This is a genomic window from Paenibacillus wuxiensis, from assembly GCF_040195695.1.
GTDB lineage: Bacteria > Bacillota > Bacilli > Paenibacillales > Paenibacillaceae > Paenibacillus_B > Paenibacillus_B suaedae.
Map to the genome: position 1 here is coordinate 382,799 of NZ_JBEFZI010000003.1, position 57,671 is coordinate 440,469.

The 57,671-nt window shown below is 48.2% G+C and carries 48 protein-coding genes and 1 pseudogene; 18 read left to right on the forward strand and 31 right to left on the reverse strand.

Annotated features, from left to right (window positions below; all coding sequences use genetic code 11):
• The first annotated feature begins 75 nt into the window (after positions 1 to 75).
• From ABN764_RS07990 to pepT, 3 genes are all read left to right on the forward strand, one after another.
• Complete coding sequence (locus ABN764_RS07990) at positions 76 to 1,182, forward strand: C45 family autoproteolytic acyltransferase/hydrolase (RefSeq protein ID WP_446671506.1); 1,107 nt, start codon at positions 76 to 78, stop codon at positions 1,180 to 1,182.
• 14 nt (positions 1,183 to 1,196) lie between these two features.
• On the forward strand, positions 1,197 to 2,081 hold the full coding sequence (locus tag ABN764_RS07995) for a GyrI-like domain-containing protein (protein ID WP_446671507.1): 885 nt from the start codon (positions 1,197 to 1,199) through the stop codon (positions 2,079 to 2,081).
• A 143-nt stretch (positions 2,082 to 2,224) separates the two neighbouring features.
• The gene (gene pepT / locus ABN764_RS08000) at positions 2,225 to 3,463 is read left to right on the forward strand and encodes a peptidase T (protein ID WP_446671508.1); all 1,239 of its coding nucleotides are present in this window, start codon (positions 2,225 to 2,227) and stop codon (positions 3,461 to 3,463) included.
• A gap of 193 nt (positions 3,464 to 3,656) precedes the next feature.
• On the opposite strand, the gene ABN764_RS08005 is transcribed toward pepT, so the two are convergent.
• The gene (locus ABN764_RS08005) at positions 3,657 to 5,609 is read right to left on the reverse strand and encodes a GTP-binding protein (protein WP_446671509.1); all 1,953 of its coding nucleotides are present in this window, start codon (positions 5,607 to 5,609) and stop codon (positions 3,657 to 3,659) included.
• 127 nt (positions 5,610 to 5,736) lie between these two features.
• On the opposite strand from ABN764_RS08005, the gene ABN764_RS08010 reads away from it, so the two are divergent.
• Positions 5,737 to 6,498: a tyrosine-protein phosphatase gene (locus ABN764_RS08010; protein ID WP_446671510.1), complete on the forward strand. Its 762-nt coding sequence runs from the start codon at positions 5,737 to 5,739 to the stop codon at positions 6,496 to 6,498.
• Positions 6,499 to 6,592: 94 nt separating this feature from the next.
• Here the strand turns inward: ABN764_RS08010 and ABN764_RS08015 are convergent, their stop codons facing one another.
• The 6 genes from ABN764_RS08015 to ABN764_RS08040 all read right to left on the reverse strand — a co-directional run bounded on the left by ABN764_RS08015 (position 6,593) and on the right by ABN764_RS08040 (position 11,924).
• On the reverse strand, positions 6,593 to 7,048 hold the full coding sequence (locus tag ABN764_RS08015) for a MerR family transcriptional regulator (RefSeq protein WP_446671511.1): 456 nt from the start codon (positions 7,046 to 7,048) through the stop codon (positions 6,593 to 6,595).
• Positions 7,049 to 8,062, reverse strand: coding sequence for a medium chain dehydrogenase/reductase family protein (locus ABN764_RS08020; RefSeq protein WP_446671512.1), 1,014 nt, complete (start codon positions 8,060 to 8,062; stop codon positions 7,049 to 7,051).
• Positions 8,063 to 8,142: 80 nt separating this feature from the next.
• On the reverse strand, positions 8,143 to 9,624 hold the full coding sequence (locus tag ABN764_RS08025) for a WG repeat-containing protein (RefSeq protein ID WP_446671513.1): 1,482 nt from the start codon (positions 9,622 to 9,624) through the stop codon (positions 8,143 to 8,145).
• 124 nt (positions 9,625 to 9,748) lie between these two features.
• Positions 9,749 to 10,456 (reverse strand): DNA alkylation repair protein, encoded by a 708-nt coding sequence (locus ABN764_RS08030; protein ID WP_446671644.1) that lies wholly within the window; start codon positions 10,454 to 10,456, stop codon positions 9,749 to 9,751.
• A gap of 2 nt (positions 10,457 to 10,458) precedes the next feature.
• Entirely contained in the window at positions 10,459 to 11,388 is a 930-nt protein-coding gene (locus tag ABN764_RS08035) for an RNA polymerase sigma-70 factor (RefSeq protein ID WP_446671514.1), read from the reverse strand.
• Positions 11,389 to 11,477: 89 nt separating this feature from the next.
• Positions 11,478 to 11,924, reverse strand: a complete 447-nt coding sequence (locus ABN764_RS08040) for a carboxymuconolactone decarboxylase family protein (RefSeq protein ID WP_446671515.1) — start codon at positions 11,922 to 11,924, stop codon at positions 11,478 to 11,480.
• A gap of 277 nt (positions 11,925 to 12,201) precedes the next feature.
• Between ABN764_RS08040 and yedE the strand changes: the two genes are divergently transcribed.
• Together yedE and yedF are read left to right on the forward strand one after the other, a co-directional pair.
• A complete protein-coding gene (gene yedE / locus ABN764_RS08045) occupies positions 12,202 to 13,401 on the forward strand; it encodes a selenium metabolism membrane protein YedE/FdhT (protein WP_174809079.1) in 1,200 nt (399 codons plus the stop codon).
• Positions 13,401 to 13,628 carry a sulfurtransferase-like selenium metabolism protein YedF gene (gene yedF, locus ABN764_RS08050; protein ID WP_021257372.1) on the forward strand — a complete coding sequence of 76 codons (228 nt, stop codon included), beginning with the start codon at positions 13,401 to 13,403 and terminating at the stop codon, positions 13,626 to 13,628. Before yedE ends, yedF begins: the two co-directional genes overlap by 1 nt.
• Before the next feature lie 182 nt (positions 13,629 to 13,810).
• Here the strand turns inward: yedF and ABN764_RS08055 are convergent, their stop codons facing one another.
• Both ABN764_RS08055 and ABN764_RS08060 read right to left on the reverse strand, forming a co-directional pair.
• On the reverse strand, positions 13,811 to 14,419 hold the full coding sequence (locus ABN764_RS08055) for a DUF4304 domain-containing protein (protein ID WP_446671516.1): 609 nt from the start codon (positions 14,417 to 14,419) through the stop codon (positions 13,811 to 13,813).
• Between the two features lie 67 nt (positions 14,420 to 14,486).
• The gene (locus tag ABN764_RS08060; protein ID WP_446671517.1) at positions 14,487 to 16,271 is read right to left on the reverse strand and encodes a response regulator; all 1,785 of its coding nucleotides are present in this window, start codon (positions 16,269 to 16,271) and stop codon (positions 14,487 to 14,489) included.
• 202 nt (positions 16,272 to 16,473) lie between these two features.
• Between ABN764_RS08060 and ABN764_RS08065 the strand changes: the two genes are divergently transcribed.
• The 3 genes from ABN764_RS08065 to ABN764_RS08075 all read left to right on the forward strand — a co-directional run bounded on the left by ABN764_RS08065 (position 16,474) and on the right by ABN764_RS08075 (position 19,133).
• Positions 16,474 to 17,385 (forward strand): ABC transporter ATP-binding protein, encoded by a 912-nt coding sequence (locus ABN764_RS08065; protein ID WP_446671518.1) that lies wholly within the window; start codon positions 16,474 to 16,476, stop codon positions 17,383 to 17,385.
• Entirely contained in the window at positions 17,382 to 18,317 is a 936-nt protein-coding gene (locus ABN764_RS08070) for an ABC transporter permease (RefSeq protein WP_446671519.1), read from the forward strand. The genes ABN764_RS08065 and ABN764_RS08070 overlap by 4 nt, the downstream gene beginning before the upstream one ends.
• Before the next feature lie 108 nt (positions 18,318 to 18,425).
• On the forward strand, positions 18,426 to 19,133 hold the full coding sequence (locus tag ABN764_RS08075) for a DUF4097 family beta strand repeat-containing protein (RefSeq protein ID WP_446671520.1): 708 nt from the start codon (positions 18,426 to 18,428) through the stop codon (positions 19,131 to 19,133).
• Positions 19,134 to 19,245: 112 nt separating this feature from the next.
• Here the strand turns inward: ABN764_RS08075 and ABN764_RS08080 are convergent, their stop codons facing one another.
• The 4 genes from ABN764_RS08080 to ABN764_RS08095 form a co-directional block, all read right to left on the reverse strand.
• Positions 19,246 to 20,625 carry a sugar porter family MFS transporter gene (locus ABN764_RS08080; protein ID WP_446671521.1) on the reverse strand — a complete coding sequence of 460 codons (1,380 nt, stop codon included), beginning with the start codon at positions 20,623 to 20,625 and terminating at the stop codon, positions 19,246 to 19,248.
• 211 nt (positions 20,626 to 20,836) lie between these two features.
• Positions 20,837 to 22,207: a response regulator transcription factor gene (locus tag ABN764_RS08085; RefSeq protein WP_315746525.1), complete on the reverse strand. Its 1,371-nt coding sequence runs from the start codon at positions 22,205 to 22,207 to the stop codon at positions 20,837 to 20,839.
• 45 nt (positions 22,208 to 22,252) lie between these two features.
• A complete protein-coding gene (locus tag ABN764_RS08090; RefSeq protein ID WP_446671522.1) occupies positions 22,253 to 23,704 on the reverse strand; it encodes a sensor histidine kinase in 1,452 nt (483 codons plus the stop codon).
• 20 nt (positions 23,705 to 23,724) lie between these two features.
• Entirely contained in the window at positions 23,725 to 24,690 is a 966-nt protein-coding gene (locus ABN764_RS08095; RefSeq protein ID WP_446671523.1) for a substrate-binding domain-containing protein, read from the reverse strand.
• 287 nt (positions 24,691 to 24,977) lie between these two features.
• Between ABN764_RS08095 and ABN764_RS08100 the strand changes: the two genes are divergently transcribed.
• From ABN764_RS08100 to ABN764_RS08110, 3 genes are read left to right on the forward strand one after another with little or no spacing between them, the layout of a single operon-like run.
• Positions 24,978 to 26,381 (forward strand): efflux RND transporter periplasmic adaptor subunit, encoded by a 1,404-nt coding sequence (locus ABN764_RS08100; protein ID WP_446671524.1) that lies wholly within the window; start codon positions 24,978 to 24,980, stop codon positions 26,379 to 26,381.
• Positions 26,378 to 27,163, forward strand: coding sequence for an ABC transporter ATP-binding protein (locus ABN764_RS08105; protein WP_275936812.1), 786 nt, complete (start codon positions 26,378 to 26,380; stop codon positions 27,161 to 27,163). The genes ABN764_RS08100 and ABN764_RS08105 overlap by 4 nt, the downstream gene beginning before the upstream one ends.
• On the forward strand, positions 27,105 to 28,289 hold the full coding sequence (locus ABN764_RS08110) for an ABC transporter permease (protein WP_174809084.1): 1,185 nt from the start codon (positions 27,105 to 27,107) through the stop codon (positions 28,287 to 28,289). The genes ABN764_RS08105 and ABN764_RS08110 overlap by 59 nt, the downstream gene beginning before the upstream one ends.
• 136 nt (positions 28,290 to 28,425) lie before the next feature.
• Here the strand turns inward: ABN764_RS08110 and ABN764_RS08115 are convergent, their stop codons facing one another.
• Both ABN764_RS08115 and ABN764_RS08120 read right to left on the reverse strand, forming a co-directional pair.
• Positions 28,426 to 29,064, reverse strand: a complete 639-nt coding sequence (locus ABN764_RS08115; RefSeq protein WP_446671525.1) for a class I SAM-dependent methyltransferase — start codon at positions 29,062 to 29,064, stop codon at positions 28,426 to 28,428.
• Positions 29,065 to 29,130: 66 nt separating this feature from the next.
• On the reverse strand, positions 29,131 to 29,853 hold the full coding sequence (locus tag ABN764_RS08120) for a GGDEF domain-containing protein (protein ID WP_446671526.1): 723 nt from the start codon (positions 29,851 to 29,853) through the stop codon (positions 29,131 to 29,133).
• Positions 29,854 to 30,034: 181 nt separating this feature from the next.
• Between ABN764_RS08120 and ABN764_RS08125 the strand changes: the two genes are divergently transcribed.
• Positions 30,035 to 31,054 (forward strand): phosphotransferase, encoded by a 1,020-nt coding sequence (locus ABN764_RS08125; RefSeq protein ID WP_446671527.1) that lies wholly within the window; start codon positions 30,035 to 30,037, stop codon positions 31,052 to 31,054.
• 75 nt (positions 31,055 to 31,129) lie between these two features.
• Here ABN764_RS08125 and ABN764_RS08130 read toward each other — a convergent pair whose 3' ends face one another.
• From ABN764_RS08130 to ABN764_RS08150, 5 genes are all read right to left on the reverse strand, one after another.
• Positions 31,130 to 31,984 (reverse strand): diguanylate cyclase domain-containing protein, encoded by an 855-nt coding sequence (locus tag ABN764_RS08130; protein WP_072729211.1) that lies wholly within the window; start codon positions 31,982 to 31,984, stop codon positions 31,130 to 31,132.
• Complete coding sequence (locus ABN764_RS08135) at positions 31,965 to 34,073, reverse strand: cellulose biosynthesis cyclic di-GMP-binding regulatory protein BcsB (RefSeq protein WP_446671528.1); 2,109 nt, start codon at positions 34,071 to 34,073, stop codon at positions 31,965 to 31,967. Before ABN764_RS08135 ends, ABN764_RS08130 begins: the two co-directional genes overlap by 20 nt.
• Before the next feature lie 109 nt (positions 34,074 to 34,182).
• The gene (locus tag ABN764_RS08140; RefSeq protein ID WP_021257390.1) at positions 34,183 to 35,433 is read right to left on the reverse strand and encodes a glycosyltransferase family 2 protein; all 1,251 of its coding nucleotides are present in this window, start codon (positions 35,431 to 35,433) and stop codon (positions 34,183 to 34,185) included.
• A gap of 10 nt (positions 35,434 to 35,443) precedes the next feature.
• On the reverse strand, positions 35,444 to 36,985 hold the full coding sequence (locus ABN764_RS08145) for a hypothetical protein (protein WP_446671529.1): 1,542 nt from the start codon (positions 36,983 to 36,985) through the stop codon (positions 35,444 to 35,446).
• A gap of 1 nt (position 36,986) precedes the next feature.
• Positions 36,987 to 38,531 (reverse strand): YfdI family membrane protein, encoded by a 1,545-nt coding sequence (locus tag ABN764_RS08150; RefSeq protein WP_072729214.1) that lies wholly within the window; start codon positions 38,529 to 38,531, stop codon positions 36,987 to 36,989.
• A 486-nt stretch (positions 38,532 to 39,017) separates the two neighbouring features.
• Here ABN764_RS08150 and ABN764_RS08155 point away from each other — a divergent pair.
• Positions 39,018 to 41,924: pseudogene (locus tag ABN764_RS08155) on the forward strand (DEAD/DEAH box helicase); the annotation flags it as partial.
• Between the two features lie 157 nt (positions 41,925 to 42,081).
• Here the strand turns inward: ABN764_RS08155 and ABN764_RS08160 are convergent.
• The 6 genes from ABN764_RS08160 to rlmN all read right to left on the reverse strand — a co-directional run bounded on the left by ABN764_RS08160 (position 42,082) and on the right by rlmN (position 47,938).
• Entirely contained in the window at positions 42,082 to 42,822 is a 741-nt protein-coding gene (locus ABN764_RS08160; protein WP_446671645.1) for a MerR family transcriptional regulator, read from the reverse strand.
• Positions 42,823 to 43,161: 339 nt separating this feature from the next.
• Entirely contained in the window at positions 43,162 to 43,386 is a 225-nt protein-coding gene (locus ABN764_RS08165; protein WP_021257395.1) for a sulfurtransferase TusA family protein, read from the reverse strand.
• Positions 43,387 to 43,398: 12 nt separating this feature from the next.
• The gene (locus ABN764_RS08170) at positions 43,399 to 44,466 is read right to left on the reverse strand and encodes a YeeE/YedE thiosulfate transporter family protein (RefSeq protein ID WP_446671646.1); all 1,068 of its coding nucleotides are present in this window, start codon (positions 44,464 to 44,466) and stop codon (positions 43,399 to 43,401) included.
• Between the two features lie 176 nt (positions 44,467 to 44,642).
• Positions 44,643 to 45,398, reverse strand: a complete 756-nt coding sequence (locus ABN764_RS08175) for a class I SAM-dependent methyltransferase (protein WP_446671531.1) — start codon at positions 45,396 to 45,398, stop codon at positions 44,643 to 44,645.
• A 218-nt stretch (positions 45,399 to 45,616) separates the two neighbouring features.
• Positions 45,617 to 46,291: a TerC family protein gene (locus ABN764_RS08180; RefSeq protein WP_446671532.1), complete on the reverse strand. Its 675-nt coding sequence runs from the start codon at positions 46,289 to 46,291 to the stop codon at positions 45,617 to 45,619.
• Positions 46,292 to 46,840: 549 nt separating this feature from the next.
• Positions 46,841 to 47,938, reverse strand: coding sequence for a dual-specificity RNA methyltransferase RlmN (rlmN, locus tag ABN764_RS08185; protein WP_446671533.1), 1,098 nt, complete (start codon positions 47,936 to 47,938; stop codon positions 46,841 to 46,843).
• 733 nt (positions 47,939 to 48,671) lie between these two features.
• Between rlmN and ABN764_RS08190 the strand changes: the two genes are divergently transcribed.
• Positions 48,672 to 48,932: a GyrI-like domain-containing protein gene (locus tag ABN764_RS08190; protein WP_446671534.1), complete on the forward strand. Its 261-nt coding sequence runs from the start codon at positions 48,672 to 48,674 to the stop codon at positions 48,930 to 48,932.
• Between the two features lie 233 nt (positions 48,933 to 49,165).
• On the opposite strand, the gene ABN764_RS08195 is transcribed toward ABN764_RS08190, so the two are convergent.
• The 4 genes from ABN764_RS08195 to pyrH all read right to left on the reverse strand — a co-directional run bounded on the left by ABN764_RS08195 (position 49,166) and on the right by pyrH (position 54,103).
• Positions 49,166 to 50,206, reverse strand: a complete 1,041-nt coding sequence (locus ABN764_RS08195; RefSeq protein WP_446671535.1) for a hypothetical protein — start codon at positions 50,204 to 50,206, stop codon at positions 49,166 to 49,168.
• A 29-nt stretch (positions 50,207 to 50,235) separates the two neighbouring features.
• Positions 50,236 to 52,632, reverse strand: a complete 2,397-nt coding sequence (locus tag ABN764_RS08200) for a DUF4179 domain-containing protein (RefSeq protein WP_446671536.1) — start codon at positions 52,630 to 52,632, stop codon at positions 50,236 to 50,238.
• Entirely contained in the window at positions 52,629 to 53,156 is a 528-nt protein-coding gene (locus ABN764_RS08205; RefSeq protein ID WP_446671537.1) for a sigma-70 family RNA polymerase sigma factor, read from the reverse strand. The genes ABN764_RS08200 and ABN764_RS08205 overlap by 4 nt, the downstream gene beginning before the upstream one ends.
• Positions 53,157 to 53,365: 209 nt before the next feature.
• Positions 53,366 to 54,103: a UMP kinase gene (pyrH, locus tag ABN764_RS08210; RefSeq protein WP_138188613.1), complete on the reverse strand. Its 738-nt coding sequence runs from the start codon at positions 54,101 to 54,103 to the stop codon at positions 53,366 to 53,368.
• Between the two features lie 352 nt (positions 54,104 to 54,455).
• On the opposite strand from pyrH, the gene ABN764_RS08215 reads away from it, so the two are divergent.
• Positions 54,456 to 55,016 (forward strand): PadR family transcriptional regulator, encoded by a 561-nt coding sequence (locus tag ABN764_RS08215; protein WP_446671538.1) that lies wholly within the window; start codon positions 54,456 to 54,458, stop codon positions 55,014 to 55,016.
• A 91-nt stretch (positions 55,017 to 55,107) separates the two neighbouring features.
• The gene (locus ABN764_RS08220) at positions 55,108 to 56,376 is read left to right on the forward strand and encodes an acyl-CoA thioesterase/bile acid-CoA:amino acid N-acyltransferase family protein (RefSeq protein WP_446671539.1); all 1,269 of its coding nucleotides are present in this window, start codon (positions 55,108 to 55,110) and stop codon (positions 56,374 to 56,376) included.
• 127 nt (positions 56,377 to 56,503) lie between these two features.
• Here ABN764_RS08220 and ABN764_RS08225 read toward each other — a convergent pair whose 3' ends face one another.
• On the reverse strand, positions 56,504 to 56,923 hold the full coding sequence (locus ABN764_RS08225) for a winged helix-turn-helix transcriptional regulator (protein WP_446671540.1): 420 nt from the start codon (positions 56,921 to 56,923) through the stop codon (positions 56,504 to 56,506).
• Positions 56,924 to 57,145: 222 nt separating this feature from the next.
• Between ABN764_RS08225 and ABN764_RS08230 the strand changes: the two genes are divergently transcribed.
• The gene (locus ABN764_RS08230; protein WP_446671541.1) at positions 57,146 to 57,664 is read left to right on the forward strand and encodes a DJ-1/PfpI family protein; all 519 of its coding nucleotides are present in this window, start codon (positions 57,146 to 57,148) and stop codon (positions 57,662 to 57,664) included.
• Positions 57,665 to 57,671 lie beyond the last annotated feature (7 nt).

The window sequence follows — 57,671 nt, forward strand, 5'->3', positions numbered from 1 at the left end:
AAATATCATAACGTAGGAAGCTTATCCCGCTACACTAGAACAAGAGCTAACAATGTCATGAAGGGGGATTTATGTATGCAGCAAATCCAAGGCTATTTTTCTTATATCGAGGGAACGCGTTTTGAGGCGGGGTACCAGCAAGGAGAGTTTGCGAAGAGGCATCCTCACTTTCTGCAAGGCATATTATTGAACGAGCCGTTACCTGAGGATCAATGGAAAGAAGCAGCCGCACTGCTTGAACAATATTGTCCAGGAATAACGGAGGAGATTGACGGATTCTGTGCGGCATTAGAAGTGCCGCCGTCGTTGATTTCTTATTATGCCAGCTCTGCGCTTCATTCAGGATGCAGCCATTGTGCTATCCTTCCAGCTAAAACCGAGAATGGGCACACGTACATGCTCCGCAATTACGATCTCTCCCCCAATGTGGATGATATGAGGCTATGCTCTACATCCATTGAGAAGGCGTATAGGCATACTGGCTTTTCCGTATTTCTGTTCGGCAGAACAGAAGGCATGAATGAGCATGGACTATGCGTCACCTTCTCTGCTTGCGGCATGCCTGTCGGCAATGCACCCGGTATGAGACCTCCTAGAGCTAGCGGCTTGCAATTCTGGGCAGTCGTGCGAGCTTTACTAGAACAGTGCCGCAACGTCAGCGAAGCCCTGCATCTCGTGAAGGAGATGCCGATTGCATCCAACATGAATCTCATCATCTGCGACCCGCATGGCCATGCAGCATTGGTCGAAACCTTCGACGGACACAAAGCAATTCGCGAGGTAGGCGATACAAACCAAACTCCTTATATCGCAGCCACGAACCATCCGCTGTTCGCGGATATTGAGCAATTGGAGCCCGGCAAATTGAATCATTCGGTTGTCCGCCAGCACATCTTGCAGCAGTTCCTGGAGCGGCCTGATTCTGTAAAGATGGAGGATCTGCAATCATTAGTTTCAACTGAATACCCGCAAGGCTTGGCTGTTCATAATTACAACCAGTGGTTCGGCACATTGCGTTCCATGCTGTTCGACTTGGATGATCGAACGATCAATATATGCTTTGGTTCTCCAATTGATAATCCATGGTATACTGTGCCCGTAGGCGGGAAAATGCCAGTAGATCATGTGCAGATATCGATACATCATCATGATTATGCACCTGATTTTTGGCAAATGAAATAAGTGGTGATCCGGTTATGCAAACCTATAAGGAACAGATTGAACAAGCGATTCGATTCATCGAATCGCATCTGACAGAGCGGCTGGATGCAGAGCGTGTAGCCACCTCTGTCCATTTGTCATACTATCATTTTCATCGTATTTTTGCTGCAATGACAGGGGAGAAACTCGGTGACTACATTCGCAAGCGTAGACTAACCGAAGCTGCTGTAGTCTTACTGTCGAGTGAGCGATCCATATTGGACATTGCCTTAGAGTTTCAATTTGAGTCCCAAGAGGCCTTCTCCCGCTCATTCAAGCAGGTCTTCGGCATAACGCCAGGCAGTTTCCGTAAGCGCAGCAGACGTCCCATCTTCCTCGAGAAGGATACACTGCTGGGCGATCGCCTGCAGCATCGGCTTGACTCCATTAGCCTTGTCCCAAGCATCACAGAAATCGTGAATGATATTCATGTCGTAGGAGTTAGTGGGGCTGTCTCTCCCGATCACAATACGATACCGGAACTGTGGAAGGAACTACTTCAACGTCGTCATGAAATTCGCGCTCTGACGTCGGAACTCACAAGCTACGGAATATGTCCACCCCAACAAGATGTCAGGTTCCGAGACATCACGGAGCATTCGACTTTTGGGCATATGGCTGGATTCGCCGTGGAGCGTATTGCTGACATTCCGCACGGCATGCGGTCGTACACCATATCTGCCGGTACCTATGCTGTCTTCAAGCATCAGGGTACTACCCAGCAGCTCCGGAGCACCTACGATTACATCTGGGGAACATGGCTGAACAACACACCGCTTCGCCTCGATGATCGGGCAGACTTCGAGGTATATGGACGTGACTTCTATGGACCACACCATCCACAGTCGACAATATGGATTCACATCCCCATTCAAAAATAGGGAGGGTTCATGAGAAGTTGGAATGGCACCCCCTCCCTTCTTAAACATGTTCCAAGGGGACGCTGCCACAAATAGGGTAAAGTCCTGCTATTCGTGGTAAGATGAAAGGAGATTGATACGCTACTATTCAGAGGTGAAATGTCGTGAAACAAGAACTAATTGAACGCTTTACATCCTATGTTAAAGTGAATACCCAATCCAATGACGACAGCGAAACTTGCCCTTCCACACCTGGACAGCTCGACTTGGCTCGCCTGCTCGTGGATGAGCTGAAGACACTCGGCATGGAAGAAGTGACAATGGACGAGAACGGCTACGTCATGGCTACGCTTCCTGCCAATACAGACAAGGACATTCCTACAATCGGCTTCCTCTCCCATGTGGACACGGCTACCGAACTATCGGGCGAAGGCGTAAATCCTCAACTGGTTGAGAACTACGACGGCAAGGACATCGTGCTGAATGAAGCACAAGGCGTTGTTCTCTCGCCAAAGGACTTCCCTGAACTACATAATTACATCGGGCATACGCTCGTTACAACAGATGGCACAACACTGCTCGGCGCAGACGATAAAGCTGGCATTACTGAAATTATGACAGCGATGGCGTACTTGATTCGCAATCCAGAAATCAAGCACGGGAAGGTTCGCGTTGCCTTCACTCCAGACGAGGAAATCGGCAGAGGCCCTCATCGCTTCGATGTAGAAGCCTTCAATGCTCGTTATGCGTACACGGTAGACGGAGGCCCGCTTGGCGAGTTGGAATATGAGAGCTTCAATGCTGCTCAAGCTACCTTGACCTTCAAGGGCAAGAACGTCCACCCGGGTACGGCCAAGAACAAAATGGTCAATGCAGCGAAAATCGCAATGGAATTCAATAGCCGCTTGCCTGTAGAGGAAGCTCCTGAATCGACAGAAGGCTATGAAGGCTTCTACCATCTGTCCTCCATTAGCGGCGATGTAGAGATGACGAAAATGCGCTACATTATTCGTGATTTCGATCGAGACAACTTTAACGCTCGCAAGCAGAACATGGAGAACATCGTGAAGAGCTTGCAGGAGAAGTATGGAGCTGAACGCGTCAGCATTGAGCTGAAGGATCAGTATTACAATATGCGTGAAAAAATCGAACCTGTGAAGCACATAGTCGACATTGCCTACAAAGCGATGAAGAACGTTGGCGTAGAGCCTGATATCAAGCCGATTCGCGGTGGTACAGACGGTTCACAATTGTCTTATATGGGACTGCCTACACCGAACATTTTCACAGGCGGAGAGAACTATCATGGCCGCTATGAATATGTGTCCGTCGATAATATGCAGAAGGCTACAGAGGTCATTGTTGAAATTGTGAAGCTGTTTGAACAGCAAGGCGCTGAATAATTGCTTCACGCGTTCTGTCTAAAATAGAGGAACGGAAGAAGGCTGTCCAAGTTGGGAGATTCCCCATTCTGTTGGACAGCCTTTCTTTATGGTAGTACGGAAATAAACGCTTAGACTGGCGATCGTATGGGGACGATCCTCCTTGTGCACGTAGGTCTGATGCACAAAAATTCTAGCTCCGTTATTAGCTATGTTATTCACTATGCATATGGGAATCTGCCTCATCCCATGGAACTCGATACGCCTGTCCCTTGGCACAGAAGATGGAAGAGGATGTATAGGCCGGATCTGCGTCCTTGTCGTAGCTCTTGCGTGTAATCACCTCATCCGCATTATGACACTCATCGTATCCGCCGAATAGAAGCTGAAGCATCCCTTTGCCCTGTGTATAGGCGGCAAGCTCCGTGCTGTAGTTCATGAAAGTGGAGACCGGAACCTTCCCTGTGATGACCGCCTTATTGCCGATAAATGCAGGGGGTTCAAGTGCACCATGCGCCTTCTGCACATCCACCATTACCTTGCCCATATCATCCGTATCCACCGTTATTTTGAAGTCATAATACGGTTCCAACAGTACGTTATCCGCCTGCTCCAACCCTTGACGCAGCGCACGGAAAGAAGCCTCTCGGAAATCCCCGCCACTCGTATGGCGGTTATGTGCTCGTCCTGTCAGCAGTGTAATCCGCACGTCCGTTAGCGGCGATCCCGTCAGCAGCCCATGGTGATCCCGTTCCAGCAAATGCTGCATAATTAAATTCTGATAATTGACGCCAAGCTCATCGGGATGACACTCGTTGAACACCTGAATGCCGCTGTCTCGTTCTCCAGGCTCCATACGCAAGCGTGCCTCTGCATAGTGCCCAAGCGGTTCAAAGTGTCCGCATCCATTCACGGTAGAGCGTATCGTTTCTTTATAGAGAATTTCAGGATCCGCAAATGATACCGTAATGCCGAATCGTTCCTTCACGATCCGCGCTAACACTTCCAGTTGAATAGCACCCATGACGTGAATGTGAATCTCCTGAACATGCTCATCCCACTGCACACGAAGAGCAGGATCTTCCGCATCCAACTGGTGGAAGCAAGCCAGCACCTCCTTCACGTGCAACTCGGCTGGGAAGATAACCTTAGACTTGAGTGTAGGTACAATATGATAGATAGCAGTGTCCTTATAGGCGCCGACACCCACTCCTGCAGAAGCAGCCGTAAGCCCCGTAACCGCACATAGCTGTCCTGCTTCTACTCGCTCGACATTCTGCGCCTTCTGCCCATTATAGATACGAATCGATGTAATCTTCTCAAGGATGGTATCCGCTTCTGTTCCATATCGGATTTCATCCCGAACAGACAACGTCCCGCTCGTGACCTTCATATGGGTCGTACGAGTTCCCTGATCATCATAGCGGACTTTATACACAAGTCCCGCCATTTCCCCCGTCGTGCAATATTCAGTCTGTACGAATTGATGGATAAGCTCCAAAGCCTGCTGCACGCCTACATCCTGAAGCGCCGAACCGCATACGCAAGGGAACCATCTGCGCTCGGCAAGCATATGCCGCATCTCCCTCAGCCATACTTCTTGCTCATAGCCCTCCTCCATATAGAGCTCGAACAACTGATCATTCCGTTCCGCCATGAAGGCAATGATCTCTTCACTCAGACCCTGATCCGGATCAAAAGACGTCATGTCGATGATATCTGCGGTCAAATTCTCGCGGATATCTGCGATGACCTGATCTGCATTCGCGCCCACTCGATCTATTTTGTTCAAGAAGAAGACTGTTGGCACTCCCCGCTCCTGCAGCAGCTTCCATACCGTTTCGGTGTGCCCTTGAATACCTTCCACACTGCTTACAATGATGACACCCACATCCATGACTTGTATCGCCCGCTCCATTTCCGCGGAAAAATCGACGTGGCCGGGTGTATCGATAAGTGTGTAGGTGTTGCCTTTGTATGTCATCACGGCTTGATCCGCAAATATCGTGATGCCGCGTTCCTTCTCAATCTCATGGCTATCCAGAAATGCATCCTTGTTATCTACTCGTCCCCGCTGCTGTATGCTTCGCGTATGATACAGCACCTGCTCGGCAAAGGTCGTTTTCCCTGCGTCCACATGGGCGAACAGGCCCAATGTAATATTCATAAAGACACCTCATTGCTGCTATAAATGTCTGTCGGCTTCGTTTGTATTGCCCATTTCTGCTTTTGTTTCTTTCCTGTTGTCTATGATAGCATAGACTTACCTACTTCATGAGAGGCGGATAGAAACAATGAGCGAAGACAACAATCAATTCGAGCCGAAGCAAAACCAAACTGAACGAGTCATCAGCTTGGAAGGCGCCTGCAACGTACGTGACCTTGGGGGGTATCAGACCAAAGAAGGACGTGAAATCCAATGGGGACGCTTCTATCGCGGCGATGGCCAGCACAAGCTGACCGAGCGCGACCAAAAGCTATTGCTAGAACGCGGAATTCATACGGTTATCGACTTGCGCCACGCGCAAGAAGTGAGCATTGCCAAGGATGCATTCGCTGATTCCGACAATGTTGCCTATCATAATGTCGATCTCCTGAATCCAGCGACAACGAACCAACCTCAAGTTAACAGTCTAGGCGATCTGTATGTCAGTATGCTGGACAATAGCCAAGGTGCATTCCTACGAATATTCGCAATTCTTGCTAATCCTTCTGAGGAAGCCGTTCTCTTCCACTGTACAGCTGGGAAAGATCGAACAGGTATGGTTGCTGCCCTGCTGCTGGATCTGGCAGGTGTACCGCATACAACCATTATTGAAGATTATGCGATGACAGCTGAATGTCTCCTCCCTATTATGGACGAGCTGCGCGCCGGCCGACCGGAAGGAATGCCCGCAGACTTATATGAACGGCTCCTAGGATGCGATCCTAGCAACATGGAGATGATGCTTCAACATCTGCATGCAGCATATGGAGGATCAGAGCGTTATTTAGCGGCGATTGGATTGTCAGAGGAGAAAGTACAAGCATTGAGACAAAAACTGCTGGAGTCGTAATCAAGAAATTCACGAAGTTTACGTTATTCAGAGAGTTTAGACAGTTATCCATAAAATATGAGCGAATAAAAGGAAAAGGACTAGCCACGTAAGGTTAGTCCTTTCGATTGTTCGTGCTCTTCTGCTGTTCATGCAGCAGTTCATCATACATTCTTCTTTTTTCTTCAGCAGTTTTCCTGACAGACTCCAGCTGTACAATCTGCACGTTAAGTCGCGTAAGATGACGATCAAGCATGTCCATTCGTTTGTGCAGTGTATCTTCTATATCATGCGGCAGACGCTCACCAGACAATAGACATCCATCCTCCGTAAACGCTGCAATGTCCTCCAGCTTCATGCCCGTTTGCTTCAGTCCATAGATGAATTGAATGAATCTCAAATCCTGATCGCTATACTGCCTCACACCTTCCGGCTTCCCACCCTGACGCTGAGGACTAGGAAGGAGGCCAATCTGTTCATAGTATCGAAGTGTATAGGCAGATACCCCGGTTATTCGTGCTGCTTCCCCAATGGAGTACATCCCTTTATCAGCTCCTTCCCATTGACTCAATTACGCAATTTCCACAAGAATGATTTTCCCGACAGAATGAGCTCCTGCCAACAGTTCCTGCGCGCGAGCTGCCTCTCGCAGCGGAATCCGATGAGAGATAAGCGGATGGATCTCACCCGCTTCCAGCAGGGACATGACGGCCTGCACATCTTCACGGAACCAATCCAATCGTTCCTTCTTTAGCGTAGTAATACTATACATGTGCACAGGGTTCCCACTCTCCGTTGTTCCGCGGGCAGCCGCCCCCATCCAATCCTTCACCCAGTTGTTATTATGTCCCTGTTCAAGTACAGATGTGTAGCCGTAACCGACAAAGCGCCCTTTCGAACTCAACGTCCGCATGGAACGCTCCCAATTGGAGCCCCCAATCGGATCGAACACGGCAGCCATTCCTTTAGGAGCGATGCTAGCAAGTACCTCAACGAAGTCATCTGCATGATAATCTATCGGAATCGCGCCATACCCTGCAACAACCTGATGCTTCGCTGCCGAGGCTGTTCCGTACATCTCCAGTTTCGCCAATCGCCCCAAGTCCTGCAACGCTGTCCCTACACCACCGCTCGCGCCATGGATAAGGATTCGTTCCCCCTCCGATACATTCGCGATGCGGTGCAGCATCTGATATGCCGTCACATAATTCAGCATACAAGCTGCCGCCTCTGAAGCATCTACTGCCGCAGGGATCAGAACAACATCCTCCATTTGGGCATACACATGCGATGCATATCCACCTGTTCCGTTAAAAAATACAGCAACGCGATCCCCTACTGCATAGTCGTTCACGCCAGCTCCAACTGCATCAACGATCCCAACCGCATCATATCCAGGAACAAAAGGTACCTCAGGCGACATCGGATACAGACCTTCCCTGCGCATAATATCTGCAAGCGCAACGCCAGCACTCTGTACCTTCACGCGAACTTCGCCTGCTTCGGGTGTACGCAGCGGTTCTTGCATAGCCTGCAGTACTTCCGGCCCTCCATATTCAGTTACAGTCATCTTGATATTCCACACAAGCCATCTCTCCTTCAGCTGCTTCTTCCTTGATGGCTGTATTGTAGTCCTTCGAGTTCACTCGAAGTCAACACTCAAGCTTATTTCGCGTCATCCCTCCAAATCACTTCTCCCGTCTTGTTAATACATGCATGGATCGAATGGTTGGGATCAGGTGATTGTAACTCCACTTGGGCGATCCCGCCTTCAAAGGTGGAGGCATACTTAAATTGAGGTTCAATAATCGTCTTCCCGTTCACATCCATATAGCCATACAAGCCTTTGCGCTGAAAGCGAATAAGCCCCTCAGAAAGATCGGAGAGATTGCTGGCATTAGGAAACAGCAGCTTTTTCCCCTTCTTGTCGATTAAGCCTGTTGTTTTGGACTTCCGATCATAGTACTGTGCGAATCTATTTTGAAAAGGGTAGAGATCTGCATCTTGCATCGTAAGCATCCATTTTCCCGTTCTGTCTATATAGCCATTCTTCTTGCCGCTTTCAGCAACCGCCATCGCCATTCCATTAGAAAAATATCCGGCATAATCGAACATAGGTGGTATCACGAACTTGCCAGTCGTATCAATAAATCCAGTTCTCTGCTCGATCTTTCCATTGGATCGAGTAAAAACAGTGACGGCTGCCAATCCCTCATGGAATGGATCGGTACTAACGCTATTCGGTATTGGTGCAATCACCGTCTTGCCATTATGATCGATGTAAAATGTTTTTCCGTTCAGTACGACTTTGGCCAACCCTTCGGAAAAGCTATAACCGTGATCATACTTGGCAGGAATGACAACTTTCCCTGTACGGTTCAAGTAGCCGTACTTCACTTGATACCCATTGCCGATCTTTTGTAATTCTTTGAATGCTGCTAGTCCTTCGGAAAAAGAATCAAGTCGATAATACGGCGCTCGAATAGCCAGCTTGCCACTGCGATCCATGTATCCAACATACTGATAACCATCCATGACCGGAGTAAGCTCATCATAACCAAAGTCCACATGGCCGCCGTATTCCGAGTTCAGCAAGACTTCTCCCTGATTATTCATAAACTGTATATTCTGCTTATTATTCAGCACATGCCAATACTGCTTCTGAATATGCGTAAGCGCATCTCCCTCAATAGGCCGAAGCTGAATGAAGGATGTTCCGGGTACAACGGAATAACCGATATCGGTCAAATAACCCGCCATTTCCATCGTAATGAACAGATTGCCGTTAATGAAAACTGCTGGTTTCTCCATCTGCTTGTCTGCTGCATCATTTACACGGACAGTCGTGCTGCCCGCTGTGAATAACACTTTCCCGACTATTCCGCCTTGGGCTACTACTTTATCCTTTGACGCAAGACTCACCTGGTAGCCAAATCGGTCAGCAATCGGACGAAGCGGCACCATAATGACTCCACCCTGCTCGATTGGCCCTTCGGGTAAAAATACGTGCTCTCCCTTGTCATAAATCTCCCAATTTGCCGCCTGAGCTGCATGTACCCCTAGTCCTATCGCTGCTCCCATAACGATGAACGCGATTGCAATGGTTCCCACTATCTTAGCGAACCTAAATTTAGCAAATAAATTCATGCTTCCCCTCCTTACTCATTCGGATCATTGGACGTATGTAAAAAGGTAAATGTTTCTATTTGCGATAAATATATTTGAAGCCAATCACAAAAAAAACACAGGAATTCGTCTCCTGTGCTTCACCTTAACATATACATGTCTTTCGCTTAGCGCCGAGCTTGCCTGCGGCTTCTACTTTACGGATATAGGCCGCTGCTTCCGGTACTTTGCAAGCTGTCTCGCCCATATTGACCTGCACCTTGCCAATGGTCTCTGCCACTCGTATTGCCTCATCATGCAGAGCTAGTACATACGAACCCACTACAATGACAAATTGGTTCATAACGTACCTCACCCGATTGCGTTCCTGATGAACCGTCGATTCGACGAGCGTGAGCATTTTCCTCAACTCTTCGATATCCAGCTTCTCGTCCGAAGTAATCGAGATATAGTGCAGATAGGTGCTCCAGCCGCATGTCGCAATCGGCTCTTCCTTGGATGCCATCCACTCACGGGCTAATTCGAGAGCATACGGACTTTCCGCAGCCACGCCAGCTACCGTACATTCTACAATCATATGCCATGAAGCCTTCTGTGCCCATAATTGCAGAAGTTCCTTGGTCATTACAGATGGATCGACCGTCAGCCCTGCCAAATACATCGCATCGCTATTCCCTGTATCGAACAGCGCACGCGCAAGCTGCTGATCCTTCTTAACCTCCTTGACCAGCTTCTTCAGATCGCCGATCTTTACACCGAACAGCGGCTCCTGCGCCCCATGTCGGAGGAACGTTTTCTTCGTTTTCTCTGTGCCCATCGCTTCCAGCTTAGCCATGACTTCGTCCAGTGTCACCATCATTCCTCCTGCTCCTTCTGCAACGATATATGATCCAACTTATCCGGGTTAAATATAACATAAACGTTGCTTATGCGATCTTGCTCAGCCGTTAACTCACAGCAGCATACCGCCTTCACAACCCCTTGCTCCCGATACACCATATTCATGCTCGTATTTACCATAGTGAAGGATAAATCCCAACTTCGCAGCGCCACGAACGCTTTAGGAGAAGTGAGCAATCTCAGTACTCGGCTTCTGCCTATAATAGGCCGCATGGCAGCATGGACTCTGCCTCCTCCATCGGTAGTCAGTCGTACGTCCTCTGACAGCAAGGACAACAATGCCTCCATATCATATTGCTGAAAGGCAGTAACGAACTTGGAGATAAGCGTCCGCCTAGCATCCGTATCTTGGCTGGCAGAAGGGGAATATTCTCGCGCATGCTCCTTGGCGCGGCTCAATATTTTACGACAGTTGGAAGCCGACTTACCAACAGTATCGGCGATTTCGTCATACTCATATTCAAATACTTCCCTCAGCAGAAATACGGCTCTCTCCATCGGGGTCATCCGTTCAAGCATGACCATATACGCATAGGACAACGAATCTACACGCTCCGCTACTTGATCAGGCTGCTCTCCTTGTTCAACGATAGGCTCTGGAAGCCACTCGCCGAAATACGTTTCCCTCGTTCTATGGGAAGATTGCAGCACATTCAGACATCGGTTCGTCATCCACTTGGCGATATACGCCTTGATATGCCTGACATCGTCCAAGTTCCTGCCAACCATATCTGCAAACAGATCCTGCACGGCATCCTCCGCATCAGACACCGTGCCCAGCATCCGATATGCAATGGAAAACGCTAAAGTTCGATAGCTGCGATACAATTGTTCAACAGGATCAGCTTCCTGTGCATGAAGCGAATGGAGCTCTTTTACATCCATGTTCCCACTCCTTTGCCCCCCATTCTATCATTCCAAAGCTATTCTGATCCATCGAGTAAAGAAGAAAAAGAGGAGCGCAAGGCTCCTCCCTACTTATCGAAACATCCTGGATGCATTCCTGTCGAAATGGCAATGCGGTTCCAGCAGTTAATCGTCGCAATCGCAAGAATCAAATCTGCATATTCCTTCTCATTAAAATGCTCTCGTACCTTCTCATAAACCGACTGAGGCACACCCGCATCAGCTATTTCTGTCACATATTCCGTTAATTCCAGAACAGCCTTTTCTTTGTCAGTAAATACCGGTGCTTCCTTCCACACACTGAGCAGCATGATGCGGTTCGTATGATCACCCATCTTCATCAGATCAGCTGTGTGCATATCGATGCAGAAGGCGCAGCCATTGATTTGAGAAGCTCGTATCTTAATGAGTTCAAGAAGCACCGGATCAAGTGTACCACTGACGAATTTGTCCAGAACTTGCATGGCTTGATAAGCAGGGGCATTTGCCGTTCGATAGTTAAAGCGCAATTTCATTCCATTCACCTCATCTTAATTTTGGTTACATAAGCTAAGACAGATAAGGTGCTCATTTTGTGACACGTCATGATCATTTTTTTTCAATTTCCATATGAGGTAAAAAAGTATCATCCCGAATTCCCCCCGCTAGTAAGCAGTTTGTAGTAAAATGGAGAATGGTTTTATTTGCATCTCATCTCGTGATCGGATGTGAATTGCCGCACACAAACAAATCCATATAGTTAGATCGGGTTCTCACTTTTAACTATGAGGGATTGAAGGGGTAAGGGGAAAAATGAAAGATTCATTACGCAAGCTGTTCACCAACTACTGGAGCCCTTACGTTGCCATCGGCATCGCAGGCGTACTCAGCGCGCTGTACTTCGGCATTACCAACACGGTATGGGCCGTCACCGGCGAGTTTACGCGCTTTGGAGGACACATCCTCCAGTTATTCGGTGTCGATATCTCCGATTGGGCTTACTTCAAATTGATACAAATGAAGGGCTCGACATTCGAGCGCACGGACGGCTGGATCGTGTGGGGCATGTTCATTGGCGCACTCATCATGATTCTATTCAGCAACAACTTCAAAATTCGCATGCCGAAACAAAAGCGGCGTTTGGTACAGGGCCTGATTGGCGGCATTATCGCAGGTGCCGGCGCACGGCTCGCGCTTGGCTGCAACTTGGCTGCCTTCTTCACAGGCGTGCCGCAATTCTCGTTCCATGCTTGGATCTTCATGGTGGCAACAGCCATCGGTACCTATGCAGGGGTGAAAATTGTTAGCACCAAGTGGTGGAAAGGCAAGCCGATCCTGCAAAAAGGGAATGCCGCGCCTACTATTCAACAAACAAGAAAAGTTCAGCCTTATATCGGCGGGCTTGTTGCACTGGCTTATACAGGACTTATCGTGTACTTCTTCCTAGCAGGCAAGACGATGCTCGGCGTTGCCGCCATCTTCGGGGCTGCCTTCGGCATCTTGATTGAAAGAGGACAGATCTGCTTCACCTCCGCTTTCCGCGATCTGTGGATTAGCGGGCGCGCAACGATGACCAAGGCTATTATCGGCGGGATGGCAATCAGCTCTGTCCTAACGCTCATCGTTATTCTCGTGAACGGCGTCGATCCGATTACGAAAATGGCAGCACCAAGCACATTCGTCGGCGGCATCCTGTTCGGCATTGGCATCGTGCTTGCAGGCGGCTGCGAGACAGGGATGATGTACCGCCTCATGGAAGGACAAGTGATCTTCCTGCCTGTATTCATCGGCAACATTATTGGCGCTACTGCGCTTGCGTACGCTTGGGATCATCTTGGCGTATTCGACCTGCTCGTGAAGAGTGGAGCGAAGATCAATCTTATTTCTGTGATGGGCCCGGCTTGGGCGCTAATTGTCACACTAGTTTTGCTTGCAATCGGTTATGCTGTAGCTAGCTACTGGCAAAAAAATTACCGCTTCGGCGTCGGATTCAAAAAAGGAGATGCAAAATAATGACGATCGATTTCACATTGGATCTTAGAGGAGAACCTTGCCCATATCCCGTTATCTACACGTTAGAGACATTGCAGGACATGGAGAAAGGACAAGTGTTGCAAGTAATTGCTGACTGTCCAGCCGCCTTCAAGAACGTACCGGAAGAAGTGGTGAAGCACGGCTATACACTGGTGCAAGAGCCTGTGAAGAACGGACAAGAGCTTATTTTCCATATTCAAAAGTAATGCAGCAATAATAAGGAGCTGTCCTGCAAGTGGCTCGTCTACTCGCTGGGGCAGCTCCCTATAATTTTTTAACTCATTAGAGGACCCAACGGAACCTCAGGCTCTTAAACAAGCAACGGTTTCCGTAAAGCGGTGTCATCCCCCCATTAGGCAGCTTCGGCAGCGCGACAGAGTTCCTACTTTTATAGCTTTTCAAACTCCACTCCATATTTCCCGAAAATATCTTCATATTTCTTATCGAATATGATCCATCTATTTTCTGACCCATATTTTACTTGTAGTCCCCTCGAATAATGTTTAGCTGCTAAGATATCATTAGATTGCAATAATAAATGAAATATCTCTTCGCTCAAATGTAGCGATGACTTGGAAATATATTGATCAGCGATTGATCTAGCACTTGTCATTGTTTCAAAGAAATCTATGACCTCCCCTAAAAATTGCAGAAGTTCTTTCTTGAACTGACCCATATTCGTATCAAGGGTTATTGAAAATCTATCTGGAGCAGCTGTAGAGATCTCTTCTATTCTGGATCTGTAATGGCACTCGGATTCCTTTGGTGCTGTTTTTATCTCCTTGGACTGTAATTGCGCCAATTCAGTTGAGTAAATGCCACAATTGATATAGAACATGACATGGTGTAATGCACTTCCAGTGGATTTTTGAAAATTGAACATGTAGACGAGATCTTCTTTGGTTTTATAGAAATTCAAATTCTTCTTCGTAAAGCCGTGACTTGAAAGAAACGGTTTTACATCTTTTTTCATCATTTCATTAAAAAGCTCCTGCAAAATGAATCCCTCCTAAGAAATCGCTGTTTCCACCAGTTCAATTTTAACTTCAAGTTCTCACATATCGTTAAGTCAGACACTCAACCATTGCCTTCTCTACCGCTTCTTCACGGCCGCTTACTTGCAGCTTCAGATAAATGGATGAGATATAATTGCGTATCGTTCCTTCCGACAGATGCAGCCTCTGCGCAATTTCCTTGTTGCGCAGCCCTTCCGTCAAGCACCGAAGAACATCGATTTCCCGTTCGGTCAGCTCATATGGATTCAGTGCCTTACCCCCAGTCTGGTATTGGAACAATTGATGAGCCACATCCTGCGATATCATTGTTCCCCCGCCATATATGAGCCGAATCGTTGCGGCTAATTCCTTGGGGTGTATCGATTTCAACAGGTAGCCCTCCGCTCCAATACGCAGTGCCTCAGACGCTAGAGAGACATCCTCTATGGTCGTAATCATGATGATCCGAATGTCAGGCCACGTCTCCTTCAATGACTTTGTAGCCGTGATCCCATCCATTTCCGGCATGTTGATGTCCATTAATACAATGTCGGGACGATCCTTCTCGCATTGCTCGATCGCTTGCTTGCCGTCTCCAGCAACCGCTACTTCAAAATCCTGTTCTTCTCCTAACAACAATCTCAGACTCTCACGGATCAAAGGTTGATCGTCCGCCAATAAAATTTTGATTTTCTGTCCGCCTTCATGAGATGGATTCGGGAGCGTACACGTTACCATCGTGCCCGCATCCGCTTGCGAATGGATATAGAGCTTACCTTGCAATGGGGCCAGTCGCTCCTTCATGCCTGTCAGACCGAAACCATATTGGAGATGATCATCGCCCTTGCCGTTATCCTGCACCTGTAGCATCACCTGCGCCTGATCATATTGGAGCAGAACTTGAATCGTACTGGCCTGCCCATGCCGGCTGGCGTTGGTTAACGCCTCCTGTAGACAGCGATACAAGGCAAGCTTGGCCTGCTTCATCACAGGGTACGGCTCGCCCATCGTACGGAATATAACTCGAGCCCCAGTGTTCGTCTTGAATTCATCTATTATCTGAAGCAGCGATCGATCCAGAGGCAGCGCCTCCTCGATTGGATCCATCTGATGAACCTGACGGCGAATGTCGTCCAGACCCGATCGTGCCAGCTTGAGCATGCCCTGCAGCTTGGCCTCTCCCTCACTCGAGTGAATATGGGACTTCAATGTCTCCATCCCCAGAATCATGGAAGTGAAGGTATGACCGATCGTATCATGCAGTTCGCGAGCCATACGGTAACGTTCCTCCAATAGTGTCATTCTTTCAATTTGCGAGGAATACTGCTCCAAAATCGTATACTGCTCTTTGATCAGCGCAAGCTTCTGCTTGATGGCATTGATCGCTTGGGCTCCTTTTTGCAGCGCATAGCTTGCCACGTAGAAGATAAGCGCATCGAATAAGCTTTGCCATATGACAGGGTGTGACAACGACGCGTTGACGGAATTCCCTGCGCTCAACGCGAACAGCGTCGCTGCGACGGGCAGCGAGCACCAGTGGAACCGGCTCCGACTATAGAACGCGATCGTAAAGAGAGCCGGCGGGAATAGTCTTGTTAAGCCAAGATCGTAAGCAAGAAATAAAGATACTCCGCCAGCAAACAAGCACTCTGCGATCAAATATCGATAGTAGCGACCTTTTACCAATAAAAAGGGAACAAGATTGCACAGCAAAAGAGGAACAAACACCAGCCAAAAAGGAAAGGCAGGCTGATCCTGATACATCAATATGATAACGGCGACGACCCAGAGGCTGCGAATGGCGAGCATAGCCCAGTCCTGCCATGACCACCGATTTTTGATAAGAAAATTCATATGTACAACTCCGTTCAACCTTATTGAAATGAGTGACAAACTGCCTGAACAAGCTCGGCTTCCCTTGTCATACAAGGTTATTACCCCTTGTCACTCGGCTTTATGACAACCGTTCTGTTAGGGTGAGGTTGGCTGAGATGGATCCGCTAGATTACGGAAAATTATATCTCATTCCAATTGCTAATAAAAGGAGTGGTAGGCATTGTCGCTGCTGCAAATTCGTGATCTCACGAAAAAAATAGGAAACAAGACGATTGTCGATCAAGTGACGCTGAATATGGAAAAAGGAGAAATCTTAGGGCTTCTCGGTCCGAACGGCGCAGGGAAAACGACGACGATTCGAATGATCGTCGGCCTCATGTCCAAATCAGGAGGCCAAGTGCTGATTGACGGTACGGACGCTCATGCACACTTTGAACAAGCCATGAAGCATGTAGGCGTAATCGTGGAACATCCGGATTTGTACAACTATTTATCCGGCTATGACAATTTGGTTCACTTCTCCCGTATGACGCCCGGCGTGACAGAAGCAAGAATCCGCGAAGTCATTGCACTCGTCGGATTGGAGCACAGCATCAACGATAAAGTAGCCACCTACTCTTTGGGTATGCGGCAGCGCCTAGGTCTTGCTGTCGTGCTCGTCCACAAGCCTTCCCTACTTGTGCTCGATGAACCGACGAACGGACTCGATCCAGCTGGTATCCGCGAGCTAAGAGGCCATTTGAAGCATTTGGCGCAAAAAGAAGGCGTGGGCATTATGATCTCCAGCCACCTTATGTCCGAAATGGAGATGATGTGCGACCGCGTTGCGATCTTACAAAAAGGAAAGCTGGTCGGCATTCAAAAGATATCGGATATGGTAGATGACGAACGAACGCAGGTCAGATTTGAAATCGACCGACCGGATTTAGCGGTACAGATCCTGCAATCGATCATGTCCGGCGATGAAATCACGACCGATCAACGGCACATACAAGTTCGTATCGCCAAGACGCGTATCCCGGAGATTAGCCGCAAGCTCATGGCATCCGGAATTAATGTGTACGGCGTGCACACGGTCAAGAAGACGCTGGAAGACAAGTTCATGGAGATAACGGGAGGGGAAGAACATTGATTCCATTCATTCGCAATGAAAACATGAAGATTTATAAACGGAGACGTACGTGGGTAATGATTGCTATCGTTCTGCTGTACGTGCTCCTCCAAATTGTGAATTTAAAAACTTCTGGAAGTGCTGCTGCAAACGATAACTGGAGAGCGCAGCTCGAACAAGAGAACGTGCAATTCCGCAAGGAAGCTGCCAAGCCGAACGCGCTGAAAATTGAAATCAAGCAGGCCGAGCAACATATCGTGCTGAATCAATATTATTTGGAACATGACATTCCGCCTAGCCCTAATGCATGGAGCTTTGCAGTGAGCATGGTACGAAATATCATATTTGCGGCGTCGCTCATTTCCGTCATTATCGCCGGTGAGATCGTGGCTGTCGAATTTGTATCTGGTACGATCAGGCTGCTGCTGACCCGTTCGGCCAGCCGAACCAAGATTTATTTGTCCAAGTACATCGCCGCCATCCTGTTCGGACTACTCTTATCCGCAGCCGGCATACTCGTTTCCCTCCTCCTTGGAGGCTTTATATTCGGCTTCGATGGATTAGTGGACAGCTATTTCTATGTCAAAGATCAAACCGTAGGAGAAGTTCCGATGCTGCAGGCTTTATTGGCGCAATATGTGCTCAATATTCCCTTCTTGCTGATCGCAATTACGCTTGCTTTCATGATTTCTGCCGCTTTTCGAAGCACGACCTTCTCTGTCATGATTTCCCTGCTCGTATCGCTAACCGGATTTATTATCGCGATCGCGATGGACGGCTGGGCCTGGACGAAATACTTCATCTTCTCCCACACTGACCTTACGCCGTTCGTATATGGGAACCCTTCTGTAGATGGGGTGACGTTAGGCTTCTCCCTCGTGTTGATCGGGCTCCATCTCGCGATCATGCATTTAGTCTCGTACCCCTTGTTCGTTAAGCGCGATGTGGTCTGAAATGTGAATTTCGAGAATAACCACATCATCCGATGCGGGGTTAACTTCACTTCATGATGACAAATCAATATGTTTGGAACATTTCCTATACGGAAAAGGAGGGTAACTATGAACAAAATAAAGATAATACGAAGCATTGTGCTGCTAGCGTTATTGTTAGTAATTACAGCCTGCGGAGCGAAAGAAGAAACCTCGACAAAGAAACTGGAATTGCCAGCAAGCAGTCTGGCTAAGCTTATCATTGACCACCGAAATGGAGAAATCCAGATCTCCGGGAGCACCGATTCGGATAAGATCGAAGTCGTAGCTTTAGCTATAGCCAACGGAATCAGCATGGACAAATTGGAGCTTGCGCTGGAAGCGCGCAACGAGAATGCTTACTTGGATGCGAGATTCGGGGGCCAATTCCTTGCTATGGGATCGGGAGCAGTGAACTTAGACATCAAAGTACCGAAGCAGCTTCAACTAGACATTACGGCTCATCGGGACGGCAGTATCCACATCTCAGATGTATCGTCCAGCGCCAAGATTGACAATATCAACGGTGAGATTCAAGTATCAAACCTATCCGGCTCGCTTGAAATCGACAATCGGGACGGTGACATCACGGTTCGCAACATCGGTTCGGATATATCCATAAATAATATCAATGGGCATATTGCGGTCGATCAAATAGACGGCTCAGCGGATATACATGTCGGAGACGGCAGCCTAGATATTAACCGCGTGGGAAAAGATGCGTCGATTACACAGTCCGGAAACGGAGAAGTAAAAATTGGCGAGGTAAAAGGAAACGTAATCCGAAATAAGAAGTAGCAAAAGATAGACTAACGCGTCTCTTTTATACATGGACAAATAACAAATGAACCACTCCGTACCCGCTTCAGCGGATATAGAGTGGTTCTATAAGATGCAACAATCTCTACGATTAAGCCTTGGACTGCGTCCACATATTCTCGATCTCCTCCAGCGATTTCCCCTTTGTTTCGGGTACGACGCGCCAACTAAAGAGAACGGTGAACAACGCTAATATGCCGAATATCCAGAACGTAATAGCTGGCCCTGCGGAACTAAGCAGCGGCGGGAACGACTGGGACACGATATAGTCTGCTACCCACAGCATCATGGATGCAATCGCCGTAGCCTTGCCACGAATATGGTTCGGGAAGATTTCAGACATCACGACCCAAACTACTGGACCAAGCGATATCGCGAAGGCAGCAACGTACACCAGAATACAGATAAGCACCAGCATTCCAGAGGTATGACCTGTATGGAACGCAAACCCGATCACAAGCAAGCATACCGCCATCAGGGATGATCCGACGATCAATAATGCTTTACGGCCGACCTTATCGATCAACCACAATGCCAGTATCGTGAACACGAAGTTAATGAATCCGACCAGAATCGTCTGTATCAGTGCGCCATTCGTTCCAGCACCTGCTTGTTTGAAGATTTCCGGCGCGTAATACATAACCGCATTAATCCCTGTTACCTGCTGAAGTACTGCCAGTACGACACCTACGATGAGCGCCAAGCGAAGACCTGGCTTGAACAAGTCCGCAAGAGATCCCTTCTCCTGCTTGAACGACTCCTTAATGTCCAATACTTCCTTGCGTGCCATCTCGTCGCCGTGAATTTTGCACAGGATTGGCAGAGACTCTGCTGCCCGACCCTGTGTAATCAACCATCTTGGACTCTCTGGTACGAAGAACAGGAGAACCAAGAACAGGACGCCCGGAATAACTCCTACACCGAACATCCAGCGCCATGCATTCTCCACGCCCCAAGCGTGATCACCTGCGCCAGCGATGCCCAAGTTAACAAAATAGACGAGGAAAATACCTGTTACAACCGCTAGCTGATTCAAAGCAACGAGTCGGCCTCGATACTTCGCAGGCGCGATCTCCGCATTATAGAGCGGGCAGAGTGTAGATGTAATACCAATTCCGAGACCACCAACAATACGAGCACTGATATAACCCGAGAATGTTGCTGGAATTGCAGAACCTGCTGTACCAACAATGAACAGCAGTGCAGCTGCGATAAGCACCTTTTTTCGGCCGAACTTGTCAGCCAGTATGCCTGTGCTTGCCGCCCCGACGATACATCCTACAATTAAGCTGGATACTGCCCAGCCGACTTGAAATTCGGACAGGCCGAACTTCTCTTTCATGAAACCGATTGCACCAGAGACAACAGCAGTGTCAAATCCAAACAGCAAGCCTCCGAGTGCGGCTACAATCGATACGAGCGTAACATACTTCATATTTATTTGATTGTGTTCGCCTTGTTGCGTACTCATAATTTTATACCCCTTTGAGTAAAATCAATGAAGACTGGAGCTCCATTATAACATTCAGCTAGTCCGATCATGCTGATGAAACCCTTCACTTCTTTGCGGATCATCAGCATAATATCGTTCCCTGCTCGCACGGATTCCAAACATTGGCCACAAACTAGCACATTCTTGTCTTGGAGGACAAAAAAGTCCATGCCGACATATGGGCATGGACTTAGTTCTCCGTACTTCGATATTCGGTTGGCGTTACGCCCGTTACCTTCTTGAACACACGGCTGAAGTAGTTCGGATCTTTGTAGCCGACCATATAGCACACTTCCTTCAGGCTGAATTGCCCATCCAAGATGAGTGCCTTCGCTTTATCAATCCGCAGCCGCGTGACATAATCAATGAACGTTTCTCCTGTCTGCTGCTTGAATACTTTGCTGAAATAATGCGGATTCAAGTGGACATGGTCCGCTACTTCCTCTAGAGACAACTCTTCCTGATATCGCTCTACGATGTATGCAGCAGCACGATCGACCACATTCCATGTCTGCTGTTCACGTTCCTCACGGATGCGCTTAATTGCTTGCTCTACATACGCTCCCTCAGCAGATGTTCCTCGTTCAACCCGATCATCAGGCAGCCAAGAAGCATTACTTGCAGGCAGTTGCAGTTCCTCGAATCGGCATAGACTCCCCCACGAACTTGGATACGTCGAGGCAAACACTGCTTCATAATAGGAACGCCGTATTCCTTCAACGTGCCGCTGAAGCGTCCCAACTCCGACCGTAACTTCAAGACCGCATTGTCTGCGCAAAGCTGCGATAAGCTCTGATCCGATGCCCTGCACTTCCTCTTGCATAGAACCAGCCTCTGCCGTTCCCTTGCCCAAAATAAAAACAGCCATATGTTCATGCACAATCGGACTGACGATCCAGCTGTGTCTCTCCTTTACCTGCTCCTTCAATATACTCTTCGATACGTCGATCGCGAACTGCTTCTCGTCTTCGTATGATTGGCCCGCAGCAGACTTCATTCCATTCATCGCAACCACTAGCGCATACCCTCGATCGAGCGACAGCTCCAAAATATCAGCAAGCTGCAAGGCGTCTGCCTTATGAACTTGATCCGCCATTAAGGCAAGGGCAAGCTCCGTCTCAGCCATGGGAAGCAGTTGATAAAATTTATCCCGAATGGCAAGTTGCTCGTCACGCTTCCCGCACTCATCCCGAATCTCATCAACCAGACGCTGCAGCACAGCTACAATTTGATCCCGCTTTGCAGGCTTCACCAAGTATTCCTTCACTCCAAGAGATAGTGCCTGCTGCGCGTAGTCGAAATATTCATACGCAGTAACGAGCACCATTTTGACGAGTGGATGGCGTTCCTTAATCTCCTTCAGGGCATCCAATCCCTGTATGCCTGGCATTCGGACATCCATCATGACGATATGAGGGCGATGCTCGTCGGCCCTCTGAATTGCTGTACGGCCATTGTCTGCATGAATAACTTCGAAGGTATCCGGCATCATTTTCGTAATAATCCACTCCAAGCCCTCCCGCTCTAATGCCTCATCATCAGCGATTAGCAATCGATACATGTTCTCCCTCCTTTCTGATTCACATGTTAGTAAGGATACCTCCAATTATCGAGGAGTCATTATCCTGCCAATATCCTGTTGCCCCTTGTGTTCCTCCTTGTCCGGTATTCGAATCAAGACGGTTGTGCCCTCTCCGGGCTCGCTCTGAATATCCACCAGATCGGTTCTGCCATAGTACAGTTCTAATCGTCTAAATACATTGTACGTTCCAAGTCCTGTAGATTGTCCCCCTGATCGGGAATCTGCTGGTTCTGCATCCATGCGAAGCAGGGCGCTGCGCGTCTCTTCCGTCATGCCGCTGCCATTGTCTGCAATCGAGATTCGCACCTCGCTCGGTACACGTTCAATGGACAAGGTTACAACCGCTCCTGCTTCCATGCCTTCAATGCCATGAACAAATACATTTTCCAAAATCGGCTGCAGGGTAAGCACAGGAACGAGCACGTCCAAGGCTGCTTCATCAATATGGGTAACAAACTGGATTCGATCACGGAATCTAGCCTGCTGAATCGTGAAATACTCCTTCGCTTGCTCCACTTCATCTCGGAGCGGTACAGGCTGGTCCAGCTTGCGCAGATTATAGCGGAGCAAGTTAGACATCGACACAGTTAAATCGCTAGTTCGTTCCGCACCTTCTAACAAGGCAAGCTTGGCAAGCACATTAAGAGAGTTGAACAGAAAGTGCGGGTTCATTTGATTTTGCAGCGCCTTGAGCTCCAGCTCCTTCACGAGCCGATCCTTCTCCAAGTTCGCCTTATCCTTTTCAATCAACTGCAGAAGATCATCCTGCATGCGCCCGAACGCCTCAGACAGCATACGAATTTCACTGCTGCCCTCCACTTGTGGAGGCTTCGTCTGCAAGTTGCCGCGGGAAATTGCTCTCGCTGCATGAACCAGCTTCTTAATTGGCTCGGTAATGCCGAGCGATAGCCAATAGGCAAGCATGATACTTAGCAGCGTATTGATAATAAAAAGTCCGATTCCCCATAGATTCATCGCTTCTGTGTGCGTGAAGATCTGCCGGTAGAAGGGCTGATAATAACGAAGCTCCGCATCAATCAATTGATGCCCTTCTTCTCGGATGAACCCTGCCGTCGCTTCCAGTTCCTCATACAGCGGCACATAACGCAGAGAGCTCGTTTCCCCCCACGCCTCTAGCACGGCTGCTTCCTCTTCGATATACGTGTTCAGCAGATTGCGATAATTACGCACGTCCGCTCCGGCGGATGGAGCATTCTTTTTTTGCTCCGTCAATTGATCTCTCATCAACTTCAGACTATGCGCCTCACGAAGATACTCTTCGCGCGATCGATCGCTTTGATCTAACAAATAGATGTTCAAGGCACGCAGATTGCTGTCGGTTTGGGTTGCAATTTGCCTGTACATCAATACCCGCTCCAACATGACATTATAGCTCTGCTGTACGGTTCTTCCACTCTGGAAGACGAAAAAGGAGACGCCATTGCTCAAGACGAGCAGCGCCGGAATGAAAATCAATAGCTTTTTCCTTATATTCATCATTGTTCCAAAACCTTAGTACTTGTATATTGAGTTGCTGCGTACGGCTCGCCCGCAAATATTTGCTGCAGAATGGATACTGCTTCGGCGCCAATCTCCCTTGGCTGCTGCACGAGCGTTGCCACGATGTCTCCGTGAGCAATCGCACGCCTAGTTGCCTCTACATCATCGAAGCCAAATACGTTAATCTTCCCCTTATTCGCAGCTTGCAATCCCTCCACGATCCCCGCGGCATCCCACGCACTAAACCCGATAATCGTTCGTATATCCGGATGCTCGCTCAGCATAAGCTTCGTCTGCTTCGCTGCCTCGATGCGAGAAATATTCGATGAACGCACTTCTACGATCTCATAGCCTGAAGCTTTATCGATGATGGATCTGAATCCCTCCAGCCGCTTCCGTTGATTGTCAGCCAGTTCGCTGCCTAAGATGATGCCTATTTTCCCTTTGTATGCTGAGCCTTGAACGACCAATGCACCCATTTGTACACCAGCCGCTCGATTATCTGTTCCGACATAAGCGAACCGTCTGCTGTCCGGTGCATCCGAATCCACCGTTATAACCGGAATGCCTTGATCCATTGCTCTGCTTACGAGTTCATTGTACCGTGGCTCATTGATCCCCTGTGTAAAAATGGCATCCGGCTTGGAGGCAATGGCCTTGGCCAGCAGCCTCATCTGCTCCGACGGGTTAATGCGTATGGGTCCGGTATATTCGATTTCCATATCCCGCTGTGCAGCCGCTTCCTTCGCCCCCTGCTCCACCGTGCGCCAGAAGGGATTATCCAGCTCTTGTGCAATAAGCACTACATGCTTAAGCGATTGCTGCTGCCCTGCGTCTGTACCCGTCTCCAGCTGCCCAACTAGACGTTCGATTGCAAGTGTGGAAGACAAGAATCGAACAATCACATAACCGAATATAGCTGCAAGGACGATCAGGCCTATGATCCACTTTCGTTTTGCCATGATGCCTCCTCGATGTCTGCATTGAAATATAGGCTCTATTATACTGATCTCACTGTGAAAATGAAAATGAGGCTCATCACTACATTCCCCCCTGCTTTATTGGCAGCTTCTAGCCGCTCCACTTCCTCCGCAATGTAGTCTGTTATTTCACTTTCAGCGTTTTTTCAGCTAATGCTCAGTTTGTACTCAGTGTGCTTTAATGGATCATTCATCTATAGTAAGTACCCTAAGTTCAGCGGGCACAACGATTGAATGCCCAACAGAACCGGTAAAGGTGGATAGAGACGATGAAGAAATGGGTGTATGTGGCAGGGATTCTGCTTGTAGCAGGTGCAGCCACCGCTGTGTATTTGACCCAGCGGCCGGCAGAACAGCCTTCAGCTGCTAATTTGCCAACAAGAACCGTACAAGCAAGTAAGGGAAACATGGAAACAAAGGTATCCGGATCTGGAGCCGTTAGCGTGTCGGAGGTGAACAACGTCAAGGCTGGCTATAAAGGTACGATCAACAAAATCAACTTCAAAGTAGGTGATCAAGTAAAAAAAGGCCAGACGCTTGTTGTATTCAAGAAGATAGACAACTCAGAGAGAATCAAGCAAACGGAGTTGTCGCTTAAAAAGCAGCAATTGCAAATGCAGCAGCTTCAGAAGCAGTACAAGGAGGCACCTGAGGAGAACCGGGAGTCCATTCAGGTGAACATGGAATCCCTCGACTTAGAAATCGAGCAAAATGAATCTACACTCGCCAGCCTACAGGCCGAAGAAGCAGAGAATCACGATGTAGTTGCTCCAGCTGCAGGGACAATTAAGGAGAGCCAGATTGAAACAGGCAATGATGTGAATGAAAATACCGTAGTTGCGGTCATCGCCGACTATACCAAACTTGAATTTATCATGACAGCTGACGAGCTTGATATTTCATCGATTCAATCCGGACAGTCAGCGCAAGTTACACTCAATGCCTTCCCCAACCAACAATTTACTGGAAAAATCACTTCAATTGGAAAAGAGGGCAACAGCAACAATGGTGTCGCTACCTATGAGGTCGGCATCAGCCTAACCAAGCCAGATGGCGTCCTCGCCGGCATGTCCGGTCAAGCGGAAATCGTTACCCAGTCTAAGAAGGATGTCGTGCTCGTTCCCGTCGAGGCTGTTATCACGATGGGCAATAAGCATTATGTACGTGTTCCAGGCGAAGCTGGAAGCACCTCTTCTGCAGCAAACGATGGCAAGGGACCAATCAGCGGACAAGGCAATGCCGATGACGCGAATAAGCAGAATAGAAAGGCGGACAACCCGCAAAATGCAGGCAATGGAAATGCTGCTGGTGGTTGGTCTAGAGCCAACCGCAGCGATTCAGGCACTCCATCTGGTGAACTTACAAACCGAAACGGGGAAACGGGCCAAGGGAATACAAGAAACAATGGACGTATCGATATGGGACAAGCAATGGGCGGCACACTTAAGGAAGTCGTCGTTGGAATTAGCAACGACACTTATGCCGAGATTACATCTGGGCTCCAAGCTGGTGATGCAGTCTTAATCGCCACCCCACAAGGCAAGGTAGGCAGCGGTAGCAGTACCACCGAGCAAAGACAGCGCCAGAATGGAATGGGCTTTGGCGGAGGTGGGTTCCCTGGGGGAGCGAGCTTCCAGGGCGGCTCGATGGGAAGCAGAGGCGGTCGCCAATGAAGCAGCTTGCCAATACTGCCAATGTCATGGCAAACATGTCTAATAATCAAAGCATCATCTCCATTTGTAACGTTAAGAAGTCATATCGAATGGGATCGGAAGAGGTCAATATTCTCCAAGGCGTCAATCTCGATATTCAGTATGGCGATTTTGTAGCCATTATTGGCCCTTCTGGATCAGGGAAGTCGACGTTGATGAACGTCATTGGCTGTCTGGATACGCCAAGTGAAGGAAGTTATACGCTGGATGGAGTAGAAGTAAGCCGCCTGAGCGACAACAAGCTTGCAGACATTCGCAATCACAAAATCGGATTTATCTTTCAAAGCTTTCACCTGCTTCCTAAGCTGACCGCCATTGAAAATGTTGAGCTGCCTCTCATCTACCGTGGATTAAGCAATAAAGAGAGACGGGAAGCAGCACTGCAGGCATTGCAGCAGGTGGGCTTGGAGGATAGGATTGGGCATCGGCCAAGCGAGCTATCCGGCGGGCAGCAGCAGCGGGTAGCCATAGCTCGCGCATTGGCCGCACACCCTCCCATCCTGCTTGCAGATGAACCGACTGGAGCGTTGGATACGAAGACGGGGCATGAAGTGCTCGAACTCATCGAGAAGCTGAATCAAGAAGGACATACGATCATACTCATCACTCATGACATGGAGGTTGCTGCTCGTGCGAAGAGGGTTGTCTTCATGAATGACGGCAGCCTGACCGAAGAAAGGGGGAATGGGCGTGAAGCTGTCGCAAGGATTCAAAATGTCATGGCACAGTATCCGTTCCAATAAGCTGCGCACCTTCCTATCTATGCTGGGGATATTAATTGGTGTAGCTACCGTTATTTCCTTAATGGCCATGGGCCAAGGCTCTTCCAATGCAGTCGAGCAATCCCTGCAAAGCCTGGGAACGAATCAGTTGTCCGTGAACATTATGGGTCGAGGCAGCCAAACGACATTAACTTTGGAGGATGCCATCCATCTCGCAGATGATATACCGGATATCGAGGGCTTGGCTCCTATCGTATCTGGGAGTGCGACCGTCAAGAACGGGACGACCGAATCTGCATCCGTGACTGTAGAAGGCATTACGCCGGAATATGAGCAGGTGAAGGACTTCAAAAATCAGAGCGGACGCTATATCGTGCCGCTTGACGTCACAGGCTATTCCCGAGTGGCCCTGCTTGGCGTAGATACGGCAGATGAATTATTCAAAGGAGCAGATCCCATCGGGCAAACGATACTGCTCGATGGCGCTCGATTCAAAGTCGTGGGCGTGCTGGAGTCTAAGGGAAGCTCGCTCGGCGGATCGAATGACGAGAAGGTTCTCATCCCCATCACGACTGCGCAGCGAATGTTTCAATCGGCCGGCGTTCGCTCCGTCAACATTAAGGTTGCCCAGGAAGAACGCATGAGCGTGGTCGTCGACCAGCTGAATGAGAAGCTGACGAAGCTGTTCCGCGGCGATACGAACAGCTTCAATATTTTCAACCAGCAGGATGTCAAGGAGACGATGAGCTCGATCACGAAGACGCTGTCAACAATGATGGCAGGTGTCGCTGGCATCTCCCTCATTATCGGGGGAATTGGGATAATGAATATCATGCTGGTATCTGTCACGGAGCGTACGCGGGAAATCGGCATTCGCAAATCGCTCGGTGCCAAGAAACGCGATATTTTACTGCAATTTCTCATTGAATCGGTTGTTCTTAGTGGACTGGGCGGCTTGACTGGGATTGGGATCGCCTATGGCGCCTGTTTTGCCATGACCCATTTCTTGTCCGTTGCTACCGCCATCCAAGTCGATATCGTCATCTACGCATTTGCTTTCTCCGCGATCATCGGCATCGTGTTCGGCATATTCCCTGCCAACAAAGCAGCTTCCTTGAAGCCTGTAGAAGCTTTGCGGCATGATTGAATTAATACTGAAATGATGGACAGCATAGCTTGCAGCCCGATCAACAAGAAAGACAGCCTGATCCCTTTAAGGATAACAGGCTGTCTCTATTTCAAGGTTAAGAAGTATCACGAATCAAGACCACCCCTCGATGCTGCTACGGTCTCGCCCACACAACGTGCAACATATCGAGCCAGTAACTCTCTTCCCGTTCAATCTTGATGTCCGCGCCGCGAATCATATCCATGATGCTGCGTGTATGATGGCAACCCGTAAAGCGATAAAGCAATGGATTGAGTGTCTTCTGCACCGCTGATACAGCCGCCTTCGAGCTGATCCCGTGCTCCATCAGCAGCAGCTTGCCGTCAGGCTTGCACCAGCGACGCATGTTGCGCAGCACCATCATCGGATTCTGGTAGCTGCACATGGATAGCGTGGAAATGACCGTATCGAAAGATTGCTCCGGGAAACTCAACTCTTCCGTATCTGAGCATATGAAACGGATATCCAATGGGTAATTTGCAGCTGCCTTCCTCGCCTTATCCAGCATTCCCTCGCTGAAATCGGTAGCTGTAATGTTCACACCTGATGGGTAGTAAGGGAAGTTAGCCCCCGCTCCAACTGCAATTTCAAGCACGTCCCCTGCTGCGCTGCCGATTAGTTTCTCTCTCCATTTTCGCTGCTTCGGATCTTCGCGGCGCTTATCGTATTGAGCAGCTTGCTTATCAAAGATACGAACTAGTTTTGTCTTCTCCAACTGATTGCCCCTCCGATGCTCCGTATCGCTTGCGAACATGCTTGTCCACCAAGCGAGGTCGATGTCGTGTAGAAGACAATACGAGGAAAGCCGTCAGTTGTTTCACTATTTTTCCATTATGCATCGGCGTGATGACGCCTCTTCGCAAAGTCCATTTGATAGAGTCGCAGTTCGCTTCCGGTGGGCATCCGACTTGCTCTGACGCTTGTTCCATAGCATCTGTTTATCCGCAATGTCCACCAATTCATTTAGACTTATGCCTTGACTCGGGAATGTTGAGCAGCCTATGGAGATAGACAACGGTGTCTGCTGGTAACTCCTCGGAAGCTGAATGTGGGATAGCAAGGTATGCTGAACATTATGCACTTCCTTATCATCCGCACAAGGAACCATAATAACGAACTCATCTCCGCCCCAGCGCGCAACCCGCTTGCCGCGGATTTTCATTTGCAGCAGCTGACTGCTTACCTTCTTCAGCATCGTGTCACCGACATGATGACCATAACTATCGTTAATCGTCTTAAAGTTATCGATGTCGATGAAATAGACAGCCACTTTGTGATTGGCTTTAATTGATTTCTTAGACATGGCACGGAACAGGCGCAATGCTGCTGGTCGGGTGTGCGTCCTCGTTAACGGATCCGTATCGCGTTCGTATCGTAATCGATCGATGTACTTGCCAACTTGCCACGAGAATAACAGGGCCAAAGCTGACATGACCACGACCAAATAATGATTTAGACCATTTAGCGACAAATACATATGCAGCGACAAAGCCGCTAGCAAAGTCACCGCAGTCAACAATATTCTGCCTTTTCGTGTCTCCATACTCCACCTCGGAATCTCATTAGACAACATTATATTCCAGCTTGCTGAACATTTACTGAACAATCTTCAAGAGAGCGCCAATCGAATGGCACACTCGCCTGTGTCCACTTCTAGTTCCTCGAATACACTGACGATAGAATTCCTTGCGTGAGATGTATAAGGACAGGGGGACATCGAAGAAGTGGCTCGTCGATTATCTAAGTTTCAATTTCATACGATTACGAGGCAGTATGGGTTGCATCTGAGGAGAGTTAAACCATATCGTTCCCTGTATAAATCCACGGCAGCATACCGGGCGACTACAGAGGAAGGGATCTTCGTCATTAAACCTTTTTATAAGTCTAAGGTTTTAACTAAGCTGACGACGAAACAGCAAATTATCCGAATTTCGGCTTATGTGAAGATGCTTCAGGAACAGAGCTATCCTCATCTCCCCCGTTGGCTGTCCACATCGACCGGGAGAATGTGGGTGAGCCGCCGTGGCAGGCCGTACTACATGATGGAATGGGTAGAGGGGAATCGACCACAGCATGCTCAGGACTTCGAGCAGTTGGGCAGGGCCTTAGCTGTACTTCATACTTGCTGCCAAGGAATTCTCCCTCCAACGCCTCTAGTTACGCATAAGGTAGTACAACATCTATTCCAGCAAGACGCTGCATTTCGCCGCCAGCTTCCGGCACTGCGCAGAAGCAGAAGAAGGGCATCTTGGTTCAGGACATACGGCACGCAATGTACAGAGCTTGCTGCAGAAGCACAAGGCATCATCAACAACATGGAAATACAACAGCTCTTAAATGAGGAGACCTATCGACCCACACTAATTCATGGTGATATCACTTCTCCGAATGTCATCATGAGCCCGAACGGACTTTATCTCATCGACTGGGATCAAGTAAGAATCGATTCTGCTTATTATGAGATTACGAAAACATTGTTCAACACTACTCATTTCAACCTTGCCCACATAGAGGCCCTATTGCAGGGATATGGGCAAGTGAAGCCTTGGACACCACCTGAACGATTGTTACTTAGCGCCCTATATCGTTTCCCGCTTGAGGCATGGATCGCAGCAAGGACAGTATCGGCAAACCGTTCCGCACTTTTGCAGCGCATATTGACGCGAACCTGGGCAGATCGGATTAATGCTATCCAATGGATCGACAATTGGGCTGCAAGCGACACAGCGGCACCCCCTTCATAAATAAAAATCCATCCACCTGACTACGGTGGATGGATTTGATCCAAGGCCGGATGCCCCTAAGGCTTTCTGATCCCTTTATACATCGTACTCCATTTGCTTTCTTGCTTGCGTTATGAATTCCAGCGGCGTGGATACCGTCTCAGGAGAATATTCCAAGGCTCCCACGGTAAGATTAAGCTCGATCTTGTATTTGCCAGCCAATTCTACGTCATTGAAGGAGGCAACTTTCTCCTTCAACCGCTCGATGACCACATTGGCGCCGTCACGGTCGGTAAACAACAGCAGGCCCCATGTCGGATTATCCGTATTAAGCATGTATAGCGAGTCATTCATACGTATGCTTGTCTCACTAAGCTTGGACACACCATAGATCATTTCCGACATTTGCTCCTCGCTTACCATTCGCTTCAACTCGTCCCAATATCTCACTTGCACGACAAGCAGCGTCAGCGGAATATGATAACGCGTAGAGAGAGCCATAAATACCTTGGCATCTTTTTGGAACGAGCGGCTATTTTTCAAGTCCGTGCTTTCGTCCATCGTCGCCAGAGATGCATTTATCCGTTTCAGCTGTTCGTTCTCCGTCTGCAATCTTCGATTGCCGAGTGTAAGCATGGCACTAACTACGGTAAAGGCTGGCGTCATGATAAGCCAGAAATAATTATGAGCCCCAACGACCCCACCTTCCACGACAGTCTGATACAACGTAAACGTCCCGTATCCGAACAGGAACACAATATTCAGAACTAACCCCGTTGTCACACTCGTAAAGTACGTAACGATCGCGATAAGAAAGGCCACATTCAGCAAAATCATGTTCAGGATGTAGCGATTCGGCTCACCCACCGTAAATGCAATGCATACGAAGCTAAGCAAAAACCATAGCAAGAAGGCGCCATCTGACAGGAGACTACTTTGATTCCGTTTCATCGCCAGCCCCCCGTTTCTTGCGGTATTTACGAATCATGAAAATGAGGGATACGAGCACGAGCAAGCCGATAAGCATTGCGGCCACCATGAAGCCCAGAACGTCCCCACGCTGCAGAACCTGCTCCACAATCGAGGAAGATTGCTGCTCCGCCTGCTTCTTGAAGCGGAAGGCGTGGATGTCGCCGTCCTTGTTCGTGGCTACGCCATCTCCATATATTCTCCACTTCGCATTATCACTGGCGAGCAGTTTAGAGGCCAAATAATCATATTCGGTGCTCGGTCCACTAATAGCAAGCAAGCCTCGGCCTGCTTCAAACGGAGATTCGATGATCTGAAGCGTACCTAAACGCTTGCCGTAATCCGCGTCCACGCTCATCTTTTCATTGGAGGTAAACCCTTCTCCATTTGCTCCATATTTAAAATACAATTTATCATTATTATCCCGAATGACTTTATTATTGTTATAGCTGCCAATTGCAATCACGTTATGGGCCTTCAAGTCAGAAGCAGCTGCGCTATCCTCAAAGAACCGGACTTCGCCTGCATTGCCCTCCGCATATTGGCCAAGAAGATTGAACACATTCGCCAGCGACTGGTACGTATACATATCTGGATTTTTCGGCATCACAACCGCAATTTGATTGAAGCTGCCGTCACGAAGGAATAGGTTCGGATAGCTGTCGAACAGCAGCTCTGTCTTATCCTTCGTTTTCAGCTGCAGTACCGAATCCTTCGTAATGAACGCCCAGGGCATCTCATCCTGTGGCTCCATGCACACAACATTCCGAAGCTCCAAATCAAATGCAACCGTGACTGTAAAGTTACCCGTTACATCTAAATTTTTCGGAATCGGCAGGGTTAATGTATCTTTGTTGGCTAAATCCATATTCAGCTTCTTGCTGCCGATTGGCGTGTTGTTAATGAGCACCGTAACCATGGAGCGATCAAAATCAAGATTGGTCGCATACCGCATGTCCAGGTGGATTTTGCTCGCCTCGGCAATCGTGCGGTTGGCCGGAAGCGATATGAAGTATGATTTCTCTTGATGCATCCAGCCTTTCAGCTTATCGCCATTGTCCGTAAGCTTCATGTCCCTGCTAATGGTGACTTCAGGTGTCGTAACATCCGTATCGCCCGATACCATTTTCGTATCCCCGTCCAACTGCTTGACCAGCTCTTGATTCGCCAGCAATCGTCCTGCCTTCACCAGCATGGCAGGATCCTGAGAAGTAACGACAAGAGTAGGCTGTGTACCCGTCCGGATCACGCGGATCACCGCAGCTTGCGCGACATCTACATTGCCCAGCTCACTCTTCCAAGCCGCCGGCAGTTGATCGTACAATGCCACAGCCACAACTACTGTTTTCCCCTTCAAGGCATCAGCATCGAATGCATACATCGGAATTTGTTTTTGCTTCAGTCGATTTTGCTTCGCGAATCCTGATAATGCATATACGGCAGCCTCCAGTTCAGCTGGCTTGCTATTCTTCGGGATCGCTATCGCGTTACGTTCATCACTAACCGTATCCATGCCTATAAAATGACGGTTAAAATCGCGAATGCTCGGCTTAATCGCCTCACTCGTATATCGAATGGAGGCGCCTGATGTCGCAAACAGCTGCAGCCAGTTGTCACGTTTCTCCGACGGCATACAAATTTGATTTGCATCAGTAGTGACAATATAGCCTTCGATCGTCAGCGTGTTGTTTCCTTTCACCAGCAGTTCCTTCGGGACGGATACCGTAAGCCGCCGTTTCGGATCATCGCTGACGTCAGGACGGAAGGAATGAAACTTTTTCCCGTTTAATGACAGCGTCACGCTTGACCGTTCTCTTTTCGTCAAGGGCGATGCCTTATAATCTACATGAATCTTAACTTCATCAACCTTCCAATACTCCTCAGTCTGGAAGTTGAACTGTCTGGAGGACATAATCCCGGACAAGGAGGTGTCCGCACTTGAAAAAGTCTCTTCATACGTACTCGGTTGAGCAGAGCCCAATGCGGGAGCCACAGCTGCCGAGGCCTGTCCAAGCTGTCCGAATAACAAGGACAAGCAAGTCATGCCGACTACGATCCACCGTTTATTCACAAGCTTCTCTCCTGTCTTTTCTTCATAAATGAGTATTCCGTAATCGAACAAGTTCCTATATAAATACCTGATCAAATGGTCGAAATACTGCGTGATCAAAATCGACCTTCTAGAAGCGTTCTGTTTTGTACCATTTGACTTCACGCTTGAATAATAAATCCTTCACATAGTTATAGAGCCCATAAGCGGCTACGACCATCCACATCTGGCAATACGATACATACATCAGCATAATGATCCACAGATTGGAGAGCACCATCTCCCCTTTTTCCGTGATCAACGTAATATAGGTACCTAAGATGAACAGCGTGATGGCCAGCAGCCATAGGAAAGAACTGAAGCCAGCTATCGTCGTATGTACGTAGCCTAAAGCATGTAAGATGAGCAAGATGTCGGACATGACCAATGAGGTAAGCAGCAAAAAGTAAATCGACAAAAAATAAAGGATATCAAAACGGATATTTCGCGCCTTGCGGTCAAAGAGCAGCGGAATGTTCTTGATGATGACGTAAATATTCCCCTTCGCCCAGCGCGTTCGCTGCTTGAACCATACCTTTACCGTCTGCGGCTCTTGCTCCCATGTTACAGACTTCGGCTGGAACTTAATTCGATAACCCATCATGTAAATGCGAAAGCTAATCTCCGTATCCTCCGCAATCGCCTTCACGTCCCAGCCGCCTATGCTCTCCACGATACTCCGCCGCATAATGAAGTTCGTCCCCGGAATTGTGCACAGCTTGAACAGCTTCCATCGTCCTGCCTGAGCCATCCATTGGAATGACAGCGTCTCGATGTTAATAAAGCGCGTAAGTAGGTTCGTGTTGCGGTTGCGGGTACGGAACTTGCCGATAACCGCACCGAGTGTATCGTCGTTCGTAATCTCTGCTACCAGATAGCGTAGAGCCGTCTTCTCTGGCGTATTGTCTGCGTCGTAGATGGCAATCAATTCGCCTCGGCTCTGCTTGAATCCGATATTAAGCGCGTTAGATTTGCCTTTCCCACCTGTCACCGCATCCGTGTTGATGATAATCAGATTGCGGCCGTCATGCTTGCGCTGCAAATTGCCCAGCAGCTCGCTGCTGTTATCCGATGAATTATCATTGATAACGATAATCTCGTATCGATCATGAGGATAATCCAGCGCCAATAGCGACTCCACCGTCTTCGTGATGACCTTCCCTTCATTATGGGCGGGTACCATGATGGAGACGAATGGCGCCTCGCCCTTAATTTCCGGCACTTCCTCGTTCTCGATCTTGATGTAGTACAAGTATCCTGCAATGATCAGGACGACGTTGACGAGCAAGAGCGACCAAATACAGATAACCGCTATGAGCATTAAAATATCTGCAGTCGTCATGGCTATCTCCTTATTTGTAATATTTGCGCTTGTACAGTCGTTTACCCACGATGAGAAACCCTGTGAATGCAATAAGCGTCAGTACGATAATGACAATAAAAATTTTGTTCTGTACATTGAACAACGTCTCGAAGCTCTTCACTTCTTTTTCCTTATATACATAATCCGAGCTTACCTTCTTGATCACGACATCCAAGTTTACACCCTGTCCGTTAATGGTCACACTACCGCTCCGAGACATAATGATGCTGTTGGGGGTACGAACGGTATGGGAGGCGTGTTTATAATCAGAAAACGATATCCAACTGCTCTGCAATTGCTCTATGATGTCGTCCAGCTTCTCTTCTGTATCGGGAAAGTCAAAGGTTAATGCGGTATTCATAGGCATTGCAGGCATGAAAGTTCCGGAATGACCGAATTGTTCTAAAAATCCGGGCTGCATGCTGAATGCGGAGAACGGGAATGCCTTGGACTCATTCGTCTGAATTCTGTACTTCAACGTCTTATTTGGAAACAACACGACCGAGTCCGTAAAGCTCATGCCCTCTTCCGCATATCTTTGGTCATAGGTCCAATAGAAGTCCGCTCCAAGTCCCAATGGCGCAATCCCATAGTCTGCAAGCACGTCAATGAACCCTTCCATCTTCCCCTTTAATGTCGTATCGCTTAGATTGACCGTTGAGGCTACGACTGGAGCATTTGCAATAATGCTTCCGTTGCGGGATTGAACATATTTCAGTGTTTCCATATATCGCTTCATTGCCGGATAATCGGTATTCATGAATACCGGCTGCACACTTGCGATGAACGGAATTCCCGCCTCGTACATCCGGTCGGCAAGCCGCTCCAGCAGCTGCAGGTCGGAGAACGGATATACTTCCTTGAAAATTACGTAGCTGCGCGCCTCTCCTGCATTGCCCAACCAGTCTCTCAGCAAATGCGACATTGCCAGCTCACTGATATTGCCCCGCTCGAAATAAGCTGCATAACCGTAGCGGCCGTTTCGCACTCCATAAGGGAACTCGGACGGAGCGCCTGCTGAACTCAGGCTCCCATAACGGGTGCCTGCAGCATGTTCGATGATGGTCACTTGCTCGGTACGAATTGCATCTTGAACCAGGCGATCAATAGCGATTCGAATTGGACCAGGCACTCCACTGTGAACGCGAAGCTCTAAGCTTGCGGTCACCGCTGCAGGGACTCTCGCACCGATGTGCAAGTAGTCACCACGATACTGTTCGACATCTTGAAGAAAATCCTGATTCGATTCCTTCAAATCAGTCAGATTATGAATCCCTATCACCTTCGTATAAGCATCCATCTGCCCCCGCTGATAATGGTCAGAACGAACGAGCGTAACCTGGACGCCATAGGATGCCAGCAGGCGCTGCATTGCCTCGACATTTCCCTCTCTCGTTGTCCCTTTGTCCAAGCTGTCGTAGATGAGCAGCACCTTAGAGGCCGCTTGCTCTGCCGCGTGAATGGTCATAGGCATCCCACAGCCAAGCAGCAGCAATGCAAGCATGCATACAATTAATTTTCTTTGGATCACGTTACATCACCACCTTGGCCCCTTCATGAACATGAGTGCTGGTATCAGAAGTAAGCAATGCAGAATCTTCATCCTGCCTGCTCCATAAGCGTCTGCGTATGGCGTCAGACACCGTTACAAACGTGACAAGGTCGAACACCGCCGTAAACACAAATTCATGCTTCGCCAAATCGGCATCCCCCGCACCAATAATGGACACCGCGATTCCCGACAATCCCATCAAAATCATGATAAAGATAAAGGAGAATCGGATCATGCGCCGTATTTGCTTGGCTCTTGCAGCCGCAACAAAGGAAGGCATGTACAATCCGGCAACAAGCACAATCCACAAAATCACGAAGCCGAATGTTTTCGGCGCCATTTTTGCCTTCAGGATACTGTAGCCGGAGAAAAACGTCGTCTGCGCACGGAATGGCTTTCCAACCGATATTTCGTAATTCCCCATTGCCGGAGGACGAATTTTAAATGCGCTCTTGGCCGCCAAATCCAGCATGTCGATAGCTTTAGAAGGATGAGTTACATAATAGCCAAGAATCGATACAAATCCGTATTTGTTGTAGAACTGATTCTCTAGAATTTCAGAATCTACATCCACTGTGGTGTACAGCTCGTAATAAATACTTTTGTTCAGTATGGCGTACTGCTTGTCCATATCGAATTGTTCCAATGTAGATTCCGGATCATCGGATCCCATCAATATCCCCCGCGTCATCGCATGATATTGGTTGATGTTCACGAACTCCTTCGGTATAAGCGTGTAAGTGCCAATACCAGCCAGTAGCAAGAGCACGAGCGTTGAAGACATCAATGCCCGGAATGTTCTTCCTTTCCGAATAAAGATGAGGAAGATGCCAAATATGCCGAGAATGATGCCAAGAGGCGCATTCTGTTGTTTACTGGTAGTCAATAGCAGTCCGCTGGCCAACAGCACACCCATCATGACATAGTCATTGTATCGATTGCGATAGATGAGCAGCCCCGAGGCGAACACAAAGATCAGCATAATAAACACGATGCTCTCCCCAAAGAAGGAGTTAAAGTAAGCGGTATATGCGGTATCACCGAATAGAAATATCGCGATGATCGAAATCGGGTACGCGTACTTGGAAGCTACCTTCCACGTTAAGCTCTCCACGAGCAAATATACGGCAACGATATACAGCACCACGAATATGGCAGCTTGGAAACGGATATCGAATACATCTGGATTAAATAATTGATTGAGCCAAATAGCTGCTTTGATGAAAATGGACTGGGAAGAGAATAAGGTTGCCGCATTCTCATTGTAGTATTGGAATATTCCATATTCCTTAATAAAATATCCAAAATACTGATCGTAGTAATCGGGTGCATTGAAGTACAGGCCATTGCTGTAGAGAATTCGGAAATAGTCGCCGTTATCTGCCATTCCGATATAAGGGGGAACAAATAATGCAAGACAAGTAATGATGAATACTCCCGCGGCAGCAAGCAGTGCCGGCGAGACATATCGGCGCAGGGACTCGAGCCTCTGCCCGATTTTCAGCTTCAACCATGTGCCCGCCATCGGGTTGGCCTCCTTTTCCTATAATCAACTCAAAAAAAATGAGTCTGTAGTCTTATAAATGAATTGCGCGAGATAAGTCTCAAGAAAGTATAATCGCTATTACATTCGACAGGTGACATCCTTTTCCCTAGGTGATTCGAGGGATATTTTGTATTTTCTGAAAAAAATATTTTCACCGCAGCACCTATTATACATGCCTGCAGACATCCTGTCAGTGGTGTCAACTTTCCATAAATGGCTCTATTACACCTTTACACGTATTTACTGACCAATAATATATACCCTAGCTCCCATCTTACCAATCGGCACTGAATATATTCTTAATTTCGACTTAATCGCATAGTTCCAAAGTCCTGTTGTTTCTTTTTTATTGCTTTCTGATATCATATAGCTATCGACATACACGAACATGCGTTCACTTTATATATACTCATCTCACATATAGAAAGGAGAGCCGCGACTATGAATATGGAATCGGGGAATGATCAGCTAGCCCAGCGAATACTCGGATTATTTGACGATACTCCACTCAAATCCAGCCGTATCCGCCCCTTATTCGATACCAGACAGCCGCTTGACGTAGAAATCACCTGCTTCCCGGTTTCATCAGGCAACGAGCAGGCCTTTTTGGCCGTTGAAATGAGGGTTGGGCTGCAGCGACTATATATCGTAAAGCATATTCGCGAATTGCTGCGATGCATCGATCGCGGGGAATGCTATGTATTTTCAAGACATTTCTCCTATGATCCGTCACTGCACTGCTTTCGTCCCGAGCATTTTGCCGTTATCCAACAGTTGATCGCGATTTACCGCAACGAAAATGTATACCGTCACATGCCGCATTCCGCCATTCTTGCCAAGCAGGGCAACGACGAACGGATGCTGCTCATCCCTCCTTACTCGTGGGATGCCCTGCTTCCTGCCCTTCAACAAGCTCCTTCTGTGCTCCTTGCGCATGACGGATCAACATTTGAGGGACTGTCTGTTGTAGATGAGCCTCTCCCAATACAGTTCAGGCTAGATGAGGCGGATAAAGATGCCTACTGCATTGATGTACAAGGATTAGAACAAGTGACAGTGCTGGAGAGCTACGGGGCTGTCATCGCTAATGGGGCCTTTATACCGACCCCGATTGAGCAATGCAAGCGGCTCTCTGATCTAAAGAAGACATTGGACAACGGTCGCCGCCAGCAACGAATTCTTATATCACCTAATCAGATTGGTCCAATCATGGACAAGGTGGTTCCGGGCTTGCAAAAGCTCGGCAGCGTACGCGTAGCGCAAGCGATAGCAGATCGAGTCGTGCAGCCGGAACTGCAGGCGAAGCTGTATCTTGATCGCATTCGAGATCGCCTGCTTGCGGGGTTGGAATTCCACTACGGAGATATCTCCATTAATCCACTGGATCCGAATCGACACAAGCATACAGAGAATCGGATTCTGATGCGGAATACGGAAAAAGAGCAGCGGATACTAGAAATCATGGAGCAATCGCCCTTTGTGAAGACGGAAGGCGGATACTTCTTGGATGACGAGGATGCCGAATATAATTTCATGTATCATGTCGTTCCCCAACTGCAGCGAATCCTGCACATCTATGCGACTTCAGCCGTGAAGGAAAGGCTGTTCATTCCAAACGCTCCTCCCAAAATCTCAGTCAATGTGGACGAACGTATCGATTGGCTTGAATTCAAGTTTGAGATGGATGGAATATCAGAAGCAGAAATTCGAAGGCTGCTCAAAGCAATCGAGGAAAAAAGGCGCTACTATCGAATGGCAAACGGCGCGCTCATGCCGCTTGAAAGCGAACAGTTTCAAGAGATCATTCGCTTCATGAATGAGGTGGGCCTTCGTCAGGGAGAGGCTTCAGGAGCAGAGTTCCGTATCCCGGTTATGCGCGGGCTGCATCTTATCGACTCCCAAGGAGAGCGGCAAGCCGTACGATTCGGCAGATCCTTCCGCAAGCTGCTGGAGAATTTGCGCAACCCGGATCATTTGGAATTCCCCGTCCCGGACAGTCTGGTTCATGTGCTTCGGGAATATCAGGCATATGGGTTCCAGTGGCTGAAGACACTTGCCCACTACCACTTCGGCGGTATTCTGGCGGATGATATGGGCCTTGGCAAGACCTTGCAAAGCATAGCCTTCATGGTGTCTGTTCTACCGGACATCCAAAAGCGGCAGCTCCCTGCGCTCGTCGTCTGTCCAGCGTCGCTCATGTATAATTGGCGCAACGAATTCATGCGCTTCGCGCCATCGGTTCGCACCATCATTGCTGACGGGAACAAGGCGGAACGCATCCGCAAGCTGAATCATCTTGAGCGCGTCGATGTTATCATTACGTCCTACCCGCTGCTGCGCAGAGATATTGAATGGTACGCCAAGCACTCTTTCCACACGCTCATTCTGGATGAAGCGCAAGCGTTCAAAAATTACGCGACTCAGACGGCCCAGTCTGTGAAGGCTCTCCAGGCCGAGTACTGCTTCGCACTTACCGGAACGCCAGTAGAGAATTCGCTGGAGGAGCTATGGTCCATTTACGATGCTGTGTTTCCCGGATTGTTCCCAGGGAGAAAGGAGTTCAGCGACCTTCCGCGTGACGTCGTAGCGAAGCGCTCCCGCCCGTTCCTGCTGCGGAGATTGAAGACAGATGTATTGCAGGAGCTGCCGGAGAAGATCGAATCCCTTCAGGCATCAGAGCTGCTGCCTGAGCAGAAGAAGTTGTATATCGCATACTTAGCCAAACTGCAGAAGGATGCCTTGAAGCATCTGGATGAAGATGGGTTCCAGAAGAGTCGAATCAAAATTTTGGCTGGGATTACACGACTTCGCCAGCTCTGCTGCCACCCTGGCTTGTTCATGGAAGACTATACAGGAAGCTCTGCAAAGTTCGAACAGCTGCTGGAGATTATCGCAGAAGCAAGAGAGGCTGGCAGAAGACCGCTTATCTTCTCCCAGTTCACAGAGATGCTCGCACTGATCAAGCGAGAGCTGGCGGAACAAGGCGTATCCTATTTCTACTTAGACGGACAGACACCGAGTGCCGAACGAGTAGAGCTATGCAGTCGATTTAACGCTGGAGAACGCGACTTATTCTTGGCTTCCTTGAAAGCAGGAGGCACAGGATTGAACTTGACCGGGGCAGATACCGTTATTCTGTATGATCTCTGGTGGAATCCTGCCGTGGAGCAGCAAGCAGCCGATCGTGCCCATCGTATTGGGCAGAAACAGGTTGTACAGGTCATCCGCCTTGTGGCGCAAGGAACGGTTGAGGACAAGATGTATGAGATTCAACAGCGGAAGAAGAACTTAATCGAAGAGGTCATCCAGCCGGGAGAAGAGGCAATATCCGCCCTAACTGAGCAGGATATCCGTGATATCTTGAATCTATAGAGACAGCTGCTCGAATCTATAGAGCCATCAGTTCGATTATATAAAAGCACCCGCTACTGATATAAAACGAATTAGCCCCTGGCTGCGTACAGCAACTAGGGGCAATCTTTCGCTCATTCTTGCTCTTTCCCTCGTATTTCGTACAAAGCTGCAATGACTATTCGTTTATTCGATCTGCGAAGACTGCCATTGCATCGCGCATGAACACGGCAAGCCCCTCACCGAATTTGTCGATATTTTTCGTAAAACGAGCATCATCTACATACATTTGTCCCAGTCCCTTGAATGCTTCAGGAGAGTAATTGCCCATTGTATTCAAGAAGTCATACCACTGCTTGATCCCCGCCTGAGCTTCTTCTGAATCCGGTGAAGCACCGCGCAGTTCTGCCAATTGGAAGTATATCGCATTCATCTTCTCTCCCATGGAGTTCTGCTCCTCTTTCGTCATGTTCCCAACCTTAGCATTGGAGGCGTCAACAGCCTTATCTCCCCACCGCTTGCGGGCTTCTTGCTCATATGGATTATGACTGAAGTCGAAGCCTTGGAACTTCTCTTTGTTCGTCATGTGAATTTCTCCTTTTCGATGTAGTATCGTCTTATTCAGCGTCTCCAGCATGACATCAAGCTGCTTGCGCTTCTCCAGCAGCATGCTGCGATGCAGTTCGAGCGCTTCGGTCTGATCGAATGTTGGACTGTGAATAATGTCTTTAATCTTTTTCAATGGGAAGCCCAGCTCTCGAAAGAACAAGATTTGCTGAAGCATGGCCAGATCCTCATCTGAATACTGTCTGTAGCCCGCATCCGAAACCTGAGCTGGGGACAGAAGCCCGATCTCATCATAATGGTGCAAGGTACGCACGCTAATGCCGACGATGTCCGCCACCTCTTTTACTCTCATGATTGCCATGTAACCTCCCTTCAACAACTACTATAAAGTATCACGTAACGTGAGAGTCAATTTATATTTATTGTTTTTCAAGCTTGATTTCCTCCTATTTTTCGTTCCAACCATGGATCTGGAAGTTTGGAGTGCTTGAAGTGGATACATACCCAAAATGCCCAGATTAAGATATGTACAAGCTTTCCTAGAGCCATCAAAAATCGGGAATCAATAAAAGGTCGAGTCAGGACTCTCTTTGTTCCCAACTCGACCTTTTTGCTTTATGTCAACTCTCTTTAGTTCGCTGCATGAAGCGGCATCGTAAAGCTCTCCGCTACGGTTCGTCGATGTTCCCGGTTATTTTTTACGTACCGTAATCGTCCATGATGCATCGTCAATTTGTTCGTAGTTCGTTATCGTATGCCCGGCTTCGGCGGCCCAACGAGGAATGCTCTCCGTAGCTTGCGTGCAGTCGAAATCAATGACCAGCTCATCGCCACTGTTCAGTGATTGGATCGCCTCCTTCGCCTCGATTAACGGAAATGGACATACCATGCCCAGTACGGCTAATTTCGTTTTCATGTCTTTCTCCTCCTATACGGTCTCTGCATGATAAGAAGTGCTTAGGTTACGACTTGCCTTAGTACGCGGCCGTACATATACGAAATACGAAGCCGTCCATGTACCCAAAATCATGAAAATGAGCGATACCCATCCTTGCCAAGTCATCATGGCCGTCATAACGAGCCCATTGCCAATTGAGCATCCTCCTGCCCAACTCGCTCCAAAGCCCATGAGAAGTCCCCCACCGAAGCTGGATATAGCTGTCTTTGCATCCGGTGCCCGGAAGCGAAACTCGCGGCTTCCCTTCGCTGCCAGGAAAGAGCCTGCAAAGATGCCAAGCACCAAGAAAACACCCCAGTTTACATACTTGGAACTATCGCCCGTCACTAGGTATTGCAACAGATTGGCTGATGGAGTCGTTATGCCAAGACCTGACATCCGTCCTGTCGCTTCGCTCAGCGGCCATGCGAGCAGCGCAATGATTCCTACAAGAGCAGCTGTAGCAAATGGATGCCAGCGCTTTTCGAACAATAGATGATTGAGTCCTTTCCGTTTCGCTGGCAAGGTTGGAATCGCAACAGCAGGTTTACGCAGCTGCTTGCTAACAAGCCATAATGTCACGAGAGCGAGCACAACGATGAACGGCCATACGGACAATCCGAATGTATCCGGGATGGAATTATTCGGGGCGGCATACGCCTTTAGGCCATTGTTGACAGGCAGCAGCGCACCTGACTTCATAATGGCGCTCATCGCCATATATCCGAATAAGGCAATCCAACTCCCGATCAAGCCTTCCCCGGCACGATACCATGTTCCTGTCGCACAGCCCCCCGCCAAAATAATGCCGATACCGAATATGAATGAGCCTACGATCGTGCTCAGCCATTGAAACGAGCCTGCCTTGAACTCCACCAAGCCAAACTGGATGAGCGCAAATACGCCGATGCTCTGAACCGTGATGGCAATGAGCAGCGCATAGAACATCCGATTATCCTTCGCTAAATACATATCACGAAATCCACCTGTCAGGCAGAATCGGCCGCGCTGCATGACAAACCCGAGCAGTATCCCGCATAACAAACCAGTAATGATCATCTGTGCCAAATCGTATATCCCCCTTATTTATACCTAGTAATACGATAGGATTTATAAGTGATAATGATTCTATCATAATGTATGGCAGAGTCAATACCAAATATGACACAGACGCAAAAAAAGAGAGGTATTTCTCCTCTCTTATCTGAAGCAATATGCTATTCTTGGTTATTTCCCTACATTTCGCCCCAGAAGATTTCCGTCTCATAATCGAAGGATACCACGCCATCTTGCTCGTTGCGTTCAAATATTCGGTGCAGTTCCGCCCTCATGGGTTCATAGTTCGGGTGGCCAGGCTCTGGTGCATACGAGGAGGACAGCAGTCTACCGGCGAGCTCCTCTTCGTTGAGCAATTGACTCATCGTGTACCTTGCCACCGTCATTTGATTCGGAGCGAAGAAGGCTGACAGCGCTTCTTCTGAAATGTTCTTGTGCTGCACCTTCTCATAATCCGTGCCATACCGCTGCAGCAGCTGCTCGTATTCCTCCAGAAATGGAGTCCCTTGTTGCAATCGAGAATTCCAAATCAGGACAACCTTACCGCCAGGCTTCAGGATGCGATGAAATTCAGCTCTGGCTGCGGTACGATCGAACCAGTGAAATGCCTGCGCGCATACGATATGATCAACGGAGTGATCGGGCAGTCCGGTCTCCTCTGCTGCCCCATCGGCTGCACGATAGTTCACGATGCCGCCAAGCTCCTGCACAGCTGCCTCCCGCATCGGCTCATTCGGCTCAACTGCTACAACACGGCTCCCTTGGGCGAGCAGCAGCTTCGAAAACTTCCCTGTTCCTGCGCCAATATCAGCAATCTTGTCACCCACTTGGAACCCCACTGTATCATACAAATACAACAAAGCCTCCGTAGGATAGCTTGGACGGTACTTCACATACGCATCGACTCGAGTTGAAAATCGTTCCTTATTATCCATAACGATCACTCTCCTGTAAATATGAAATAAGAACATACACCAAAGCTCACGATGTTCCACCTAGTGGAATTAAGTTCCATTTTATTGTGTGGTTTTATTATACCGCAAAAGGTAGCAGTCTGCATCACCCATTTACATCTGATTCCAGTAATAAGAAGAGCACCCCTGCTAGGGTGCTCAGATCGTTCGTTTTCAGCTAAGCAGTTGTTCGCTCTTATTTAAGCAGCCTGCTTCACTTGCTTCTGCTTCTTCATTCTTCCAGCTGCCAATACACCGCCAATGATGACAACGATGAGGCCCCATTTCAGAACGGGGTTTGCTGTAAAGAATCCCTTCACCATTGGCTCATCTACAATCATCTTCGCTGCTGTCCAGGCCAATACACCTGCACCAATATAGATAATGATCGGGAACCGCTCCACCCATTTAATAATAAGCGTGCTCCCCCATACCACGATAGGAACACTAATGAGCAAACCGAGTACGACGAGAATAAAATCACCATGCGCAGCACCCGCAACTGCGAGCACGTTATCCAGTCCCATAACCGTGTCTGCAATAATGATCGTCTTAATGGCTGCCCACAAGCTTCCAGCAGACCCGACATCATGACTCTTCTCTTCCACAAGCAGCTTATACGCAATCCAGACGAGCAACACGCCGCCGGCTAAGAGCAAACCTGGTATTTTCAACAGCCATACCACAGCAAGCGTCAACAAGGAACGAAGTGCAATCGCTCCAAAAGTACCCCAGAATATGACCTTCTTCTGCTGTTCCTTCGGCAAGTTCCGAGCGGTTAACCCAATAACAATTGCATTATCCCCGGCCAGTACTAAATCAATAACCACAATCGCCATCAACGCGGACCAGAACTCTGGCGTAAAGAAATCCATAGTACCCTCTCCTCTTATCATGTCATGTATATCTTTTCTTCAATTGCGCACAATTATGAGAAATTTCCCTGGACAACCCCCCTAAAAAACAAAAATGGCCTTTACCGATCACGGTAAAGGCCATAAATAAAGACCTTTACCCTGTCGGTAAAGGTCTCGCTAACAATCGAAGTTGCCAACAAAGCCGGAGGATTATCCTCGTAATGACGACTTTATTGTAACAGCTACTCCCCTTTATAGATCCTATGTTAATCGAAGAAGGTGCAAGGGGTCAAGGTGTAAAATTACTAAATTTAAGTATAGAACTGACTCTCATCCAAACACACTATAGTGACGATCTACGTTGAAAAATATGATACATAAGTCGTTCGTCATATCTCACGTTCTTGGTTCCAAATACCATCGTACTAAATAAATACCCATCACAACAGATTCAAAAATCATCACATGCTATCTCGTTCAGCAATTATCCTACTTTCTCATAGACAGCACGAAAAAAAGCGCCCTACCCATTGGTAGGTACGCCTTTTGTTGACTACAAAATGTTATTTAGCTCATAGCTGCCTGATCGGCACCAGCACCGCTTTCTTTCTTAATCTGCTTGCTGCGAAGCTGACCACAAGCTGCATCAATGTCTGTACCATGCTCCAACCGTACACTGCAGCTAATGTCATTTTTCTTCATTACATCATAGAAGCCACGAATCGACTCCTGCTCGCTGCGCTGATACTGGCTGTGCTCATCAACAGGGTTGTACGGAATCAGGTTCACATTGACCTCGTCCTGCATCTTCCACTCTTGAATCAGCTGCACCAACTCAAGTGCGTGCTCCTGCTGATCGTTCACGTCCTTCAGCAAAATATATTCCAGCGTCACCCGTTGGTTTGTCGTGTTGATGAAGTACCGAATCGCCTCCATCACCTTCGCAATCGGAATGGCGCGGTTAATCTTCATAATTCGCGTGCGAAGCTCATCATTCGGCGCATGCAAGGACAGGGCCAAGTTCACCCGCAGATTAATATCTGCGAAGTCTTTGATCTTATTCGCCAAGCCGCTTGTTGATACCGTAATTCGTCTCGCTCCAATTGCCAGACCTTTGTGGTCGGTAACAACCCGCAAGAAGTCTACGATATTCTCGAAGTTATCGAATGGCTCTCCGATACCCATTACGACGATATGGCTGACGAGATCACCCTCACCCACTGCATCCAAATGGTGCTGAACCTTCATGATCTGCTCCACAATCTCGCCGCTCGACAAGTCGCGGCTCTTCGCCAGCAGTCCGCTCGCACAGAAGCTGCAGCCGATGTTGCAGCCAACCTGAGTCGTCACACATACCGACAGCCCGAATTTGTGTCTCATCAACACGGTCTCAATCAAGTTGCCGTCCTGGAGCTTGAACAAGAACTTGATTGTGCCGTCAGCCGATTGCTGCTTCACATGCTCGTTAAGCGTATGAATAACGAAGTGTTCGGACAGCAGTGCTACGCTGGCTTCGTTTACTTCTGTCATATCAGCGAAATCCTTGACCCGCTTGCGATATAGATAATCCCATAACTGGGATGCCCGTGACTTCTTATGCCCCCGCTCCTCTAACCAAGCGGCCAACTGATCCAATGTTAATCCATAGATGGATTGCTTATTCATCTAGTGCCCTCTTTTCAACACGTCAAAATTCTGTCTTACTTGCTTATAAGTGCTTTTAAAAATAGTTCAAAAGGTCGCAGCAGACCGCGAGAGTGAATAAAAGATTCGATGTCGCTTAACTTCCAGATTCACTCCGCGATCAAAAGTGGACTTTTTGAACTTCCCTCTATAATCTGATTATTATTGTCCCAGAACTTCTGAAATATAACAAGAGTCTTTCCCGTTATAGGCAATAAGCAATTGTTTTCATAGAGCACGGCGAACGCCAACAGGTATAATTAGCGCTAAAATGTACTACTAAGAAGAGTCTGACATATCCGCGCACATAAAGACAGGACATACATGCATCACAACGATACACTGAATGCAGGAAAGGATACGAGGGAAAATGGAGGCACTCATCATGCTGCTCAACGCAATTGATTATATGGAGGAGCATCTGCAATCCGAGCTTGATATCGATGCTATTGCCCGATCGGCATTGTCATCCCGATATCACTTTCAATGGATGTGAAGCTGAAGTCCTTCGCTCCAATCTCCTTTCACATTCAAATCAAAGGGGAGTCTGCTTTGAACTATCGCTTGATGGACGAAATCGAATCTACGGTCATTGGGAAAAGCATCACCATCTATAACGATCCCTACAAAGAAATTCCTGAATTCGTTCGACGAATACGGAATGATAGCACTCATGATCGATTAAACGAGATATTGGAGTCAACCCGCGCACAATATGCTCTACGGCTATTTTTATGATTTTGAAGAGGATGGAACGAAGCGCTATCTGATGGGATATGACATTCCCGAGGGACAAGAAGTTCCTTCTGAATTTGATTTATTGCATATCCCTGCTGTCACTTACGCCGTATTTGAAAGTCGAGAAACGTTAACGGACGAACCGGATTCCGGTCAGGAAATTCAGAATGTATGGCAACGGATCTATTCCGAGGTTCCCTTCCACGAATTTCGAGCAGGTAGAGGGGCCGTGTATTGAAAAATATTACTGGGTGGATGATCGCAGAGCTGAGTCGATTTGTGAGGTGTGGATCCCGGTAAGGAGAAAGAAATAAAGCTGTTTCGAATCAAGCTGCACGAATTCCCTTCTTCATTTATTTATTGCGTATATCGATCCATTACATTACGTAAGGGCGCCAGTTGCGGCACCCTCTCTTCTATTATTTAGAACCCATATATAGCATAACCATTCTGCTCTCTATATTATTTATTCTATTTTCGTTCCATGCGAACGAGATTGCCGAAGTTATCGAACTGGGCTACGATAGACGCATTACCTTTTCTGCTAAACGTGTAGTCGCCCCAGTCCTTATTCACCTTCACCTCGTAGGAAGATAAGTCTACGCCCCACAATTTCTTCGCGACAGGCTTAGCGATCGCAACACCTTGCTCTTTCGTTAATGATTTGCGCTTCTTATTATCCGTTGCAGGCTTAACATTTATGGATATAAGCTTGCCCGTCTTTGCTTCAATTGAGGCAGCAGCCTCGACCACGAACGCCCGGTTATTCTCGTCTATCATCACAGCCCCATTTTTCCTGGGATCGCCCTTAACTTCTATTTTCCTTGCTAGCTTCCATTCTTCTCTTCCTTCATATTTTTCGTATTCAATGTTCGTAAATGGTTGAACCTTATCGATCCCCATATTTTTTACAGCCTGCTCTGCTACATCTATGATTTTACGATCCATATCCGCTACCTTGTATGTAAAGCGGAAATTTAAAGGCTTATTTGTCTTCGTATCGATTTGAACGAATTGATTATCTTTCGCTCCGAAAGTCATTGATTCTGTTTTATTGTCTGCGATATTGCTCTGGAAAAACTGAGCTTCCGTAAAGACAAACTCCACATTTTTGCTTAACTGCTTCGCTGCTGACTGTGCTGCCTTCAGGTACGATGCGTACTCATCAGTTACCTCATCCATTTTGAAGCTTAGCGATATGGTAAGTACCTTGCCGGAAACTGCATCGACCGATACAACGGCACTCCGATCCTTGGATTGGATGATCCAATTCTCTTTTTTCTTTTTATCTACAAAATAACTATCCGTGAACGCTTCCTCCAATTGAAATGCTTTTCCGTTTCCGTATTGCTCAATCGCCTTCTCAGCCGACTCTGTCAACTTTTGATCTACATCGCTATACTGAACAATTCCCGTCCCTCCGTTATTCCCGCCGGCCTGTTCCGCCATAGCCGGAGTTGCAGCGAACAAGCTGCATGCGAGTGTAAGCGCCAATAATGTATTCATTTTCATTGAAAAATACCCTCCTCGTATAAGTCCGTTTAATCTTGTATTCCCTCAATCGGAATCAGCTCCAACTTCCAGAACTCACCCTTTGCATTGACGGTTCCTTTCATCGTCATCGTACCTTTTTTTGTGAATGTATATTCATTGAGCTTGACGCTCACATCGTAGCCTTCCATATCGATGCCGAATACTTGCTTAACGGTCGAATCGACCTTACTAATAGCCTGTTCTGGCGTATAAAGCAAAGTTGCGTATTTCTTCCGTGCAGCTTGCTCATCGCCAGGATAATCATCTTTATAGCTTTGCTGAACCGACCAGACTCGGTTCGTCCGTACCCCCACTCTGGCAAAGAGATTCCTATCACGCCCAATCTCCCATACATGTTCCGTTGGAGTCATTCTCTGCGTCATGGTTGTGGATCGCAATGCCTTACCTTCCGCAAAAAGTGGATACGCCTTCTCTGCTGCAGCTTTGGCCTTTTCATTGAAGCTTCCATGTTCATACCGCAGTTCTGCCATTTCCACCTGGCCCGTTACCGCATCAATCGTAATTGAAGCTTGGTCATTATGGAATAACCAGCTATTAAGTTCCTTAGATTTCACACGGACAGCATCCGAGAATGCGACCGGTTGTTCGGGCTTCATCTGCCGCAAGGTATCTTCCACCGTCTGACGCAGCTTGTCATTCAATTCATGGTATGGAACGGCGCGTTGTACAGTAATGGGTTCTGCGGCTTCTTTGAGCACAATGACAAAACTCTCGCCGTTATCCTTGGCATATAGGAACCACCGATCGCTGTAATCTGCGACTCCATACAGTTCGGCTGGCTTGTTTGGAGCGAGATCATGCATAGCCTGTTCCGCCTTACTTACAATTTCGGGCTTTAATTCCGCCACTGTCTTCTCATATATTGGTTCATCGTAACCTGGAGGGAGCGGTTCAGCCGACGGCACGAGCGGAATGCTCCAACTGATTGGCGTCTTCTTCGTCCAACTTTCCAGGGATACGTTCAGGCTGCCGGGGATCTCGGACTGACCTTCGAAAAAGAACAGCGTACGATTGCGATACTTTCCTTGCGAATCCTGCTCCAGTTCTGTCGCCGACTCCGCTCTAATTTCCTTCCCCTGCTTGTCCATCATGCGCCATTCCAGATCTAGCGTGTCAGAACCAAGCTGCTGATCAGCCTCCAGTATCCACCCCTTGCCTTGAAAGGCTTTGTAGCCGTCCTTCAACTGCTCAGGGACTTCTTCTGTCTTCATTCGTGCCTTGAAAACAATGCTCTTCCCCTTCACCTCCTTCTTTAACGGCTCCTTCATCAACGCCGCTGGATCGAGTGCTATAGAATCCCCTTTAGAGAATCGTTCCTGTGTATAGATTGCTGTCATTTCCAAGGTCAAATCCTTTTCCTCCTCAAAAGGCACGAACGCATGGCGGTACCTCACATGCCCCAACGTTCCTTGACCATGCAAGGACTGTTGAAGAGCATTCTTATTTTCGATGGCTAATTCTCTGCGCACCAGACCATCATATGCAGCCACTATATTTCCCTTCCCATCTTTAATTTCATACCGGAACATTGGATCTGTTTTCTGAGCGCTTCTCCATGCCTGTGTCTCATTGACTTGCAGCAATAGCTCTGATTTACTTGGCCCATGACGAAGCTGGTTAACATCTACGCTGAACCCCATCTGTGATTCATATCGCTTGTTAAGAGGCACGATAGTTGTAGAAGCCTTCGCCTTCATCAGATCAATAGGTACGTCCAAGTGCCATTTCCCCTGCGTCTTGCCGATCTGATTGATATCGAAGCGCACCGTAATCTGGTTTGGCAGATCTGACATATCTGAAATCTCTTGGCCGGGCACAAGATCGTCTAGCGACAGGATTAGAATTCGATCGTTCCCTGCATGGGTCTGCTGTAACCGAAGCGGAAGCACGTTCCCGTTGCCATCGACGATCTCGTATCGGTTCACGTACGGGTCATCTTCGGATCCGTTCGGGATGAACGTATCGAACAATCGATCCGAATCCATGGACTTCCCGTCCTGTTCGATGCCGTACAGGATCGAAATGCGCAATACATCGTGAATCACTTCTTTCACCTTCAACGTAATCCCCTGATCGGTTACTTGCTTGTTGATCGGCTCTGCAAATCCCTCGTCCGCCGCCTTCTTCAAGCCTTCATCCGTTTTGTTCAACGAAAACCATGATTTCACGACTTCAGCGAATGTAGGAGAAGCAGCTGCACCCAGCGCGACGGCCAGAACAAGTCCTGCAGCGGTGATTCCCGCCACCTTCGCAACCTTCATGACGCCGCCCGTTTGCCGAAGCTCTCGCTTCGCTTGCCGCACGCCCATGATGCTTCGCTCGCGCAGCTCCTCTGGTATATCAATTTTCTCTATTTCCTCTATAATTCGATTGCGCTGGCTCATGAGATTTCACCTCTCTTCAAACTCTTCCGCAGCTTGCTCAATCCCCGGTATAGTATCGTTTTCGCGGACCCCAAGGGAAGCTCCAGCATGTCCGAAATGTCCTGGAACGTATACCCCTGATAAAACTTGAGCAGGATGACGCTCTTCTCTTGGCCATCCAATTCGTCGAGCAATTCCTGCAAAGTTACGGCTAAGGGAATATCCTCCTCGCAGGAGCTTTCTATTTGCTGCTCGGCATACTCGGGCGAAAACGGAATGATTTTATTGCGCTGCTTCAATATATAAAGAGAGCGATTAATCGCGATTTTGAGAATCCAAGTCTTAAAATACTGCGGTTCCCGCAAACTGCCGATCGATTTAAAAGCTTGATACGCAGTTTCTTGTACGATGTCGAGCGCATCTTCCTTGTTCTTCATGTACATGTAAGCCATTCGATAGATGGCTTCCTCGTGCTGCTGGAACAGCTCCAGGAACGCCTTGTCGCTTCCCTTCTGCGCTTTCTTCACGAGCTTATGTATATCCATGTGGCATCGTTATCTCCCTTCCCTCTCATATCATTAGAGCACGGAAGAGAAATTTTGGCTTTGAATGAATAAAAAAAGCCATCCCATAGGATGACTTAAAGCAGCTATAACAGACGAGAATCCAGTTATAACGAGGCTCTTTACAATGAATTTCTCTATTTTCAATACTGAACTGAAAAGGATCCACGCTTGTGGATACTTTTTTCGTATTAATCAAACTGTAGAATTGATTCTTCGCTAATTAATGTGCCATTGTTTTGCCCTTCACATATGTCACGCATCGTCCCCGGCCGATCGAAGTTGAACACATGGATAGGCAGACGGAAGTCCCTCGCCAAAATAAATGCGGATTGATCCATCACCCTCAAATTATGCTGGATCACGTCGTTGTAATGGAGAGAGGCGAATTTTCTCGCATCCTTGTTCGTTCTCGGATCCGCCTCAAGCACACCGTCAACGCCTTGCTTCGCCACGAGCAGAGCGTCGCAATTCACCTCAATTGCCCGCTGCACGGAGGGATAATCGGTGGTGACATACGGCTGCCCGTTACCCCCGGCAAATATGACGATATACCCCTTCTCCAAATGGTGAATCGCTCGCAAGCGAATATACGGCTCTGCAACAGAAGTAACTGGAACGGCGGTCATGACGCGAACCTCCTTATCGGTCTTCGCCTTCAGAACACCCCGCAGCATGAGACTGTTGATGACGGTCGCCAGCGTCCCGATGTTATCGGCCTCTGCGCGCTCAATACCCCAACTCTCTGCCATATTTCCACGAAATATATTTCCTCCCCCAATGACGATCGACACCTCGATACCCAGCTCCACGACGGACATCACTTCACTAGCAATATGCTCTAGTCTGTCAGGAGCAAAGCCAAATTCACTGCTTCCTGCAACAGCACCACCGCTAAGTTTAATCATGACTCGTTTGTATCTCGTCATCCCCACACCTCCGTAGAAATTGGCAAAATAAAAAAACACTAAAGCATTGAATGCCTTAGTGTTCTTATGGAATGGAAATATGAAAATGAAATATCGAATGAACGGTTCGTCTTCGGCTTCCAATTCATACTCCCACTCCCTCTCATCTTGATTTCCACCTATTGTAAAGAAACCATGTAGAAAAATCAACATGATCTAGATCACACGATCATTGCTCCTTCCAGCATAAGAGCTCCATAAAGAATTTCCCGAATTTATGTCCATAACCCCCTTTACAATCATTGGAGTCTTGTGCTACTTTATGATCAATGATGAATACTCAACATTGACTATTGATAAAGGAGATCATGACATGACCCGCTTAATGGTACTCGGATTATTGACGATGAGATCGATGTCTGGCTATGAAATTCAATCGTATTTACAGCAATCGAGGACTGACAAGTGGGCGGGAATCCTCCCAGGCTCCATTTATCATGCACTAAAAAAAATGGAGAGCGAATCGCTCGTTCGTGTGGAAAACGTAGAACAGACAGGGAATCGCACAAAAGCTACGTATGGCATTACCCCCGAAGGCAGAGCTGAATTTCTCCGCTTGCTAAAGGAGTCATTCGCGCTATCTTCCGTTCAACTACCAACCACGCTGTATACAGCGGTTTCCTTCCTGCACTTATTGCCTAAGGAGGAAACGACTGCAGCCATTGACGCGCAGATTCAGCTGCTGAAGCAGGAGTTATCCGATATGAAGGCCGGCCAAGTCGAGAAGGAGAAGGCTGTTTCGATTCCTGAATACATCTTACTAACGTTCGAAAATATGTATGAACATTACGAAGTACAGCTGAGGTTCCTCCGAAAATTGCGAGAAAGCGTAGAGCGAATGTCCATAGATGCCGCCTCCGATTCTCTACCATAAGGAAGACTCCAAGTAAGTTCTAATGGTAAAGAAAATGACAGGAACGGTTGCAACGTGATATTTTCAATTTTTCATATCTGGAGGGATCGATGTGAAGCCAACCATTGAAATGGTAAGAGCAACAGAGCTGGCGGATGAACTTATAACCATTCGTGTTAGCGGACTGCAGGCCGGAAGTCGGTATAAGGTAGCCGCTTCAATGCCCGACGATATGGAGCGGAATTGGCTTTCTGAAGCTGTATTTACAGCCGACATCCATGGAGCGATTGATACGTCAAAGCAAGCTCCGGCATCGGGAACATACCAAGGCGTAGATGCTGGCGGCGTGCTCTGGTCGATGCAACTGCAGATGGATACAGGTGAGCTTTCTTATGATAATCCTATTTCCATCCCATATTTCATGAAAACGAACATTTTGCCGCAAACGATCACCATATCGCTGTACGACGACAGTCATTTGCTTGACCAAACCACATTCACCACCAAGTACGTATCCGATCAGGTTCAAGTAGAAGAAATCAACGAAGGCTTCGTCGGGAAGTACTTCTTCCCTGGGCAGTGTTCGAATCTGCCTGCCGTCATTGTCGTCGGCGGATCGGGAGGCGGCTTCTTCTGGTCGGAACAGGTTGCGGCATTGCTTGCAGCAAGAGGGATTGCAGCGATAGCCGTCGCTTACTTCGATTTCTACGGACATTATGGTCTATCAAGAGAATTGACTAACATTCCGTTGGAGACATTTGCGGAGTGCATTCGATGGCTTAAGGATCGGAAGGAAATCGATGAGAATCGCATCGGCGCAGCCGGCATCTCCAAGGGAGGAGAACTGGTGCTGTTGCTTGGCGCCACGTTCTCAGAGGAACTGAAGGCGGTAGTTGCATTCGCACCATCGCTGTATGTGCTGCAAGGAATTCGTATCGGCTCTTCTGAGAAGAGCTCATCTTGGTCGTATAAAGGCAAGCCACTCGATTTCCTCCCGTATCCAGATGATTACGAGACTGCCATGAATTTCGATAAATCCAAGCTGAGAGATATTCATAATCGGGCATTTGAGAACACGGAAGCAAAGCAAAAATCGCAAATCCCCGTTGAACGAATGAAATGCCATCTGCTGCTTATCTCCGGCGATAAAGACGAGTTAGGAACAACGTCAGAAATGTCCGCGGAGGCCATGCAAATCTTACAACGCGAATCGTATCCTTATGAGACGCTCCACCTTCGTTATCCGAATGGCGGGCATTCCTTTCACATCCCGAACCTGCCGCCGGTCAGCTTGTCCCCGCAAGTTGGGCACCGGGATGTAGCGCACGCCGAACGCGACGCCTGGACGAAGATGATGGAGTTCTGGCAACAGTACTTATAGAACGCGGATACCCCTCGGCTCGAAAAAATGCATAAAGGTAAAAATGACACTAAGATAGTGTCATTTTTGCGTTGATGATTGGATTGTTTTTAGCCCCCGATGGCCAAGCCAAACACCTCTATCCGAATCAATCGAGCCGCTCCTTGCATTGTTCATGCGAACAGCCCTCATGGGCAATACCCAGCCCCTGCTTGATTTGATCCATCCGCATTTTTCCCCACTCATACATCATTTCCACAAGAGGCAGCAGCGTCATGCCAAGCTCCGTCATCGAATACTCAACCTTGGGTGGCACCTCGGGATACACCTCCCGATGCACAATTCCATCCTCCATCAGTTCGCGCAGCTGGTTGGTCAATATTTTATGGGATACTTTTGGGAACAAACGCTGGAGATCACTGAAGCGATGAGGGCCTTCGACGCCCAAGTGCCAGAGAATGACGACCTTCCACTTTCCACTGATAATGGACAGCGTCAATTCCTTCTCACAGTTAAAATCACCGTTCACGATTTTCTTTTTTATTTCTTCTCGCAATGTATCTGACATCGATTCTTAACTCCTTATTTCTTCAATAAGTAACCTATAGGTAACCTCCGCACAAAAAAGTGCATTCTTCACAGGATGGAAGAGCGTCAGTACAATAAGACACATCTTACAGCGATGATCGCAACATCAAGTCCACTTCATATTCAGAAGTGGTTCAGCACGTGCTGCAGCACGGATCTGACACCAACTTAACTGTGTACCACGAATAGGAGGCCATATTTTATGAATAAAAAAGCTTTATTTATTATACCACCTGAACGATTTAATGAAGATGAGCTGTTCCAGCCAAAAGCTGCCTTGGAGCAGGCAGGAGTGAACATCACGATCGCCAGCACCACTACCGGTGAGATCACAGGCGACTTCCAAGGGAAAGCCACGGCAGAAGTCATCTTCTCCGATGTGTCCGCTGCTGACTATGACGTCGTAGCCGTAATCGGCGGCTCTGGCACGAACGATTATCTATGGGAAAATGAAGAGCTGCAGCAATACTTGAAACAGGCGCATCAAGATCGCGTGCTTGTATCCGGCATTTGCGCAGGCGCTGTTACGGTTGCCCGTACTGGACTGCTTATAGACAGAGAAGCTACATGCTACCCGCTTGATATCCAAATTGACCAATTGAAAGCGAATCATGTCAGGTATATCGCACAGCATGTGGTCGCCCATGATGACATTATTACCGCCGACGGCCCGGATGGCGCCGCACAATTCGGTGCAAGCTTGGTACAAGCGCTCGACTAATCAACTA

Excerpts from the sequence above, each read along its gene's own strand:
- ABN764_RS07990 (WP_446671506.1), top strand. The coding sequence starts at position 76 with ATGCAGCAAATCCAAGGCTATTTTTCTTATATCGAGGGAACGCGTTTT.
- ABN764_RS07995 (WP_446671507.1), top strand. The coding sequence starts at position 1,197 with ATGCAAACCTATAAGGAACAGATTGAACAAGCGATTCGATTCATCGAA.
- ABN764_RS08005 (WP_446671509.1), bottom strand. The coding sequence starts at position 5,609 with ATGAATATTACATTGGGCCTGTTCGCCCATGTGGACGCAGGGAAAACG.
- ABN764_RS08010 (WP_446671510.1), top strand. The coding sequence starts at position 5,737 with ATGAGCGAAGACAACAATCAATTCGAGCCGAAGCAAAACCAAACTGAA.
- ABN764_RS08025 (WP_446671513.1), bottom strand. The coding sequence starts at position 9,624 with ATGAATTTATTTGCTAAATTTAGGTTCGCTAAGATAGTGGGAACCATT.
- ABN764_RS08035 (WP_446671514.1), bottom strand. The coding sequence starts at position 11,388 with ATGGATGTAAAAGAGCTCCATTCGCTTCATGCACAGGAAGCTGATCCT.
- ABN764_RS08040 (WP_446671515.1), bottom strand. The coding sequence starts at position 11,924 with ATGAAATTGCGCTTTAACTATCGAACGGCAAATGCCCCTGCTTATCAA.
- yedE (WP_174809079.1), top strand. The coding sequence starts at position 12,202 with ATGAAAGATTCATTACGCAAGCTGTTCACCAACTACTGGAGCCCTTAC.
- yedF (WP_021257372.1), top strand. The coding sequence starts at position 13,401 with ATGACGATCGATTTCACATTGGATCTTAGAGGAGAACCTTGCCCATAT.
- ABN764_RS08060 (WP_446671517.1), bottom strand. The coding sequence starts at position 16,271 with ATGAATTTTCTTATCAAAAATCGGTGGTCATGGCAGGACTGGGCTATG.
- ABN764_RS08075 (WP_446671520.1), top strand. The coding sequence starts at position 18,426 with ATGAACAAAATAAAGATAATACGAAGCATTGTGCTGCTAGCGTTATTG.
- ABN764_RS08080 (WP_446671521.1), bottom strand. The coding sequence starts at position 20,625 with ATGAGTACGCAACAAGGCGAACACAATCAAATAAATATGAAGTATGTT.
- ABN764_RS08085 (WP_315746525.1), bottom strand. The coding sequence starts at position 22,207 with ATGTATCGATTGCTAATCGCTGATGATGAGGCATTAGAGCGGGAGGGC.
- ABN764_RS08095 (WP_446671523.1), bottom strand. The coding sequence starts at position 24,690 with ATGGCAAAACGAAAGTGGATCATAGGCCTGATCGTCCTTGCAGCTATA.
- ABN764_RS08100 (WP_446671524.1), top strand. The coding sequence starts at position 24,978 with ATGAAGAAATGGGTGTATGTGGCAGGGATTCTGCTTGTAGCAGGTGCA.
- ABN764_RS08105 (WP_275936812.1), top strand. The coding sequence starts at position 26,378 with ATGAAGCAGCTTGCCAATACTGCCAATGTCATGGCAAACATGTCTAAT.
- ABN764_RS08110 (WP_174809084.1), top strand. The coding sequence starts at position 27,105 with ATGGGCGTGAAGCTGTCGCAAGGATTCAAAATGTCATGGCACAGTATC.
- ABN764_RS08115 (WP_446671525.1), bottom strand. The coding sequence starts at position 29,064 with ATGTTCGCAAGCGATACGGAGCATCGGAGGGGCAATCAGTTGGAGAAG.
- ABN764_RS08120 (WP_446671526.1), bottom strand. The coding sequence starts at position 29,853 with ATGGAGACACGAAAAGGCAGAATATTGTTGACTGCGGTGACTTTGCTA.
- ABN764_RS08130 (WP_072729211.1), bottom strand. The coding sequence starts at position 31,984 with ATGAAACGGAATCAAAGTAGTCTCCTGTCAGATGGCGCCTTCTTGCTA.
- ABN764_RS08140 (WP_021257390.1), bottom strand. The coding sequence starts at position 35,433 with ATGACGACTGCAGATATTTTAATGCTCATAGCGGTTATCTGTATTTGG.
- ABN764_RS08150 (WP_072729214.1), bottom strand. The coding sequence starts at position 38,531 with ATGGCGGGCACATGGTTGAAGCTGAAAATCGGGCAGAGGCTCGAGTCC.
- ABN764_RS08160 (WP_446671645.1), bottom strand. The coding sequence starts at position 42,822 with ATGAGAGTAAAAGAGGTGGCGGACATCGTCGGCATTAGCGTGCGTACC.
- ABN764_RS08165 (WP_021257395.1), bottom strand. The coding sequence starts at position 43,386 with ATGAAAACGAAATTAGCCGTACTGGGCATGGTATGTCCATTTCCGTTA.
- ABN764_RS08170 (WP_446671646.1), bottom strand. The coding sequence starts at position 44,466 with ATGATCATTACTGGTTTGTTATGCGGGATACTGCTCGGGTTTGTCATG.
- ABN764_RS08175 (WP_446671531.1), bottom strand. The coding sequence starts at position 45,398 with ATGGATAATAAGGAACGATTTTCAACTCGAGTCGATGCGTATGTGAAG.
- ABN764_RS08180 (WP_446671532.1), bottom strand. The coding sequence starts at position 46,291 with ATGGATTTCTTTACGCCAGAGTTCTGGTCCGCGTTGATGGCGATTGTG.
- rlmN (WP_446671533.1), bottom strand. The coding sequence starts at position 47,938 with ATGAATAAGCAATCCATCTATGGATTAACATTGGATCAGTTGGCCGCT.
- ABN764_RS08190 (WP_446671534.1), top strand. The coding sequence starts at position 48,672 with ATGCTCTACGGCTATTTTTATGATTTTGAAGAGGATGGAACGAAGCGC.
- ABN764_RS08195 (WP_446671535.1), bottom strand. The coding sequence starts at position 50,206 with ATGAAAATGAATACATTATTGGCGCTTACACTCGCATGCAGCTTGTTC.
- ABN764_RS08200 (WP_446671536.1), bottom strand. The coding sequence starts at position 52,632 with ATGAGCCAGCGCAATCGAATTATAGAGGAAATAGAGAAAATTGATATA.
- ABN764_RS08205 (WP_446671537.1), bottom strand. The coding sequence starts at position 53,156 with ATGGATATACATAAGCTCGTGAAGAAAGCGCAGAAGGGAAGCGACAAG.
- pyrH (WP_138188613.1), bottom strand. The coding sequence starts at position 54,103 with ATGACGAGATACAAACGAGTCATGATTAAACTTAGCGGTGGTGCTGTT.
- ABN764_RS08215 (WP_446671538.1), top strand. The coding sequence starts at position 54,456 with ATGACCCGCTTAATGGTACTCGGATTATTGACGATGAGATCGATGTCT.
- ABN764_RS08225 (WP_446671540.1), bottom strand. The coding sequence starts at position 56,923 with ATGTCAGATACATTGCGAGAAGAAATAAAAAAGAAAATCGTGAACGGT.
- ABN764_RS08230 (WP_446671541.1), top strand. The coding sequence starts at position 57,146 with ATGAATAAAAAAGCTTTATTTATTATACCACCTGAACGATTTAATGAA.